Source organism: Polynucleobacter paneuropaeus (assembly GCF_003261235.1).
GTDB classification, from domain to species: Bacteria; Pseudomonadota; Gammaproteobacteria; order Burkholderiales; family Burkholderiaceae; genus Polynucleobacter; species Polynucleobacter paneuropaeus.
The window spans coordinates 741,057-782,928 of the sequence record NZ_CP030085.1 but is presented as its reverse complement, the minus strand read 5'-3'; the positions used below and the strand labels follow the sequence as shown (position 1 = coordinate 782,928).

Annotated in this window: 42 protein-coding genes and 2 tRNA genes (1 of these 44 running past the window's edge); 13 read left to right on the top strand and 31 right to left on the bottom strand. The window is 46.6% G+C overall.

Annotated features, from left to right (window positions below):
- The 3 genes from Pas1_RS09755 to Pas1_RS04185 all read right to left on the bottom strand — a co-directional run.
- A partial coding sequence (locus tag Pas1_RS09755) for a two-partner secretion domain-containing protein (RefSeq protein ID WP_225971649.1) occupies positions 1-1,945 on the bottom strand: 1,945 nt, incomplete at its 3' end.
- Between the two features lie 24 nt (positions 1,946-1,969).
- Complete coding sequence (locus Pas1_RS04190; RefSeq protein WP_112294582.1) at positions 1,970-3,574, bottom strand: ShlB/FhaC/HecB family hemolysin secretion/activation protein; 1,605 nt, start codon at positions 3,572-3,574, stop codon at positions 1,970-1,972.
- On the bottom strand, positions 3,575-3,745 hold the full coding sequence (locus Pas1_RS04185) for an HU family DNA-binding protein (RefSeq protein ID WP_112294581.1): 171 nt from the start codon (positions 3,743-3,745) through the stop codon (positions 3,575-3,577).
- 668 nt (positions 3,746-4,413) lie between these two features.
- On the opposite strand from Pas1_RS04185, the gene Pas1_RS04180 reads away from it, so the two are divergent.
- Entirely contained in the window at positions 4,414-4,761 is a 348-nt protein-coding gene (locus Pas1_RS04180) for a helix-turn-helix domain-containing protein (RefSeq protein ID WP_112294580.1), read from the top strand.
- Positions 4,762-4,873: 112 nt separating this feature from the next.
- Positions 4,874-5,266, top strand: coding sequence for a hypothetical protein (locus tag Pas1_RS04175; protein ID WP_112294579.1), 393 nt, complete (start codon positions 4,874-4,876; stop codon positions 5,264-5,266).
- A 264-nt stretch (positions 5,267-5,530) separates the two neighbouring features.
- Here the strand turns inward: Pas1_RS04175 and Pas1_RS04170 are convergent.
- The 4 genes from Pas1_RS04170 to Pas1_RS04155 all read right to left on the bottom strand — a co-directional run bounded on the left by Pas1_RS04170 (position 5,531) and on the right by Pas1_RS04155 (position 7,508).
- Positions 5,531-5,607 (bottom strand) — tRNA-Arg (locus Pas1_RS04170).
- 35 nt (positions 5,608-5,642) lie between these two features.
- Positions 5,643-5,719: transfer RNA gene (locus Pas1_RS04165), tRNA-Pro, on the bottom strand.
- Positions 5,720-5,771: 52 nt separating this feature from the next.
- Positions 5,772-6,677, bottom strand: coding sequence for a polyphosphate kinase 2 (ppk2, locus tag Pas1_RS04160; protein ID WP_112294578.1), 906 nt, complete (start codon positions 6,675-6,677; stop codon positions 5,772-5,774).
- Between the two features lie 72 nt (positions 6,678-6,749).
- Positions 6,750-7,508, bottom strand: a complete 759-nt coding sequence (locus Pas1_RS04155) for a lysophospholipid acyltransferase family protein (RefSeq protein WP_225971648.1) — start codon at positions 7,506-7,508, stop codon at positions 6,750-6,752.
- An 84-nt stretch (positions 7,509-7,592) separates the two neighbouring features.
- Between Pas1_RS04155 and Pas1_RS04150 the strand changes: the two genes are divergently transcribed.
- The 4 genes from Pas1_RS04150 to Pas1_RS04135 are packed head-to-tail and all read left to right on the top strand — an operon-like array spanning position 7,593 to position 10,867.
- Positions 7,593-8,417: a UDP-2,3-diacylglucosamine diphosphatase gene (locus Pas1_RS04150; RefSeq protein ID WP_404824785.1), complete on the top strand. Its 825-nt coding sequence runs from the start codon at positions 7,593-7,595 to the stop codon at positions 8,415-8,417.
- Entirely contained in the window at positions 8,414-9,442 is a 1,029-nt protein-coding gene (locus Pas1_RS04145) for a glycosyltransferase family 4 protein (protein WP_112204260.1), read from the top strand. Before Pas1_RS04150 ends, Pas1_RS04145 begins: the two co-directional genes overlap by 4 nt.
- A 43-nt stretch (positions 9,443-9,485) precedes the next feature.
- Positions 9,486-9,887: a diacylglycerol kinase gene (locus tag Pas1_RS04140; RefSeq protein ID WP_112294576.1), complete on the top strand. Its 402-nt coding sequence runs from the start codon at positions 9,486-9,488 to the stop codon at positions 9,885-9,887.
- Positions 9,888-9,934: 47 nt separating this feature from the next.
- Positions 9,935-10,867: a GNAT family N-acetyltransferase gene (locus Pas1_RS04135; RefSeq protein ID WP_318784737.1), complete on the top strand. Its 933-nt coding sequence runs from the start codon at positions 9,935-9,937 to the stop codon at positions 10,865-10,867.
- A 29-nt stretch (positions 10,868-10,896) separates the two neighbouring features.
- Here the strand turns inward: Pas1_RS04135 and Pas1_RS04130 are convergent, their stop codons facing one another.
- The 6 genes from Pas1_RS04130 to Pas1_RS04105 form a co-directional block, all read right to left on the bottom strand.
- Positions 10,897-12,378 (bottom strand): Ppx/GppA phosphatase family protein, encoded by a 1,482-nt coding sequence (locus Pas1_RS04130; protein WP_112205837.1) that lies wholly within the window; start codon positions 12,376-12,378, stop codon positions 10,897-10,899.
- Between the two features lie 178 nt (positions 12,379-12,556).
- Positions 12,557-12,766 carry a GDCCVxC domain-containing (seleno)protein gene (locus Pas1_RS04125; protein WP_225971647.1) on the bottom strand — a complete coding sequence of 70 codons (210 nt, stop codon included), beginning with the start codon at positions 12,764-12,766 and terminating at the stop codon, positions 12,557-12,559.
- 45 nt (positions 12,767-12,811) lie between these two features.
- Complete coding sequence (locus tag Pas1_RS04120) at positions 12,812-14,287, bottom strand: DUF2252 domain-containing protein (protein WP_112294574.1); 1,476 nt, start codon at positions 14,285-14,287, stop codon at positions 12,812-12,814.
- A gap of 60 nt (positions 14,288-14,347) precedes the next feature.
- Entirely contained in the window at positions 14,348-14,839 is a 492-nt protein-coding gene (locus Pas1_RS04115) for an arsenate reductase ArsC (RefSeq protein ID WP_112204266.1), read from the bottom strand.
- A 12-nt stretch (positions 14,840-14,851) separates the two neighbouring features.
- Positions 14,852-15,034: a hypothetical protein gene (locus tag Pas1_RS04110; protein WP_112204268.1), complete on the bottom strand. Its 183-nt coding sequence runs from the start codon at positions 15,032-15,034 to the stop codon at positions 14,852-14,854.
- 53 nt (positions 15,035-15,087) lie between these two features.
- On the bottom strand, positions 15,088-15,678 hold the full coding sequence (locus Pas1_RS04105; protein ID WP_112209306.1) for an SRPBCC family protein: 591 nt from the start codon (positions 15,676-15,678) through the stop codon (positions 15,088-15,090).
- 207 nt (positions 15,679-15,885) lie between these two features.
- Between Pas1_RS04105 and Pas1_RS04100 the strand changes: the two genes are divergently transcribed.
- From Pas1_RS04100 to Pas1_RS04090, 3 genes are all read left to right on the top strand, one after another.
- Complete coding sequence (locus tag Pas1_RS04100; protein ID WP_192874765.1) at positions 15,886-16,845, top strand: hypothetical protein; 960 nt, start codon at positions 15,886-15,888, stop codon at positions 16,843-16,845.
- Between the two features lie 264 nt (positions 16,846-17,109).
- The gene (locus Pas1_RS04095; protein WP_112204272.1) at positions 17,110-17,613 is read left to right on the top strand and encodes an MgtC/SapB family protein; all 504 of its coding nucleotides are present in this window, start codon (positions 17,110-17,112) and stop codon (positions 17,611-17,613) included.
- Between the two features lie 89 nt (positions 17,614-17,702).
- Positions 17,703-17,903 (top strand): hypothetical protein, encoded by a 201-nt coding sequence (locus tag Pas1_RS04090; RefSeq protein WP_112204274.1) that lies wholly within the window; start codon positions 17,703-17,705, stop codon positions 17,901-17,903.
- A gap of 8 nt (positions 17,904-17,911) precedes the next feature.
- On the opposite strand, the gene phoR is transcribed toward Pas1_RS04090, so the two are convergent.
- The 11 genes from phoR to Pas1_RS04035 all read right to left on the bottom strand — a co-directional run bounded on the left by phoR (position 17,912) and on the right by Pas1_RS04035 (position 29,638).
- Positions 17,912-19,243, bottom strand: coding sequence for a phosphate regulon sensor histidine kinase PhoR (gene phoR, locus Pas1_RS04085; protein WP_112294573.1), 1,332 nt, complete (start codon positions 19,241-19,243; stop codon positions 17,912-17,914).
- A 66-nt stretch (positions 19,244-19,309) separates the two neighbouring features.
- Positions 19,310-20,023 carry a phosphate regulon transcriptional regulator PhoB gene (gene phoB, locus Pas1_RS04080; RefSeq protein WP_112294572.1) on the bottom strand — a complete coding sequence of 238 codons (714 nt, stop codon included), beginning with the start codon at positions 20,021-20,023 and terminating at the stop codon, positions 19,310-19,312.
- 24 nt (positions 20,024-20,047) lie between these two features.
- Positions 20,048-20,755 carry a phosphate signaling complex protein PhoU gene (phoU, locus tag Pas1_RS04075; protein WP_112294571.1) on the bottom strand — a complete coding sequence of 236 codons (708 nt, stop codon included), beginning with the start codon at positions 20,753-20,755 and terminating at the stop codon, positions 20,048-20,050.
- 12 nt (positions 20,756-20,767) lie between these two features.
- Positions 20,768-21,556: a phosphate ABC transporter ATP-binding protein PstB gene (gene pstB / locus Pas1_RS04070; protein WP_112205839.1), complete on the bottom strand. Its 789-nt coding sequence runs from the start codon at positions 21,554-21,556 to the stop codon at positions 20,768-20,770.
- A gap of 65 nt (positions 21,557-21,621) precedes the next feature.
- Positions 21,622-22,488 carry a phosphate ABC transporter permease PstA gene (gene pstA / locus Pas1_RS04065; RefSeq protein ID WP_112204282.1) on the bottom strand — a complete coding sequence of 289 codons (867 nt, stop codon included), beginning with the start codon at positions 22,486-22,488 and terminating at the stop codon, positions 21,622-21,624.
- Entirely contained in the window at positions 22,485-23,474 is a 990-nt protein-coding gene (gene pstC / locus Pas1_RS04060; RefSeq protein ID WP_112204284.1) for a phosphate ABC transporter permease subunit PstC, read from the bottom strand. Before pstC ends, pstA begins: the two co-directional genes overlap by 4 nt.
- A gap of 74 nt (positions 23,475-23,548) precedes the next feature.
- On the bottom strand, positions 23,549-24,577 hold the full coding sequence (gene pstS / locus Pas1_RS04055) for a phosphate ABC transporter substrate-binding protein PstS (protein ID WP_112209313.1): 1,029 nt from the start codon (positions 24,575-24,577) through the stop codon (positions 23,549-23,551).
- Between the two features lie 129 nt (positions 24,578-24,706).
- A complete protein-coding gene (glmM, locus tag Pas1_RS04050; protein ID WP_112294570.1) occupies positions 24,707-26,050 on the bottom strand; it encodes a phosphoglucosamine mutase in 1,344 nt (447 codons plus the stop codon).
- Between the two features lie 8 nt (positions 26,051-26,058).
- Positions 26,059-26,943 (bottom strand): dihydropteroate synthase, encoded by an 885-nt coding sequence (folP, locus tag Pas1_RS04045; protein ID WP_112238334.1) that lies wholly within the window; start codon positions 26,941-26,943, stop codon positions 26,059-26,061.
- Positions 26,906-28,828, bottom strand: a complete 1,923-nt coding sequence (gene ftsH / locus Pas1_RS04040; protein ID WP_225971419.1) for an ATP-dependent zinc metalloprotease FtsH — start codon at positions 28,826-28,828, stop codon at positions 26,906-26,908. Before ftsH ends, folP begins: the two co-directional genes overlap by 38 nt.
- Positions 28,829-28,963: 135 nt before the next feature.
- Entirely contained in the window at positions 28,964-29,638 is a 675-nt protein-coding gene (locus tag Pas1_RS04035) for an RlmE family RNA methyltransferase (protein WP_112204292.1), read from the bottom strand.
- A 124-nt stretch (positions 29,639-29,762) separates the two neighbouring features.
- Here Pas1_RS04035 and Pas1_RS04030 point away from each other — a divergent pair, with 124 nt between their 5' ends.
- Positions 29,763-30,368: a YhbY family RNA-binding protein gene (locus Pas1_RS04030; protein ID WP_112295161.1), complete on the top strand. Its 606-nt coding sequence runs from the start codon at positions 29,763-29,765 to the stop codon at positions 30,366-30,368.
- Between the two features lie 17 nt (positions 30,369-30,385).
- Here Pas1_RS04030 and Pas1_RS04025 read toward each other — a convergent pair whose 3' ends face one another.
- The 7 genes from Pas1_RS04025 to gloB form a co-directional block, all read right to left on the bottom strand.
- Positions 30,386-30,859, bottom strand: a complete 474-nt coding sequence (locus Pas1_RS04025; RefSeq protein WP_225971646.1) for a DUF4149 domain-containing protein — start codon at positions 30,857-30,859, stop codon at positions 30,386-30,388.
- Between the two features lie 23 nt (positions 30,860-30,882).
- Positions 30,883-31,359, bottom strand: coding sequence for a transcription elongation factor GreA (gene greA, locus Pas1_RS04020; protein ID WP_112204294.1), 477 nt, complete (start codon positions 31,357-31,359; stop codon positions 30,883-30,885).
- 60 nt (positions 31,360-31,419) lie between these two features.
- Positions 31,420-34,683 (bottom strand): carbamoyl-phosphate synthase large subunit, encoded by a 3,264-nt coding sequence (gene carB / locus Pas1_RS04015; protein ID WP_112294569.1) that lies wholly within the window; start codon positions 34,681-34,683, stop codon positions 31,420-31,422.
- Entirely contained in the window at positions 34,683-35,867 is a 1,185-nt protein-coding gene (gene carA / locus Pas1_RS04010; protein WP_112205842.1) for a glutamine-hydrolyzing carbamoyl-phosphate synthase small subunit, read from the bottom strand. Before carA ends, carB begins: the two co-directional genes overlap by 1 nt.
- 205 nt (positions 35,868-36,072) lie before the next feature.
- On the bottom strand, positions 36,073-37,959 hold the full coding sequence (locus Pas1_RS04005) for a propionate--CoA ligase (protein WP_112204297.1): 1,887 nt from the start codon (positions 37,957-37,959) through the stop codon (positions 36,073-36,075).
- A gap of 64 nt (positions 37,960-38,023) precedes the next feature.
- Positions 38,024-39,400 (bottom strand): transglycosylase SLT domain-containing protein, encoded by a 1,377-nt coding sequence (locus tag Pas1_RS04000; protein ID WP_225971645.1) that lies wholly within the window; start codon positions 39,398-39,400, stop codon positions 38,024-38,026.
- Positions 39,397-40,209, bottom strand: a complete 813-nt coding sequence (gloB, locus tag Pas1_RS03995; protein ID WP_112204298.1) for a hydroxyacylglutathione hydrolase — start codon at positions 40,207-40,209, stop codon at positions 39,397-39,399. Before gloB ends, Pas1_RS04000 begins: the two co-directional genes overlap by 4 nt.
- A gap of 6 nt (positions 40,210-40,215) precedes the next feature.
- On the opposite strand from gloB, the gene Pas1_RS03990 reads away from it, so the two are divergent.
- The 3 genes from Pas1_RS03990 to Pas1_RS03980 all read left to right on the top strand — a co-directional run.
- Positions 40,216-41,013, top strand: coding sequence for a class I SAM-dependent methyltransferase (locus tag Pas1_RS03990; protein ID WP_112238340.1), 798 nt, complete (start codon positions 40,216-40,218; stop codon positions 41,011-41,013).
- Between the two features lie 17 nt (positions 41,014-41,030).
- On the top strand, positions 41,031-41,486 hold the full coding sequence (gene rnhA / locus Pas1_RS03985) for a ribonuclease HI (protein WP_112294568.1): 456 nt from the start codon (positions 41,031-41,033) through the stop codon (positions 41,484-41,486).
- An 86-nt stretch (positions 41,487-41,572) separates the two neighbouring features.
- Positions 41,573-41,872, top strand: the 5' portion of a protein-coding gene (locus Pas1_RS03980) for an efflux RND transporter periplasmic adaptor subunit (protein ID WP_225971644.1). It continues 1,005 nt past the right edge of the window; 300 of the gene's 1,305 nt are visible here — the first part of the coding sequence; it begins with the start codon at positions 41,573-41,575; its stop codon lies off the right edge, out of view.

The following is a 41,872-nucleotide window of genomic DNA, read 5'->3' as shown; positions in this document are numbered from 1 at the left end:
TTGGTTTAGCGCCGGCATTATCTAAATTAACATCTCCAGTGATCTGAACACCGACGCCACTTTGATTGTTACCTGAAATATTCGCAATACCACCGTTTAAGCTAATATTGACATGAGCCATAGAAAGCGTGCCATTAGAAGCGCTAGCACCCAACCCCAAGGCCCCTGAACTAGTGGCGCAAATATTCACATTGCTCATGACTAGGGAGCGATTAGCAAACAATGTCAATGTAGAATTGTTCGCCCCACTATTAATGATATCAGCGGCTAAAGTTAAGTTTCCACCTGCTGATCCGCTACTGACAGTAGTGACAGTAACATTTACACCACTTGTTAACGCATTTGATATCGACTGATTATTAACAACATCGGAGGTATTATTAAGACCCGCCCAAATGTTGCTAGTGTTTATCGCTGTGGAGCTTGAAGTATTAATTGTTATGTCTGTCGGATCAATTAACCACTGGCCATTTTTTCCGGCGCTTGTGCCAGTAACATTACCTAACATCGAAAGCTGTTGGCCAGAGGTTTCTACAAATCCTCCGTTACCTTGAGGGCTACTAATATTGATTACTACGCCGCCATCAATATAGGTCCGTTTTGCCGGTGGAACGACAATCAAATCACTGACTTTCCCCAATTTATCACCACCAATAATGACCTTTCCACCAGCAGCAAGGCCACTGGCATCAATGGAAGTATTACCAAATAAACCCACTTGATCGCCAGAAAGCACTACGGTGCCAGCTGCTGACCCGGGATTAGTTGCAGAAACATTGATTGCAGAATCGAATAGCGTTAGCTGACTACTAATGACTGAAGAATTTCCAGTCAAAATAACCGTTCCACCGCTGCCACCCCCGCTGGCCAATAGCGTGGCACCATAGGCGCTTATTTCCTGCCCAGAAAGGGTAATGTTTCCGCCAAACCCATCTTTTTTATTAGAGGCATCGATGGTTGCGTTCAATACGTTGACATGCCCTGCTGGGCCACCCTCAATATCAACAAATCCACCCTGCGCACTGACAACACCCGATAAATTGATGACGGAATTTAAAAGCGTATTCGTGGCATTAGTACTTAACAAAATCGTGCCATTATTCGCCTGAATAATTCCATCATTAGAAATCGATGCATTGTTAGCACTTGCCCCTAAGGTGAGCTGCACCAACTGACCATTACTCAGACTCAAGGTTGCTTGATCGCCTGCTGCCAACGCAATTTGCCCACCTGGCGCATTTAATGTTCCGCTATTGCGAATCTGATCGCCGGCCAAAACGATGTACCCAGAATTAGCCGTAATACAACCAGAGTTACTAATCAATCCAGAACCATTAGATCCGCCAGTAAGTGATAAGGGTCCGCCAGCCATAAATGCCGATGGCGATATATCTTTAGTCGAAGCCAGTAAAGCCCCCACATTGACCATCGCACCATTACCAAAGACAACTCCTTGAGGGTTGACGATAAAGACTTGACCGTTAGCAGTTAAGATACCTAGGATTTGGGTTGACCCGCTAAGACCAATGACTCTATTAAGAACTTGGGAGGTAGCAGAGGGTTGGGCAAACTGCACACTATTGCCAGCACCAACGTTAAAAGACTGCCAATTAATAACGGCTTTATCGGTACTCTGAGTCACGAGCATTTTACTGCTGCTTGGATTGGTAATGGCAGCTTGTCCATTGATTACATTACCACCAGTTGGCAGGCTTTGGGCCGTACCCACCTGATAAGCACCACCTAGAACTAATGCAGCTGAGAGTTTAAGAACATTGATTGCGAACATCGCAATACCGGTCTCTTGAGAAGGCGCTCCCGCTAATACGAGGGTGCGTTTACGCCTTGGAGTCGAGCCGGTATCGTGACCAGTCGCATATTCTGCGACGGCCACCAACATGGATCGGACTTTACTGAAGATGAGGCGGTAACGCTTACTGTTCATAAGATTGGTTGACTGAGCTAGTACTTAAAAGCGGGATTGCACTACAAACCAAAATTGGGAGTTGGCACTACCTGTGCCAGCTATTGCGGGGGGACTGCTACCAAAACGATTAGCCCACGATAGGCTGACAACAAAACCTTGCACATCACTCCAGTCAATACCAATGCCGTAGTCTGCTAAGACTTGGTGATTGGTATAGCCGGTATTATTATTCCAGCCAGAATAGGTGGCATGATTAATCCAACCATTGGCGTAATCGACAAAGATGCCCGGTGTTAATCTACCCCACTCGGTGTTAAAGGCTTGACGCAACTCTAAGGTAGCAATCGCGCCATTATTAAAAGAGCCCTCTTCGAGGCTATAGGCGCGCACTCCGGAGTAGCCCCCAACAAGAAGCTTCTCATACGGATCTAAGTTCGTATTGGCTACTTGCCCACGCACATTCAGGATGCTGTAGATATTACGCTCATCATTAAGAACAGTTTTAGCAATGCCCGAGAGAGCCAGTTTGGTATAAGGCCCCAGCGGCTCATTGGTCTGAGCAACATGATCACTGACAGAGCCAGACGATAAGGCGCTGTGCATATACCAGGCGTTTTGCCCTAAGTTAATGGAGCGATCACCCGAGTTACCGTCAAGCACCGCTTGGACTGACTTGAGGGTTTTATCGGTAGTCGTGATACCAATAACTTGGGAGTTAGTCACTACCCCCACGGCATTTAAAGCGGCAATCCAGTTCACATCTAAGGAGCGCACGAGAGGATAAGCAAGACCCGCACTCAGTGAGTTACCAAAACCAGTAGAGCTCACACCCGGAACATAGTACTGTGAGCGCGAAACCGAGGATTGCCAGCGCAATCCATTGCTCGCCAAGGGTCCTGAGACATCCACACTACCAGAGACCGAGCCTTTGTTAGTATCAAATAGGTTAATAGCAACCGAGTCCCCTACCCCAAACAAGTTATTGGCTATTCCGGTCACGCCAAGCCGGTATTTACCACTCGAATTAAAGCCTTGGTTATCCACCCCAATTGAACCTTTAAATTGCGAGTCTTTTGGCAGGGCAAGTATTGTAATGTTCGTTTGACCTAGAGGCGCACCATCAGGATTGAAATCAACCGTCCCCAGTTGTAGCCCGGCAGTATCACCAAGCAACTGGGTCATACGCTCAAAATTTTCCTTGGTAAGGACACAGTTATTCCCGAAACCCTGAGGACATAATGTGTCTTTTGCGACTTCATAGACCCATTCAGAGTTAACGTTAGATGTATTTTGAATTTCAATGGCGCTGACTCTGCCAGGAAAAATAGTTAACTGCAACTCTCCAGATTTGATGAGCTTACTGCGATCATCAGGAGTTAAAACCGCCTGACCAATTAAATAGCCTTGTGAGCGTAGTTTTGAAGTTACTTCGCGTTCAATATTAACCAAGTCGCTTTTAGTTAAGGTTCGTCCAGCTAAGCTTGATTGGAATGCGGACTCGATGGGCTCAATTTGGGGTGAATTAAACCCTGTCAATCTAAATGATCTGACTTTAAAGGCTTGATTTCCATCAACACCTTGTTGAGCTTGGGCAGAAGCAATACAAAATATTACCCAAACTATAATGGGGAAATATTTACCCAGCATTCACGTGGGCTTACCAGATTTGAAGGTACCAAAACCAACTAATTGCACATTATCCCCTTTGGAAACCGTTTTGATGACTGTCTCCATGACGACTTTTAGTACTCGCTCTGCAGATGCTTTTGAAATATCAGCATTTGTTGCAATTTTTTCTAATAATTCTGGTTTATTCATTTCCTATCCTATCGTTTTAAGAAAATCCAAAGTAAGTAAGTAATACAATTACTCTGCATTCAAATCTAGGGCGGTAGGTTTGGCAGAAAGCCAAATCAGCTCGAAGGTCTGTTCTATCTAGTCTAGTTATTTTTAACTACTAGATATGTACGGTAACAATCATAAGAAATTATTTTTATTACTAAATAGTAAGAGTAGCAATTCTTAAAAAAATAGCCCACAAGTGGACTATTGAGATTCTTGGTGGCTCAGAGCGGAATCGACCAGGGCTAAGCAATGTCGTATCCACCTCTGTACAAGCCTGCGCTAGGGCTTTGCCATTGGTGGTTAAACATCGATTTGACGCAATAAGGTAAGGGTTTACTCGGGTTTAAGGCGCTCGCTTTTTATCACCCTTTTGCACACCTTTCAGGTGAAGATTATTAAAAATCCTCTTTTAGTGTGGTACTCGAAATAAGGTCAGTTCAACTCTTTATCATGTTTGACGCCTATGTATCAAGCTCAAATATGACAATTTCATATCTTGAAATTTATCCGTAAATATTTTTTCTTAAAAGCTAAAGTTTTACTTTAGATAGCCGTAAAAATTCTTATAAGCCTGAACTTAACTTAAAAAATACATTACACGTACATGCATATTTGGTGTTTCGCATTTTAGATTGATTAATATGACAGCCACCAAAGCCTTTTCAACAGCTAAAACAGTTGGTAAATTCTTGCAAAAGGCTAGGGAGGCAAAGCACGCCAATATTTATACGATCTCGGGCTTGTGCGGCCTGAATGTTGATACTATTGTTCGACTTGAAGTCGGTGATTTATCTAAATTTCATCAAAATCCCGATGAAGAATTTCAAAATCTGACAAGATATGCCCAGGTCTTAGGGGTTGATCTACCCTTAAATGATAAATTCATTATCGATACTCCTCATCTTAAAATATCACCAAAGAAAACTCTGACTCAGTGCCAAGATGATGCCCAAGTGTTCATACCAGTATTCTTAAGAAAGCGAAATTAATCGCGCAGTTAAGCTAATTGAAACATTTAGCTTCAAGCCAACATCATAGTTATAGCGGTAAGTTATTTAAATCTTAATCGTGTTTTGTTGTTTTATTGATAAAAGGATCAATATGACTTTCAAGATAACGCCCAAGAGTGAATTCCACGTTACGGAGCGTATGACCTATCGCAAAGCAGACAAAGAAATCAATTGTGGATTTCTTTGGAAATCAGGCTCATTCATAATTGAAAAGGAGCCGAATTTTCTGGATGACTATGACCCCAACATCGGAATTAGCTTAGATGCACAAGACTATTCTGAAGTCAGATTATCGGATGACGGTCAAAAACTGATCTACTTCTCAGGGACTACTCCAGATGACGAAAAGGAAGTTTTAACCACCATCTTTAATAACAGCAAAACTACCGACGATTTTGATATAGGCTTTCAACATAAAGGTTGGCAACTAGTTGATATGGATATTGTAATGTGGGGGGAGCTTGAAACTACTAGTAATGGCTAGCTGTTTTTTTATTGGCTAATCATACAAAGTATCTATGTCAAAGTTGGGTTAAATCGACACCCGATTGCTACTGTTAAAATTTATCTAGATTGCCCAATTTTGTCGGTTTACCCGACAAATTTACTGATGCCCAAGTTGCTGATAGTCACAAAGGATCCCCGCACGCTGGCTCAAGGCCCCTATTACGCTATACAAGCTTATCCATGATTGGGACAATCGAGCTAATCTACCAACCTAGGCTTATATGAAGTAGTATTAAATTAGTGGCCTGCCCAGCACGATTCGAACGTGCGACCTACGCCTTAGAAGGGCGTTGCTCTATCCAGCTGAGCTATGGGCAGATTGCTGGTGTAGTTTATGGCTAAATAGAGAAAAGTGGTCGGAGTACAAGGATTCGAACCTTGGACCCCCTGCTCCCAAAGCAGGTGCGCTACCAGGCTGCGCTACACTCCGACGGAACCGCTATTTTACACGGATATCGATAATGCAGGCAATTTCCTGGGATTTAGTAAACCTCAGGGACGTACATCTCAGGAGGTACTGGGCCGCGCAGGTAATCTGGGTTGTGAACCCGCTCAGGCAAATGAATCTCTGGATGCGGAATTTCTTCATAAGGAATCTGCGACAACAAGTGGCTAATGCAATTGAGTCGGGCCTTTTTCTTATCATTCGCAGCAACAACCCACCATGGTGCTTCAGGAATATGGGTTCTCTCCAACATGGTTTCCTTAGCCTTGGTATAAGCTTCCCATAAACGACGTGACTCTAAGTCCATTGGGCTGAGTTTCCACTGCTTCAGCGGATCATGAATGCGCATCATGAAGCGGTTGTATTGCTCTTCATCCGAAATCGAGAACCAGTACTTAATCAAAATGGTTCCAGAGTTGATGATCATGCGCTCAAGATCCGGAACAGTTCTTAGGAAATCTTCATACTCAGCATCGGTACAAAATCCCATGACATGTTCAACACCAGCGCGGTTATACCAACTGCGATCGAAGAGCACGATTTCTCCACCGGCTGGAAGTTGCGAGATGTAGCGTTGAAAATACCATTGGGTTTTCTCGCGCTCATTAGGTGCAGGCAATGCAACAACACGGCACACGCGTGGATTGAGTCGTTGGGTAATACGCTTAATTGCTCCACCCTTACCTGCTGAATCACGACCTTCAAATAAGATGGCAACTTTGAGTTTATTGGCTACAACAAAGTCTTGTAACTTGACTAGCTCGCCCTGTAGAAGAAACAGTTCTTTAAAATAGGTTTGTCTTGAAACCGAGGAAGTGGTTCCAGAATCGACGGACAGACGATCATCGTCCAACTCCATCTCGAGTTCTTCGTCCATGCTGTCGAGAATCTCTTCTTGAGCACGCTGATACCACTCCGCCATTTCTTGATGTTTTGCACTCATGTTTGCCCTTTATCCTCCGTGTTTTTTATCTGAGGAACGTGTCAATATTGTTACATACCGCATTTGTATTGTTTATATAGCGGCAGAGATGACCTGGTAGCTATGCTGACAGAGCAGCTTGCGGTCTAAGTCTTGTCCTGGTTCAGGCCTTAAGGGTGGCAAGAAGTGGAGTTTCACGCCCAGATCGGGGCTTTTCAGAATCATGGCCATGGATTGCACTAAACCCATATCTCCAATAAAGGCAGTGGCCAGACTGCGTTCACCGGTCTTTCGAGAGTGATAAGAAATCGCCAGGGACCACACTGGAGTGTGAGAGATGGCAGCAGGCTCAAACAGATTTGGTTTGAAGGGCAAAACTGTCTCGCCGGAGGATGAGGTTCCTTCTGGGAAGATGCAGACCGATTCAGTTTTTAGAACCTCAGCCATTTGGTCTACCACTTGACGGGCATGTCTTGCACTATCGCGTCTGATGAAGACTGTGCCCAGTTGCTTGGCCATCCAACCAAAGATCGGCCAAGAGGCTACCTCAGACTTGGCGACAAAGCGAACTGGCTTAAAAGAATTGATCACATGAATATCAATCCAGGAGATGTGATTGGACACCAATAAATACGGTGCGCTTGGGAGGAGCTCCGCGCCCTGCACCGTCAAATGCAAACCAAAGATCTTTAGGAGTCTTTTGCACCAGCGCTGAATGTGGTGATCTCTTTGCTGCCGATCGAGCAATGGGAATAAGACCGAAAGGGTGAGCACCCCCCGAATCGTATGAAGAATGATGAGGAGCCATAATCCAAAGCGGATCAAGTACGGGGTTTGCACTGTGTTTTGCATTAGAAACATCAATATAAAGCAAGTCACAAAAGTGACATCAAACTGTCACGATCCTTACATCAAGGACGGGCTTAATACAACCTCATGATGCATTACCGCGCTATCTGGATTTCAGACGTGCACCTCGGAACATCAGGGTGTCAAGCTAACTACCTCCTCGATTTCTTAAAACACAACGAAGCAGACCAGTTTTACCTCGTTGGCGACATTATCGACGGCTGGCGCCTCAAAAAATCATTCTACTGGCCTCAAGCCCACAACGACGTGGTTCAGAAGCTATTGCGTAAAGCCCGTAAAGGTACTGAAGTGATTTACGTACCCGGCAATCATGACGAAAGCGCACGTCAGTTCTTCGGTTTGTCCTTTGGCGATGTCAAGGTTGTTGAAGAGGTCATCCACACTACCCTCGATGGTAGAAAGCTTTGGGTAACCCATGGTGACTTATTTGATGGCGTGATGCAATACGCTAAATGGCTGGCTTATGTTGGCGATACCCTTTACTCCTTCATTCTGTATGTGAATCGCTATTTCAATATGATTCGGGTCAAGATGGGTCTGCAGTACTGGTCTCTCTCCCAATACTTAAAGCACCAAGTTAAGAATGCTGTCAGCTACATTGCCGACTTTGAACACATCATGGCACGTGAAGCTCGTTTACGCGGTTGCGATGGCGTGGTGTGTGGCCATATTCATAAAGCAGAGATACGGGAAATCGACGGGCTGCTCTATTGCAACGATGGTGATTGGGTCGAAAGTCTGACCGCCCTCGTTGAGACACACGAAGGCGAACTCAAGATTGTGCACTGGCCGTTTATTAAAGGTGAGCCTTTAGAAAGTGCTGCTGAAACTGCTAATGAACCCGCTTTGGGGCAACTGATTCCTAACTTTGCAAAAGAGGCAACACTATGAAAATCATGATCATCACCGATGCATGGGATCCGCAGGTTAATGGCGTTGTTAGAACCCTTAAACAAACTCGCGCTGAGCTGATTGGCATGGGTCATGAAGTCGAAATGATCACCCCCAATGATTTCAAGACTATTCCTTGCCCCACTTACCCAGATATCTCTTTGTCTTTGTTTCCAGGCAAGACTGTTGCTAGAAAGATTAAAGAATTCGCTCCCGATGCGATGCATATCGCCACTGAAGGGCCTTTAGGTTTATCGGCTCGCGCTTACGCAGTTAAAAACAAGTTACCCCTCTCTACCGCGTATCACACCCGTTTTCCAGAATATGTAAAAGCCCGCACTGGCATTCCCCTTGCCCTGACCTATGCATTCTTGCGCTGGTTCCACAAGCCTTCTATGGCTGTGATGGCGCCAACGGTTGTGGTCAAGCAAGATCTAGAGAAGTATGGCTTTACCAATGTAGTGCTCTGGTCTAGAGGTGTTGATCTCGACATCTTCAAGATGCAAGACTCCAAAAAACTCAATAGCGCCCATCCTATCTTTTTATATGTTGGTCGCGTTGCTGTTGAAAAAAATATCAATGCCTTCTTAGAAATCGATCTACCCGGTTCTAAATGGGTTGTAGGTGATGGCCCCGCCATGGAAGGTATCAAGCAAAAGTATCCTGAAGTGAACTACCTCGGCGTTCTCAATCAATACGAGTTGGCTGAAGTCTATGCAGCTGCTGATGTGTTTGTTTTCCCAAGCAAGACCGATACCTTTGGCTTAGTCTTGCTTGAAGCTATGGCTTGCGGTACTCCAGTTGCAGCCTATCCTGTCACTGGGCCCATTGATGTCTTGGGCGACTCTCCTGCTGGTGCGATGAACGAAGACTTACGTGAGGCTTGCATGCAAGCTTTAACCATTCCCCGTGAAGTAGCGCGTGCCCATGCTGAGAAATTCTCCTGGCGAGCTGCTTCTGAGCAATTCGCACGCCACCTCAAACCCGTGCCCTCAACTGAAGTGCATGTGACTGCGCTTGCTTAAGCTCTGTTATCACCAGCGCTTTCACACTTTTTAAGGGTTTGCTTTGAGTAACTATCACATCGATCAAAACCCCCACAAGGGCAATAAAGGCCTGACTCGGGCTTGGCATGCAGCCAAGAATTCTTGGTGCGGAGTGGTGTATGCCTTTAAAGAAGAAAGTGCCTTTAGACAAGAGTTAACGCTGTTGATTATTTGCACTCCAATCGCCCTGTTTCTGAATATCAGCGTTCTCGAAAAAGTAGCCTTGATCTGCTCCATCATTATGGTCTTGGTCGTCGAATTGCTCAATTCCAGTGTAGAAGCGGCGATTGATCGGATTTCCTTTGAACACCACGACTTATCCAAAAGAGCGAAGGATTTTGGGTCTGCAGCAGTCATGCTAGCCCTTTTAGTCGCTGTTTTGATCTGGATAGCGGTTTGTGGTCCTCTTGTAGCAAAACTGTAATAAAACCGTAATACGATTTCATCTACCAATCGATCAAGGTCTACCTCATGTCCGACATTCCAAACCCACTTGCGGCCTTTGACATCTTCAACTCCCGATTTGAAGATATGCCTAAGAAACTCAGTAAGTTACGTCCTTTAAAGAAACTATTTTCTAAGAAGATTGCCAAGAAACTCTTTGGTAAGAAATTTGCGCTCAAGCCCCGCGCCTTGACCCCGGTGACTCAAGATCACGTTGTTGCTAAGCCTGCTAGCAAGCCTAAGCGCCCTGCTTTCCAGATCACTTGGGCAAGTACCCCAAATGAGATCAAAGAAGCCCAAAGATTGCGATACAAGGTATTTGCTGAAGAAATGGGTGCAAACCTAGCCCAAAATCATGAGGGCCTTGATGTCGATGAATTCGATGCCTATTGCGACCATTTATTGATCCGCGATCAAGAGACCCTAAAAGTTGTTGGTACCTATCGTGTTTTACCTCCCCACAAAGCCCAAGAAATTGGTCGTCTTTATTCCGATTCTGAGTTTGATCTGACCCGCTTGAACCACTTGCGTCCAAAGATGGTCGAATTAGGTCGCTCTTGCGTTCACGCCGACTATCGCTCTGGTGCTGTCATCATGGCGCTCTGGAGTGGTCTGGCCCAGTACATGCAAAAGCATCGCTATGAAATCATGCTCGGTTGCGCCAGCATCCCGATGGCTGATGGTGGTCACTTTGCAGCAAGCTTGTACAACTCGCTCTCAGAAGAGCAAATGGCTCCAACCGAGAACCATGCTTTCCCTCGCCTGCCTTTGCCATTAGACAAACTCAATGGCGGGCTAGATGTTGAGCCTCCTCCACTGATCAAAGGCTATTTGAAGTTGGGTGCGAAGATTTGCAGTGCCCCTGCCTGGGATCCAGATTTCAATACCGCCGACCTCTTAACGATGTTGCGTCTGTCTGAAATCAATCCACGTTACGCGAAGCACTTCCTCAACGTTTAGCGTTTAGTTGTTTTGGTGCTAAGTAGGTCTTACTTCAGACCTACTTGATAAGTGCGGCCGATACGTTCCCATTCGGCCGCTTCTTTTTGTAAGCTAAATTCAGTCAAAGGGTGTGCATCTGCCCACTCCCTAGACAAGCTCACCAAATAAGAGCCGTCATCTTCAGAGACTTTGACCTTAGGAAGATTTGCATCACTTCTACCCCGGCAAAGCACCTGAGCTAGGCGCAAACAAAACAGCATGCGCCAATCATGAAAACCTGCATTGGTAGCCAGCTTGCCTAACTTACCAGCATGACCGATAAGTAAAGCAGCTAAGCGCGCCTGATCATTCTTGGAAAAGCCGGGCATATCAGCATTACCTGCAATATAGGCTGAATGTTTGTGATAACCGTTATGTGAGATCGACAAACCAATCTCATGTAAATTGGCGGCCCATTGTAAGAGCGCAATATTTTCTGCACGACTCTCTGAATCGGGTTTAGGCAGCTGGTCTAAAAATTCTGCGGCCAAATTACCGACCCGAGTTGCCTGATCTCGATCGACTGTATAGCGTTGCATAAACTGCTCTACCGTGACATAGCGCATATCGTGGTGTTGAGAGCGGCCCAATAAGTCGTAGAGAACGCCCACCCTGAGAGCAGCATCGGTTACTTCCATCGACTCAATACCCAACTCATCAAAGACGGCCAACATAATAGCTAGGCCACCGGGCCATACTCCACGGCGCTCATCTTTGAGACCACCCAGCTGAATATCATTCACATGCTCGTATTTGAGCAAATGTTTTTTCATAGCGCGCAAACCTTCACGCGTAATTAAGCCGCTGCCAGTATTAACACGGCCCATGGTCAGACCATCACCCTGTCCATTGAAATTATTCTCGGCAATGATGTCGGCCAAAGCACGGGCAGTGCCTGATGATCCAATCACTTGCTTCCAGCCACTCTTGAGATAGTTTCCGGCAATGACTTGGATTTCACGGCGGGCTGCAAGCTCGGCTTCTTTAAAAGCGTGCGCGTCAATATTGCCTCTAGGGAAGAAGCGCATGCTATGCGATACGCAGCCAATGTATAAACTTTCCATCAGCTTAGGTTCATATCCTTTGCCAATGATGAGCTCGGTTGAGCCACCACCAATATCAACGACCAAACGGTTACCCTGCACTGCAGAGACCTCATGTGCTGCGCCGATATAAATTAGACGCGCTTCTTCGACACCGGCAATAACCTCAATTGGAAATCCCAAGGCATCTTGCGCATCATTGACAAAGTTTTGGGCGTTTTTAGCTACGCGCAAAGTGTTCGTGGCGACAGCTCTTACCTTGCTGGGATCAAAACCTCGAATACGTTCCCCAAAGCGACGTATTGCAGAAAGGCCGCGTTGATAGGCATCGTTACCTAATAATTTATTGTCAGTAAGACCCGCTGCCAAGCGCACAGTCTCACGCAGAGTATCGATGGGTCTGAGTTGGGTACCGGAGGGGGTGTTTACAACCTGAGCTACCAGCATCCGAAAGCTATTCGAACCTAAGTCAACCGCCGCAACCAGATCGTTTGCGCCGGGGGTTAACTCGACTGGGTTAGCTGCCAAAGGTGTTCCTTATAGAAATAACCTAACTGAATATGTCTATTTTATGTAAAAACAATGACATATTCATGAAATTACCGCAAAGTCTACTGCATCAGGACTAGGCGGCGAGGTTTTTCTCGGAACTACTGCAGTCGGTGTTGCCAAAGCTACAGAAGATGCAGCAATCCCCTGATTTGGGCTTGAGGATGGTGCTGCAGGCTTTGCAGCGATAAAGATGCATGGAACCCTCAGGGATCTCTAAAGCCTCTTGGGCTAAACAGCTAGGGCAAGTAATGACAGAAACAGTGGGGGCAATTAAGGTATTCACGCTGCAATTCTGACGAGCAAATATTGCAGGAATAAGACAGCTACTTTATTTGGATTTACCGGCCTTAGCTTCTGGTTTAGCCGCCTCTAAACGCCCTGATTTAACCGCCTTACAAAATAGCTCATAGTCTGCTTGGTTCTGTTTTGCATAAGCTTTAGCAAAACGGTACAAAGCTTCATCCAGCTTCTTGGATTGTCCACAGTAGCCAGAGATCACTGCTGAATCACCAGAGCGTGCATGCCCCAATGCCAAAGCCCAGCCAAAGAGGCGAGCATAGTCTGGAAAGTTTTGCAATGACACGCCATCTGGGCCAAATACAATACCGCCCTTCATATCTCGCAACTGTCGTAAATAGAAACCTTGTCTACTGCCAATTTCATATTCAAGGTCGCCGTAGTTCAAAAAGATATCTGGCGCACCTTGCAATAGTCGCTGGCCTGATACGACCCGTCGACCCATATTTTTATAGGTCGATTGACCAAGGTAAGGTGTAAGCACTGAATGCTGCGCCTCTTTGTATTGCAAAAATAAAGGGTCGTTTGGTCCATCCCCTTCGAAATAAATCACCATGCAATTGGTGCCGACACTACCGACCCCTACCACCTTGCGTGCAAAGTCTTTTAATGAATAACGCTCAAATAAGACTTTTTTATCGGCTAATAAGGTACTGGAATAGTTCATTAAGGCGTTATTCACTAAATCAATAACTGGGCGGCCTTTAAAGAGAGGAGAAAAGTGCTGAATCAAGGGTGGCTGATTAATGATCTTACGATCCTTGCCAACCAAAGTGGTTAACTTTTGTAGCACTTCAATTTTGGTTTGCCCTTTGACTTGTTTTAAAAAGGCATCCAACATTTTTTGATGCGATTTACTGAAATGCTTACGAATATCTTTCTCGCCGATAAATTGCTGGGCAATTTGGATATAAGGCATTTGGGCATATTCAGCCATCCGTTTTTGATACTCAGAAGTAATTCTTTGCACGAGTAGCTTGCTGGTTTTTTCATCACCACCCAGAGTTTCACAAGCGATTACCGCGCTAGCCACGAGACGCTTGATGTCATACTCCCAGCTTCCAGGAAGCGTTTCGTCAAAATCATTGATGCCAAACACGAGTCGGTGCTCGGTAGTTGCAAACAAACCGAAGTTGGAGACATGCATATCGCCACAGAGTTGCACGATCACATCCGTTGTGGGTTGGTTTGCTAAATCCTGTGCCATGATGGCTGCACAGCCACGATAAAACGCGAATGGTGACTGCAGCATGCGCTCATACCGAATCGGAATCAATTCTTTAATACGGCTTTCTGCTTGTCGCTCAAGAATGATGATGGGATCGAGTCGATGCTGTGGTGGGGTGTAAATCCCCTGCTGTTCAAAGCTCACTTTTTTTCGTAAAGCTTTGCCATCAGAAATGCGTTTTTTAATCGATGGCCGCGGATTTTTGAACGACTCAATCGAATTGAGAATAGCTATCTTGGTTTGGGGGACTTGCTCACTAGCCTTTTTCACCACTGACATGCGGACTCCGGTAGATGGGTTTTTCCCATCATACCGCTTATTGACAGCCCTGGAATGGTCTTATTGAAACTGCTGATGAATACGATGCAGGTGATCTTTGATCTCGAGATGATCAAGCTTGTCGACCGGCAAATTAATTAAATGCTCGATTCGGTTACGCAGACCCATTTCCACCTTTCTAAAGGCTTGCAGCTGGGCTTCATGACCCGCAACTTTTGAGGGGTCAGGAAAACCCCAATGCGCCGTGGAAGGATGACCGGGCCAATATGGGCATTCTTCTCCAGCAGCTTCATCACACACCGTGATGATGAAATCCATATGGGGGGCACCTTCTCTGCCGTACTCATCCCAGCTTTTGCTACGTAATAGATTGAGGGGATAACCCATCTCTTTGACTAGCAGAAGCGCAATTGGATTAACGGTTCCCATGGGTTTTGAACCCGCGGAGTACCCAATAAACTGACCGTGACTAAGTGTAGTAGTAAGGGCCTCACCCAAAATAGAACGGGATGAGTTGCCAGTACATAAAAACAGGACGTTATAGTTTTTCATAGACTGTGATGATTAAATGATTTCGTCAAGCTTCAAAGCATAACGACTATCTACCAAAAAAGAAACGAGCTTCTCTTTAAGGGATTGGGATCGAGCCTGCAGCATTTGTTCTTTGACGTCCAGACCAGCAACACCCAATAGAGCATCATGTTTTTCTAGCTCCTGATTGAGGATTGACTCACCTGACTGATCCATGACGCCCCCTTTTTTAATTGATTCATCGGATCGTACAAAGAGCATATTTCAGATTAATTACAGGCTAGCTGCCCGAGCGTTTCTTTCTTGCGGGAAAAGTTAGTCGCCATGGCTTCAAAGCGACTGCGGATATTGTTTTTAATAAAATATTGCGCTACGAAGGATGGAATCAAGGTATCAATCGCGAACTCGCTTTGGTACTGCAATCTTGCACTGCCCTCTTCAGGTTGGATCTTCCAAGTGCCTCGGTAGTACTCTACATCTCCTGAAATTTGGTGAAAGGTCAGCAAATTCGTGGGGGTCTCTTCGTACTCCACAATCGAATGCAGATTAATTGGGAAAAACAGGATTCGCTCTTTCACATCCCGTTCGACCCGCACTTTATTGGCCTCTCGGCTAATCACAACCGACTTTTTGATGCCAGGAATCTTGGCTGCGCTTTCGTAATCTGTCAGCATTGTGTAGGTTTGGCATTCGGTTGCGGGTATCAGAAAGCTTGCGTTGACTTGAAAGGCATCGCCCGCCTTTTGTACTGACACCTTCAAATCAAAATCGGGAGGAGTAGTTTGTGCTGTAGCAAATTGAGACCACCCGAAGGTAATCAGAGTCGCTGCAATAAACAATCCAGACGGCAAAGGTTTCATTCGGCCACTTTACGATTCAACAGATTAAAAAAATGCCCAGATCTCTCTGGGCAAAATTGCATAGGAACAAGCATGTGCCGAGCAGCCGACTGCCCGACTGATTCAATGTAAATGGCTAGCGTGACAGTTGCATGACAAGCAAGACAATTACTGCAAAAGCCCTGAGATTGCATTATGGTAACGCTATATCTTCAATAGGATTTCCGTATGCGCACTAGCCACTCCAAAATCATCCTTCTATCCCTGCTTGTTTTGGCTTTTGGAGCCCATGCAGAATCCACTCGCTTTATTGCCCTGGGTGATATGCCCTATTCCCTCCCCAAGGACTTGGTTCGCTATGAGCGACTAATCAAGGCTATTAATGCAGATAAACCTGCATTCAGTATTTTTGTGGGCGATACCAAGTCGGGTGACACACCGTGTAGCGATGAGTATATGGAAAAAACCACGCGCTATTTCAACTCCTTTGATGCGCCGCTGATTTACAGCATCGGCGATAACGAGTGGACCGATTGCCATCGTACCTTAGCAGGTGGCTATGACCCCATCGAGCGACTCGAACGGATTCGTAAAACACAGTTTGTCGATCAAAATAGTTTTGGTAAACGTCGTATCAGCCTGACCCGCCAAGCCGATGTCATGCCCCAGTTCGCTAAGTTTGTAGAGAACTCACTTTGGTTGAAGGGAAAATTTGTATTCGTGAGCCTTCATATTCCTGGCTCTAACAATAATTATGAAAGAACTCCCGCATCGACCCAAGAGTATCTTGAACGTAACGCTGCTAATTTAGCCTGGATTGAATATGCTTTTCAGTTAGCGCAAAAGAAAAATTCTGCTGGCATTGTGTTTGCATTCCAGGCGGACATGTTTTACTCCCCACCTGGCGAAGTCAACAGCATGAACAGTGGCTTTGTGGATACGCTCAATCAGTTCCGATCTTATGCAGAAAAAACTACCCTGCCCATTTTGTTGATTCATGGAGATAGCCATCGCCTTAAAATTGATCAACCGCTTCTTGATAGCAAGAGACGAGTACTAGAAAATGTGTATCGCCTCGAAGTCATGGGGGCAGACGAAGTGCAGGCTGTAGAAGTTACAGTCGACGACAGCAAGTCAAGCCCCTTTAGCTTCAGACCCCTTTTGGTTCAAGAAAACTTGAACCCTTAATTTGAAGCTTAACTACCTAAGCGATGATGCAAAAAACGGTTAGCGTAATTGACGCGGGCCTCATACCAAGCTTGCCAGTACTTCAAGATCATTTTTTTCATCACAATCTCCTGCTGGGTTTAACTGGTATTAAGTCTGATCACTTACCATGACATGAGCATGGCACTTTGATGACTCGACTGTCTTAATCGGTAAAGTTAGCAATTAACTTAAGCTAAACTCAATTTGACCGATATTCAATCGACACTTTAGACGGGGAAGAAAATGGCACATTGGGATTTTTCTTGGGACTATGTTCTTCGCTTAGGCTTAGCCTTAATCGTAGGGAGCGTGCTAGGGCTCAATCGCTGGATGCATCATAAATCCGCCGGCATGCGCACGCACGCCCTGGTTTCTATTGGTGCTGCAACTGCCATCATTCTGATAACAGCACTCCCCAATTTTGATAGCCAAGGCGTTAGTCGCGTTCTACAGGGCTTAATTACCGGCCTAGGGTTTTTGGGAGCCGGGGTCATCATCCAAGGCGGTAGCTCTGGCAAGATTCATGGTCTCACCACCGCAGCCAGCATTTGGTCTTGCGCATTGATTGGCGCCACCTTTGGGGCGGGCCAATTTGCCATAGGCTTGTTAGCCCTTGGTGCAATTTTGATCGCCCTCCTCTTAGGAGGCCCTTTCGAACGCTTAACCAGTCGTTTAACGGGCATCAAACGAAGCTCCGAAATTACGGTAGATAAAGACGATGATTTACCTAAAAACCCCGATTTTTAGGCTTTCTAGGTCAAAAATTGGGTTTTTGTCATATTAGTTTGATAGGATCTGCACATCCTTAATCAAGACAGCTTTTGCTTATCCAATTTATGAGCCAATATAAGTACGAAGACGCAGTCAGACAGCTGCAAGAATCTGGGGCTATCAGCCTGGTAGATTTCAAGCAACTCTCCTATGAGGATTTGGTTGAATTGCTCGAAGAAATCAAAGTCTGGTGTCTTTACGCCAATGGCAAGCCTGAGAAGCTTGCAAAAGAATCCAAGAAAAAGAAAAAGAAAAAGAAGGACTAAGTCTGAGATTAGGCTTCAATTGCTGAGAATAAATCTGTCTCAGTATTAGCAACCCGGTCCTTAGGGAAGCGTAAAGTAAACGTACTGCCCTTGCCTGGTGTACTTTCAATTAAAAGCTGTGCTTGATGTCGATTAGCAATGTGCTTGACAATCGCTAAGCCCAATCCCGTACCGCCAGTATCACGTGAACGACTACGATCGACTCGATAGAAACGCTCAGTTAATCGTGGTAAATGTTCTGAAGCTATTCCGGGGCCTGTGTCGGTTACCGAAAACTCACCTTGTCCCTGTTCATTTAATCCCCAACATGCAGTAATTGAGCCGCCATTCGGTGTGTAGCGAATAGCATTGGATACCAGATTACTAAATGCAGAAAGTAATTCGCGCTCATCACCAAAGAGATTTTGAGTCGTCTTTTGCTCAAAGCTAAAGCCATGACTACCCTGCGAGAGTGCTTCAGCATCATTCTTAATCAATGCCATCAAGGTATTGAGTTGCACTACTTGAGTCGAAGCTGGAATCGCATTGGCTTCGAGATTAGCTAGAGTTAAGAGGTCCTCAACTAAGCTCTTCATGCGCTGTGCTTGCAGCATCATCAAGTCAAAGTAGTGATCTTGTTGCGGCTTATCAAGTTCAATCGATTGGACCGTTTCTAGAAAGCCCATCAATACGGTAATCGGTGTTCTCATCTCATGCGATACGTTGGCTACGAAATCACGCCGCATGGCATCTGCTTTTTGTAAATCAGTTACATCTTGTATCAGCAGTAGATGCCGCTTCTCTCCATAAGGGAAAGCCTGGATCAATAAACTTAAATTACTATCGGGGCCCATTCTTTCAATAATGATGGACTCCTCAAACTGTCGCTTACCCAGATACTGAATAAACTCAGGCCTTCTCAACAGAAAGTTAATGCGCTGACGAGCATCGCGGCGAAAATTCAGACCGAAGAATGACTCTGCTAAAGAATTACACCATTCGATTTGATCTTCATCATCGAGCATCACGATGCCGTTAGGGGATGCCTGAAAAGCCTCAATAAATCGGTTGTGTTGCTGATCAATTGCTTGGGCTCGAGACTTCAGATTTTGCACAAGCCGTTGCAGCCTAAAGAAGACCTCCTCCCAAAATCCACTAGGAAGCGGCATATTTTCCAGGTTATCGGCAGCAAGGTATTTACCTAAGCGACTCAGATTGATATAGGAGTAGATCAGCGGAATCGAGAGGACAACTATTGCTGCAGCGATACCGAAATAAGGCCCCCAATGAATTAAGGCCACATAGGCGGCTATGACGGCTAGGGCCAGTAAGAGGCTAAATCGAGAGAAAGCAGAGAACATGCTGCAATCTTATTGCATCCCACAAAAAAGCCCTAAAAAGGGCTAAATTGGGCTCACAAATGGAATTTAGGTTTCAGTTGGGGTCTTGGTTATGCGGTAGCCACTGCCCCGCACCGTTTCAATGAAGCGGTCACAGTCCAGGGGGGCCAAAGCAGCCCTTAGACGCTTGATATGAACGTCTACAGTTCGTTCCTCGATATACACCTCACTACCCCAAACTTTATCCAAGAGATTCGCACGAGAATGCACGCGCTCTGGATTAGCCATGAAGAACTGTAGTAATCGGTATTCAGTTGGGCCAAGGGGAATAGGCTTAGATTCGGCATTGGGTCTGACTGCTAAAACCCGATGGGAAATCGGATTCAGCTTTAAGGGGCCCACACTCAATGGTCCAGTATCTTGAACGGGAGACTGACGACGCAATAAAGCCTTTACGCGAGCAACTAACTCCTTAGGAGAAAAAGGCTTAGTCACATAGTCATCAGCGCCTGCATCTAGGCCCATCACCTTATCAGCCTCTTCGCTCTTGGCGGTGAGCATCAAAATCGGTAGTGAGCGAGTCCGCTCATTGGCGCGCAACTCTTTTGCAAACTGCACACCCGATTTGCCAGGCAACATCCAATCCAAAACAATCAGGCTAGGCAGACTCTCGCGCATCGCATTCATGGCAAGATCCGTTTGCATCGCTTTTTCTACTTCATAACCAGCATGGGACAAATTCACCGCAATCAACTCTGCGATAGAAGGCTCATCCTCAACAATCAGTATGCGGTGAGTCATCAAAGGCTCCGTATTGAAGTTTACTTACTCTTTAGTAGCCGCTCTTACCAAATCCGCATGCGGGATATGGCGCACGTCATCACCCTTGACGATATAAATCACAAACTCGGCAATGTTCTTAGCATGATCGCCAATGCGCTCAATCGCCTTAGCAATCGTTAGCATATCCAGCCCAGTTGTAATCGTATGGGGATCTTCCATCATGTAGGTAATCAGTTTGCGTACAAAGCCTCTGAACTCTTCATCAATGAGGCGGTCTTCATCAACAACCTCAGCAGCAGCAATCGTATCGAGGCGAGCAAAGGCATCCAGGCTACGGCGCAATAGTGAGATCGCCATCTGACCAGATAAACGAATTTCTGAAACATTGATGTTATGGGCTGCACCAGCCTCAATTAAGCGCTTAGTGCGCTTAGCAACACGCTCAGCTTCATCACCGGCACGCTCGAGATTGGTGATGGCTTTGGATACTGCCATAACCAAACGTAAGTCACGGGCAATCGGCTGGCGACGGGCAATCAATTCAGTACAAGCAGAATCAATCTGGATCTCTAAATCATTGACGAGCTTTTCATTCTCGATTACGACATTACAAGTCTCGATATCCATTTGGGTAAAAGCGCGCATTGCAGTAGCAATTTGAGACTCTACTAAGCCACCCATCTCAAGGAGGCGACTGGACAAGGAATTTAAATCGGCGTCAAACTGTGACGAAAGGTGTTTATCTGGCATGCTCATCTCCAATTAACCAAAGCGACCGGTAATATAGTCTTCTGTTTCTTTGCGCTTAGGCTTGATAAACAACTCATCTGTCTTACCAAACTCAATTAAGCTGCCAAGGTACATATAGGCAGTGTAATCGGATACACGGGCCGCCTGTTGCATATTGTGGGTCACAATCGCAATGGTGTACTCGTTTTTCAACTCAGAAATCAACTCTTCGATTTTGCCGGTAGAAATCGGATCCAAAGCAGAAGTAGGTTCATCGAGCAAAATGACGGAAGGCTTCACGGCCACGCCGCGGGCGATACAGAGACGCTGTTGCTGACCACCAGATAGGGATAAGCCGCTTTGATTAAGCTTATCTTTCGCTTCGGTCCACAAAGCCGCTTTGTTCAAAGCCCACTCTACCCGCTCGTCCATCTCAGAGCGGTTGAGGTTTTCATATAAACGCACACCAAAGGCAATATTCTCGTAAATGGACATTGGGAATGGGGTTGGTTTTTGGAAAACCATGCCAATGCGGGAGCGCAACAAGTTCAGATCTTGACCTGGAGTCAGAATATTGTTGCCGTAGAAATTGATCTCACCTTCAGCGCGTTGACCTGGATAGAGGTCATACATGCGGTTCATAGTGCGGAGCAAAGTGGATTTGCCGCAGCCAGAAGGTCCGATGAAGGCGGTCACTTTGCCCTCTTCGATATTCATATTGATATCTTTTAGGCCTTTAAAAGAACCATAGTAAAAGTTGAGATTCCGGATTTCTAGCGCATTGACTGCATCACTAGATTGCGAATTATTTTCTGTATTCATATTCGATTTACTCCCCAAGCCTTCACTATCAATCTTATTTAAGTTGAACATTGTTTTCATATCACTCATCCTTGTGCTTTCTCACGGAATACCACACGGGCAAGGATGTTCAAGCCCAACACTGCAAACGTAATGAGTAAAGAGCCTCCCCAGGCGAGGTCAACCCAGTTGTCATAAGGACTCATTGCAAATTGGAAAATCACCACTGGCAAGTTCGCCATCGGCGCATTCATATTGGTAGAGAAGAACTGATTATTCAATGCAGTAAACAACAATGGCGCTGTCTCACCGCTCACGCGGGCAAGAGCCAACAAGATACCGGTCATGATGCCGCTTTTGGCCGCTCTTAGGGTGACATAAAAAGCGACTTTCCACTTTGGCGTTCCCAGAGCATAAGCAGCTTCACGCAGACTACCAGGGACCAAACGCAACATATTCTCGGTAGTGCGAACCACCACTGGAACAGCGATCAAGGCCAGAGCAATCGTGCCAGCCCAACCTGAGAAGTGCTTTACTTGGGCCACAAATAATGCGTATACAAACAAGCCAATCACAATCGAAGGTGCCGACAACATAATATCGGTCACAAAGCGGGTAACCGCTGCAATCTTACTGCGGTCGCCATACTCAGAAAGATAGAGACCTGCAAGCACGCCGACTGGAGTACTAATTAAAGTACAAGACGCAATCAACATCAAGCTACCAACGATGGCATTTGCCAAGCCACCGTTGTCAGAGCCTGGCGCTGGTGTACTCATTGTGAACATATTCAGATTCACTGCAGCAAAACCTTTAATAAATAGCGTTGCCAAAATCCAAATCAAGAAAACCATACCCAAAGTCATGGCGAGCATAGACAAGGCAAGACCAATTTTATTAGCCCGCTGACGACGAGCAAAAACGGCTTGATTAATGTTTGCGATTTGACTCATGATTTCACTCCTTTGGCTTTTTCCATCCGAAGCAACATCCATTTAGCCAAAGCTAAAACCACAAAAGTAATAAAAAAGAGCGCCAAACCTAAGGCGAACAATGATGAGAAATGCAATCCCGCGTCTGCCTCACCGAATTGATTAGCCAAGGTCGAAGCAATTGAGCTACCGGGAGCAAATAAAGATGGAGAGATACGACTCGCATTACCAATCACGAAAGTAACCGCCATGGTCTCACCAAGCGCTCTACCGAGACCGAGCATGACGCCACCCACTACGCCCGCTTGGGTATAAGGTAAAACAATTCGAGTCACCACTTCCCAGCGAGTGCAGCCAATGCCATAGGCCGACTCTTTCAACACTGGGGGAACGATCTCAAATACGTCACGCATCACAGAAGCAATGAAGGGCAAAATCATCATGGCTAAAATCAAGCCAGCGCACAACATACCAATGCCGTTGGTTGGGCCTGAGAAAAGAATGCCGATCAGGGGAATCTTGCCGATAGTGGCTTGAAGAGCAGGTTCAATATAGTCACCAAAAATCGGGGCGAACACGAACAAACCAAACATACCGTAAATAATGGATGGCACTGCAGCCAAAAGCTCAACCGCTGTTCCTAAAGGACGCTTTAGAAAGTCTGGACACATCTCCGTCAAAAAGACGGCGATACCAAAACTCAGGGGTACAGCAATTGCCAAAGCAATGATCGATGAAACCAAGGTTCCATAAATCGAAATTAAACCGCCAAACTGGTCATTAACAATATCCCACTCGTCATCCAAGAAAAATCCTGGGCCGAAGGTCTTCAAGGCTGGCCATGCATTAATCAATAGAGATCCGATAATTCCGGCCAAAACAAATAACACCAACATCGAGAAGAATTGGGTGATGGCGTGGAAAAGAAAATCTTGGATACGCTGTCTACGGGCAACTTGAACCGCCTTAGCGCTCGGTAGACCTAATGTGGAGGATGTCGATTGCATATTGAATTTATAAGTACTGCGTGAAGAAAAAATGGCCCCAAATTACTTTGGGGCCGAATTTATTCTATTAAGAATTACTTAACATCAACCTGTGACCAAACACTCTTGCGAATGAAGTTGGTTGTTGCTTCAGGCATTGGAACGTAATCGAGTTCAGAAGCCATTTTGCCGCCATCTTTGAAACCGAAATCAAAGAACTTGATCACTTCAGCAGCGTTTGCTTTGTTATCAGGCTTTTTGTAGATGACGATGAAAGTTGCACCAGTAATTGGCCATGAAGCAGCACCAGGAGCGTTAGTAATAAATGTTTCCATTCCTGGGAACTTAGACCAATCAGTACCAGCAGAAGCAGAAGCGAATGAAGCAGCGGTAGGCATAACAAACTTGTCTTCCGCATTCTTCATCTGGGTATAGCTCATGTTGTTTTTCTTAGCGTAAGCAAACTCAACATAACCGATCGAATTCTTGATACGGCTTACGTTAGCCGCAACACCTTCGTTACCCTTACCGCTTACAGTAGAAGCAGCTGGCCATTTAACAGCAGAACCAAAACCTACGTTATCTTTCCAGCTCTTATTTACTTTAGAGAGGTAGTTAGTAAAGATTGCAGTTGTACCTGAACCATCAGCACGGGTTACAACAGTGATATCACCAGCCGGAATCTGAACACCTGGGTTCAACAAAGCGATACGCTTGTCATTCCAGTTGGTCAATGTACCTTGGAAAATATCAGAGAGAACGTCGCTGGACAATTTCAATTGACCTGGCTTGATACCATCGATATTCACCACAGGTACTACACCACCAATGATGGCTGGGAACTGAACCATGCCAGCAGACTGTAATTCGTCAAAGCTCATTGGAGCGTCAGTTGCACCAAAGTCGACTGTCTTCGCTTTAATTTGTTTGATACCACCGCCAGAACCAATGGATTGATAGTTCAAGCTATTACCAGTTTTGGCTTTGTAAGCCTCAGCCCATTTAGAGAGCACTGGATAAATAAAAGAAGAACCAGCGCCGGTCATTTCTACAGCCATTGCACCAGTTGACACGGATAGTGCTACAGCTCCAGCAACTAAAGCCTGCTTAAAAGAGAGTTTCATTTGAGGATGTCCTTGTATAGAAATCGAGAGATAACAACACATGGACTCTACGATTTGCGTATGACTCTTTTATGACATTGCGTCATAAACAAGGCTTAAATCTTGTTTTTAGGGCCTCAAAATGGGGTTTTAGGCAATTGGGACTAAATCAGCGATACTTTTAGCGCTCTTGAGTGCGATGGCCTCATCCTGAGCTTCGACCATAACCCTTAATAAGGGCTCGGTACCGGATGGGCGAATGAGGACCCTCCCCGTATTCTGAAGATCAGCTTCAACTTTCGAAATTTGGGCTTTGAGCTTCTCATCAGCTTTCCAGTCATAAGTAGATTGGATTTTGATATTGAGCAGGACCTGGGGATAAATCTTCACGGAATCTAGAAGTTGGGCCAGGCTCTTCTTTTGTTGGCTCATCGCTGCGAGTACTTGCAGCGCTGCAATCGTGCCATCCCCTGTGGTGTGCTGATCTAGGCACAATAAATGGCCCGAGCCTTCACCGCCCAAAATCCATGATTTTTTCTTAAGCAATTCCAGCACATAGCGATCGCCCACCGCGGCTCGCTCAAACTGCACACCCAATTCTTTGATGGCTTTTTCCACAGCCAGGTTGGTCATTAGGGTGCCCACCACACCCCCAAGGGGAATGCCGCGCTGCAAGCGGTCATTTGCCAATACGTAGAGCAATTCATCACCATTAAATAGGCGACCGGTTTTATCCACCATTTGCAAGCGATCCGCATCGCCATCTAAGGCGATACCGATATCGGCACCCACATCTTTGACTTTAGCAATTAAAGCTGCAGGCGCAGTTGCGCCGCAATGGTCATTAATATTGCGGCCATTGGGTTCAACACCAATCGCAATAACCTCTGCCCCAAGTTCCCTAAACACATTAGGGGCAATCTGATAAGCCGCACCATTGGCGCAATCGACCACCACCTTCATACCTCGTAAATTGAGATTGCCAGGGAAAGTCGATTTACAAAATTCAATATAGCGTCCAGTTGCAGCATCTAAACGCGATACCTTGCCTAAATGCTCTGAGTGAACGCAACCAAGGGGCTTATTAAGCTCAGCCTCAATCGCAAATTCAAAATCATCAGATAACTTGTCACCCTGCGCAGAGAAAAACTTCACGCCATTATCTTGATACAAATTATGTGATGCGGAGATCACTACTCCTGCAGATAGGCGTAACGCTTTGGTGAGATAAGCAACGCCGGGGGTTGGCATCGGACCACACAAGATCACATCAACACCAGCAGCCACAAAACCCGCTTCTAGCGCAGACTCTAATAAGTAACCTGAGACACGGGTATCTTTACCAATCAGAACTTTGCAACGTTCGCCCACTTTGGCTTGACTCGTTAAAACAATACCGGCGGCATAACCAAGGCGGGTCATAAAATCCGGAAGAATCGGAAACTGACCTACTTCCCCGCGAATACCATCCGTACCAAAGTATTGTTTTTTCATAAGGGGAATTATAAGACTGCTTCCCAGATCTTTAGAGCATCGATTGTGTCTGCTACATCGTGCACTCTAACGATACGAGCGCCACGATCTGCTGCCATGATCACTGCTGCAATACTGGCCGCTAAGCGACCATCCGACTCTCGTCCAGTGAGTTTGCCCAGCATCGATTTACGAGATATGCCCGCTAAGACTGGAAAGCCCAATTGTGTAAAGCGCTCAAATTGGGAGAGCATTGTGAGGTTGTGTTCCAGGCTTTTACCGAAGCCGAAACCAGGATCAAGTGCGATTCGATCTGCTGATACGCCTTGGTGAATTAAAACATTTGCCCTCTCCATTAAGAAGGTGCTCACTTGCGCAATGACATCCTCATAGTGGGGATCAAATTGCATCGTTTGTGGATCTCGTTGCATATGCATTAAAACCAGCCCACACTCTGGATGATTACTGACGACTTGAGCAGCGCCTGCTTGGCGCAGGCCCCAAATATCATTGACGCAATCTACGCCAGCAGCTAGTGCGGCTTTCATGGTTTCAGCTTTATAAGTATCTATAGACAGCGCCACACCACAATTGACTAGGGACTCAATCACCGGCATAACACGATCAAGCTCTTCTTGTAATGAGATAGGTTCGGCGCCAGGCCTGGTAGATTCACCACCAATGTCGATGATGTCAACACCACTCTCGATCATCTGCTCTGCATGAGCTAATGCAGCCTTGGCTGATTGGAACAGACCGCCATCCGAAAAAGAATCCGGTGTCGTGTTCAGAATACCCATCACCAATGGGCGTTTGCGAGGCTCAAAAAGAAAACGCCCGCAACGCCAAGTTGCGGGCTGAACTACTTGCTCTGAATTAAGCGGTTGCTGGCGCACTTCCCGATGCTGGGCCATTACCAAATGCTGTGGAAGGTGAACTCTCCACTACTGGGGTAGTTGTTCCAGCTGAATTGCCAAAGACAGTTGTTACAGGAGGCGGCTTAGGCGTGCGTGGTGGACGACCTTCCATGATGTCGGTAATCTGATCAGCGTCTAAGGTTTCCCATTCAAGCAAAGCAGCGACCATTGCTTCAACCTTGTCGCGATTCTGTTCAAGAATAGAACGTGCCAAAGCATATTGACTATCGATCAAGGCCCTAATTTCTGCATCCACTTTTTGCTGAGTGAGTTCAGAAACTGTTTTAGAACTGGTACGACCAAAAATACTCTCAGACTCAGTGTCGACATAGACCATCGTACCCAAGCTATCACTCATACCAAAACGGGTCACCATGTCGCGGGCCATTTTAGTAGCACGCTCAAAGTCGTTTGATGCACCAGTACTCATCGAGTGCAAGAAGATTTCTTCTGCAGCACGGCCACCAAACAAAATGGCCAACTCTTCCAACATGCGATCTTTATACAGATTGACGCGATCAAACTCTGGCAACTGCCAAGTCACGCCCAATGCCATTCCGCGCGGCATGATGGTGACCTTGTGCACTGGATCTGCTTTAGGCAATACCTTAGCGACAACAGCATGACCAGACTCGTGATACGCGGTGTTACGACGCTCTTCCTCACGCATCACTGCAGACTTACGCTCAGGACCCATATAGATCTTATCCTTAGCGTCTTCAAAGTCTTTCATATCGACTGCACGCTTATTACGACGCGCAGCAAATAAAGCGGCTTCGTTAACTAAGTTTGCTAAATCGGCACCGGAGAACCCAGGTGTACCACGCGCTAAGACGGCAGCATTGACATCTGGATCAATCGGCACTTTGCGCATATGCACTTGCAGAATTTGTTCGCGACCCCGAATGTCAGGCAAGCCAACATGGACTTGACGGTCAAAGCGACCTGGACGCAGTAAAGCGCGATCCAGCACATCAGAACGGTTGGTAGCAGCAACGACGATCACGCCGCTATTACTTTCAAAACCGTCCATCTCCACCAGCATTTGATTCAGGGTTTGCTCACGCTCATCATTACCACCACCCATACCAGCGCCACGATGACGACCTACTGCATCGATCTCGTCAATAAAGATGATGCAAGGTGAATTTTTCTTGGCGTTCTCAAACATGTCGCGCACGCGTGATGCGCCAACCCCCACAAACATCTCAACAAAGTCAGAGCCTGAGATAGAGAAGAACGGTACCTTAGCTTCACCTGCAATAGCACGGGCTAACAGGGTCTTACCGGTTCCAGGAGGGCCTACTAGCAAGACACCATGGGGAATTCGGCCACCCAGTTTCTGAAATTTCTGCGGATCTTTTAAGAAGTCGACTAACTCAAACACTTCTTCTTTAGCCTCATCGCAACCCGCCACATCAGCAAAGGTGACGGTATTACTATTTTGATCAATCAGGCGCGCTTTGGATTTTCCAAATGAGAATGCCCCGCCCTTACCACCGCCTTGCATCTGACGCATCATGAAAAACCAGAAACCAATAATGAGTAGCGTAGGTCCAAGGTAGTACAAAGCAGAAACAAACATATTGGGTTCATCGTCGGCTTTACCGGTTACTTGAACACCGTATTTCATTAAGTCACCCACCATCCAAATATCGCCAGGAGAAATAATGGAGTACTTGGCACCATCATTTGGTGTCACTTGTAATGTGCGACCTTGTACATCGACACGCTTAATCTTGCCCGCTTTGGAATCTTCCATAAATTGCGAGTAAGTTACTTGCGGCTGATCTTTGGGCTTATCAAATTGCTTGAAGACCGTAAATAGGACGAGGCCCACAACGAGCCAGATACCCACTTTTTGGAACATATTGCTATTCAAAACGAGGCCTTTGCCGGATTAATCCGGGAGTAATTGCATTGCTGATACCTAAGTATTTGATTCTACTACTAGGCTTTTTCAAGGGCTCGGAGCAGATTTATTTAATAAACCCATGTAAATCGGGGGGTTATTACCCTATTTGGGAGCCTTCAGTGTCCGCCCCAACAGAAAGGTTTCAGAGGAACGATCCCGCGAAGCCTTGGGCTTGCGGGGGGATACGGTTTTGAAGACTTTTTTAAAGGTCTCCACAATCTGGCTATACCCGCTGCCATGAAAGCACTTAATTAATAAAGCCCCGTCAGGCTTAAGGTGATTGACGGCAAACTCAAGGGCAATTTCTGCCAAAAAAGCCATGCGGGCGGAGTCAGCAACACCAACCCCAGAAAGATTGGGTGCCATATCTGAAAGCACTAAATCAACCCTACCCTGATCCGAAGCGGGCAATAAAGCCTCTAAGGCCTTTAGACCCTCATCCTCCCGAAAGTCTCCCTGAATAAAGCTGACGTCAGCGATATCTTCCATCGGCAATAAGTCGATAGCGATGATCGTGCCGTCAGGCTTGCCAGATTCAATTGCGGGATTGCTCTTGCCTAATTCGGTCAAGCGATTGCGAGCGTACTGAGACCAACTGCCTGGTGCGCTACCAAGGTCAACAATAGTCATTCCTGCTTTGATTAGATGATCTTGTTCGTCAATCTCAGAGAGCTTGTAAACCGCACGAGCGCGATAACCCTCTTTTTGGGCCATCTTCACATACGGATCCGTTAAATGATCCTGCAACCAACTTTTATTAAATTTATTTTTTGCCACAACTTGTCCACTTTCAGGAGGTATTTTCCTTGTTTCTCGAGTACAAGGCAAAGAATCTCAGCAAAATGTTCTCAAATAGCCTCATCTAAGCTCAATTCGGAGCTGCATGCTCTATCATCGACACATGACCGCCCTTACCCTTACCCCCGCCCGACGTAAAGCCCTTAAGGCTCAAGCCCATAGTCTTAGCCCTGTTGTCATGATTGGCAACACTGGCTTAAGTCCTGCTGTCATTAAAGAAGCCAAATTGGCAATTGCTAGCCATGGCCTGATTAAAGTGCGTGTCTTGGGCGATGATCGTGAAGCACGAATCACCATGTATGAAACACTTTGCGATCAATTAGATGCCGCCCCAGTTCAACACATTGGCAAACTCTTCGTGCTCTGGAAACCGAAGCAAGAGATCGACGAACACCTCTTGCATCTAGGCCGCTCGAGCAAGCAAACCAAAAAGACTTTACAGGCGCCTCGTAAATCGACTGCGGGTAAACGCACAAGTACTTCGGAAAGATCAGACCGTCGCTCAAGCGCCAGCAAATCTCCCTTTACACGTGCAGCTGCCGTAAAGACAGCCAGCAAAACACCCAAGAAAAGGGTCTTACGCTCTGAAGCAGCGGAATCCAAAATTGGTTGGTCCTCACCGGGTTATCGTAAAGCTACTGCAGCACCTGCCCCAATCAAGAAACGCAAAGTCAGGATGAGTAGTACTAAGAAGAAGCTTTTGGGTTGAGTTCTGAGCTTAAGCTCTTAATGAGAACTTTTAGCTGATTCCCAAACGAGCTTGACGCCCAAGAGGCTTTGAATCAAATACACGATGCTAGAAACGCCATGAAGGCGGCCAAACAGCGTGGCTGAAGGCGACTGCATGACAGGCATTCCGTTTAATAGAGCCTGATCTCTCAAAGCACTCATCCAAGGCAACAAGACCACACTGCCAATCAGAGCACAAATTAACATCGCCAATAAAAGCCAGCGAATCAACTTGTATTGCAATTGCCCGTGATTGACAAAATGATTGGCCATCACCAAGAGCACTAAGCACACTACAAAGCTCAAGTAAGCTTCGATTCTGAAAATATCTCCAGCAATCATGCCTGCAACCTGACGGTCAGTGAGAATGGAGAACAATGCTGGCGCTACGAGATAGCCAGTAGCTAACATGCTACCGACCCAGAGGCCAGCGATAACAGTGAAGAAAGTAGGCGCTCTAGACTGCAACACTGAGTTCCTAGTCGACGATACGCTTAGATATAACGAACCGCTAAGATCTCCACTTCCCGATTACCACCAGGAGCTTGAACCTTAACAACATCGCCCTCTTCTTTACTAATCAGAGCACGCGCGATGGGAGAGCTAATCGAGATCAAGTTACTTGCGATATCAGCCTCATCATCGCCAACAATTTGATAAGTGAACTTGGTGCCATCTTCTAGATCTTCCAAATCGACTGTCGCACCAAATACCACTCGGCCAGTAATATCTAGAGAAGCAGGATCAATCACTTGTGCAGCGGATAACTTGCTCTCTAGCTCCTGAATGCGACCCTCAATGAAACCTTGTTTTTCTTTGGCAGCATCGTATTCAGCGTTTTCAGAGAGATCGCCCTGTGCACGTGCTTCAGAGATCGCATTGATTACTGAAGGACGTTCAACGTGTTTGAGGCGATGCAACTCTTCTTTGAGAAGTTCTGCACCGCGCTTAGTAATGGGAATTGTGCTCATACCGCTAACCTAAATAAGAATCGATTACCTTGCGCCAATCGCGCAAGGCCTGATTTTAGATTAATTCAGTACGAGATGTAAATTCTGTAAGGAATACACCTCAAGCGACTCATTTCCGCCATGTTGAGATGCTAGTAAACCATCCATCACCGCACGCGCTGCACTAATGGTGGTGTAGTAGGTGATCCCTTGCGCCTGAGCGCTAGTCCGAATCGAGCGAGAATCCGCAATTGCAGTCCGGGTTTCATCTACGGTGGTAAATACCAGAGAGATTTCTCCATTTTTAATCAAGTCAACGATATGAGGACGACCATCTTTGACTTTATTTACAACCCGCACAGGTAAACCAGCTGCCTCAATTGCTGCTGCAGTCCCTTTGGTGGCAACCATTGGGAAGCCCAGTTGATGTAATAGCTTCGCTACCTCTACTGCTTTTGCTTTATCACTATCTTTCACTGTCAAAGCAACCGTACCCGTCTTGGGCAATTTAGTGCCAGCACCTAATTGAGATTTGAAGAGTGCCTCGCCAAAGGTTTTACCAACGCCCATCACTTCGCCTGTAGAGCGCATCTCAGGTCCCAAGATTGGGTCAATGCCAGGGAATTTATTAAATGGGAAGACGGCTTCTTTAACTGAAAAATACGGTGGCTTAACCTCAGCCAAAATACCCTGCTGCTCTAAGCTTTGACCGACCATACAGCGTGCTGCAATCTTAGCTAACTGCAAACCAGTCGCTTTAGAAACAAAGGGCACAGTACGTGAAGCACGCGGATTGACCTCAAGTACATAAATTACATCCCGGCCATCCACGTTCTGAATCGCGAACTGAACGTTCATCAAACCGATAACATTCAAGCCCTTGGCCATCGCCGCAGTTTGACGCTTGATCTCCGCCACAGTCTCATCCGATAAAGAATATGGTGGCAAAGAGCATGCAGAGTCGCCTGAGTGAACACCAGCCTGCTCAATGTGCTCCATCACTCCACCAATAAATACCTGCTTACCATCGCTAATGCAATCTACATCACACTCAATCGCATCATTTAAGAAGCGATCCAACAGCACGGGAGAGTCATTCGATACTTTGACTGCCTCACGCATATAGCGCTCGAGGTCTCTTCCATCGTGAACGATTTCCATGGCGCGGCCACCCAAGACATAGGAAGGACGCACTACCAATGGGTAACCAATTTCTTCAGCGAGCTTGAGTGCCTCATCTTCAGCGCGTGCGGTGCGGTTAGGTGGTTGACGTAAGCCCAAATCTTGCAGAAGTTTCTGGAAACGCTCACGGTCTTCTGCAGCATCAATCATGTCTGGTGAGGTACCAATGATCGGTACACCGTTCTTCTCAAGATCTAATGCCAGCTTCAAGGGGGTTTGACCACCATACTGAACGATAACGCCCTTAGGCTTCTCTTTAGCGACAATCTCTAAAACATCCTCAAGCGTCAATGGCTCAAAGTAGAGACGATCAGAAGTGTCATAGTCAGTAGAAACAGTTTCTGGATTACAGTTCACCATGATGGTTTCATAGCCATCGTCACGCATTGCTAATGCAGCATGCACGCAGCAGTAATCAAACTCAATACCCTGACCGATGCGGTTGGGTCCACCACCGAGCACCATGATCTTGTCCCGATTAGTGGGATTTGACTCGCATTCACCATGCTCCGCTTCATAGGTGGAATACATATAGGCAGTATTAGTGGCGAATTCTGCCGCACAGGTATCCACCCGCTTGTAGACGGGAGTCACTTTGAGGCGATGGCGTGCAGAGCGAACAGATGATGCATCAACGCCGAGTAATTTAGCGAGTCTGCGATCCGAGAATCCCTTCTGCTTTACAAAACGCAGTTCAGCTGCGGACAGGCTATCGATCTTGCGTTGCTTTAGCTCAGACTCCGTCGTAATGAGCTCTTCAATTTGCTCTAAGAACCAAGGATCGACTTTAGTTTCAGCGTAGATCTCATCTAAACCCATTCCCATCCGGAAGGCATCAGCCAAATACCAAATACGATCAGGGCCAGGCTCACCAATTTCTTGAATGATATCGTCTAAATCGGTAGACACTTCATCTAAGCCGTCTACGCCAACCTCTAAACCGCGCAGGGCTTTTTGGAAAGACTCTTGGAAGGTACGGCCAATCGCCATCACTTCACCAACGGATTTCATCTGAGTAGTTAAACGTGAATCTGCTTGCGGGAACTTCTCAAAAGCAAAGCGAGGAATCTTGGTCACGACATAGTCGATTGACGGCTCGAAGGATGCAGGTGTTGCACCACCTGTGATGTCATTCTTGAGTTCATCTAAGGTGTATCCGACTGCCAACTTGGCAGCAATCTTCGCGATTGGGAAACCAGTCGCTTTAGAAGCCAATGCAGATGAGCGAGATACCCGTGGGTTCATCTCAATCACAATCATGCGCCCATCAGCTGGGTTAATCGAGAACTGCACGTTTGAACCGCCAGTATCTACGCCGATCTCGCGCAAGACCGCAATCGATGCATTACGCATGATTTGATATTCTTTATCGGTCAAGGTTTGAGCAGGTGCGACCGTAATCGAGTCACCGGTATGAACGCCCATCGGATCTAAGTTTTCAATCGAGCAAACAATGATGCAGTTATCAGCACGATCTCGCACCACTTCCATCTCAAATTCTTTCCAGCCCAAGAGCGACTCTTCAATTAAGAGCTCATGCGTTGGAGAAAGATCTAAACCGCGTTTGCAGATTTCTTCAAATTCTTCACGGTTGTATGCAATGCCTCCGCCCGATCCACCCATCGTGAATGAAGGACGGATCACCACTGGGAATCCAGAGTTGCCCGTTTCTTGCTGAATACGCTGCTGAACGGTATGCGCCTCATCTAAAGAATGGGCAATGCCAGACTTAGCAGAGCCCAGACCAATTTTGGTCATCGCTTCTTTGAACTTTTGACGATCTTCTGCCTTATCAATGGCCTCAGGTGAAGCGCCAATCAATTCACAGCCATACTTTTCTAGCACACCGTGGCGATGGAGATCTAGCGCACAGTTCAATGCCGTTTGACCACCCATCGTTGGAAGAATGGCATCCGGCTTTTCTGTGGCGATGATGCGCTCTACTACTTCCCAGGTAATCGGCTCGATGTAAGTTACATCAGCCATCTCAGGATCGGTCATGATGGTCGCAGGATTGCTGTTGACCAAGATCACTTTGTAGCCCTCATCACGCAATGCCTTACAAGCCTGCGCTCCGGAATAGTCAAACTCACAAGCTTGACCAATCACAATCGGGCCAGCACCAATAATCAGAATGCTCTTAATGTCGCTACGCTTAGGCATTATTTGCCTCCTTTGTTGCTGGCATTCATGAGCTCTACAAATCGATCAAACAAATACGCAATGTCATGTGGTCCAGGCGAGGCTTCTGGGTGGCCTTGGAAGCACAAAGCGGGTTTATCTTTCCAAGCCAGGCCCTGTAATGAACCATCAAATAATGAAATGTGTGTAACGCGCACGGTATCGGGCAAGGTATTGGGATCTACCGCAAAGCCATGATTCTGCGAAGTGATTGCAACGCGCCCACTATCTAAATCTTTAACGGGATGGTTAGCGCCATGGTGACCAAACTTCATCTTCAATGTCTTAGCGCCAGCGGCCAATCCCATAATTTGATGTCCTAAGCAAATACCAAAGGTTGGCACGCCCTTCTCAATGATTTCTTTAGCGGCAGCAATGGCATAGTCACATGGTCCGGGATCGCCAGGGCCATTAGAGAAGAACACGCCATCGGGATTCATTGCCAGTACTTCTGCAGCACTGGTTTGTGCAGGAACTACAGTGAGGTCGCAACCACGTTCAGCTAGCATGCGCAAAATATTGAATTTCACACCAAAGTCATAGGCCACTACTTTTTTGAGAGGCTTACTTTGCTCTAAGCTGCGATAGGCTGGCTTGCCATCAGGGCCATGCAATTCCCACTCGGCTTCACGCCATGGGTAGGATTTTTTAGTTGTAACTACCTTTGCTAAATCTAAACCAGACATCCCTGGGAAGGATTGCGCCAATTGCAAGGCCTTTTTTCCCAAGACTTGAATGTCATCGCCTAACTTACCTGCGACGATCGCACCCGATTGAGCGCCTTTGTCGCGCAAGATGCGGGTTAGCTTACGGGTATCAATGCCCGAGATGCCTTGGACTTTAGATTTGATGAGGTAGTCCTCAAGACTGCCTTCGGAACGAAAATTCGAGACCCGCTTAGATAAATCTTTAATGACCAAACCAGCTGCATGAATTTGGGTTGACTCTGCGTCTTGAGCATTCACGCCGACATTGCCAATATGGGGGTAAGTCAGCGTGACAATTTGACGTGAATAACTTGGGTCGGTGATGATTTCTTGATAGCCAGTGAGTGCGGTATTGAAAACCACTTCTCCGACAGTTTCGCCGGGAGCGCCAATGCTATAACCTGGAAATAAGGTGCCGTCGGCTAGAGCCAACACGGCGGGAGGAAAAGAAGGAAGCAAGGGTGACAAACCATCTCCAGTCCCTGCTCCATCCGACGCTCAACACCTCGAAAAGACTATCCCAAGGCTGTTTTTGCGGGAGGTGAGTGTCTTTAAGCGCTAGGGTAATTATTGAGTTTCGAACCTTGCAATGATACCAGTTCAGCCATCCCAAAGCAGAACTGCACCCCCGCTCCCCTAGCCATGAGGCTAGCGGGCGATTTGCTCAAGACTTATTGGGGTTTTGCTCAATAATTTGCTTGATTTGCGCCAAGACCGTTTGGTCCTCCATGGTGCTGATATCTCCAGGATCCCGACCTTCAGCAACCGCTTGTAGTGCGCGACGGACTATCTTGCCTGAACGGGTTTTAGGTAAAGCCGTCACGATATAGACTCGCGCTGGACGGGCAATCGCACCTAACTGCTGATCTACTGTCTTCATGAGTTCCGCTTCTAAGCTTGCAACATTAGAGGCATCTTTTGGAATAGCAAAACCAATTGCAACCTGGCCTTTGAGTTTGTCCTCAATGCCAACCACAGCCACTTCAGAAATATTCGAATGGCTCGAAAGCGATTCTTCAATCTCACGAGTACCCAAACGATGTCCAGCCACATTGATCACGTCATCGGTGCGGCCTAGAATAAAGAAGTAACCATCTTTATCTTTGATGCCCCAGTCAAAGGTGGAGTAAATCGTTTTGCCTGGAATCGTTTCCCAATAGGTACTCACAAAGCGTTTGTCATCACCCCAAACCGTTTGCATGCAGCCCGGGGGCAATGGCCCCTCAATTGCAATCACCCCTTTTTGGTCTGGTCCCAACTCTGCAGTTGTCGCATCATCAAGCAGCTTGAGGTTGTAGCCAAAGGAAGGGACGCCTGGTGAGCCAAATTTATGTGGCATCACTTCAACGCCACGCTGTATAGCTAGCATCGGCCAACCCGTTTCGGTTTGCCAGTAGTTATCTACGATCGGTTTCTGAATCGCATCATGAATCCAACTTGCGGTGGGCTCATCGAGTGGCTCGCCTGCCAAGAACAGTGCACGCAAACTCGAGAGATCATATTTACTTAAGAATGCAGGATCTTGTTTCTTAAGTACGCGAACTGCTGTCGGTGCAGAAAACATGACCGAGACTTTGTATTTCTCAACCAACTGCCACCAGATGCCTGCATCAGGGCGCAATGGTGTGCCCTCATACAAGATCGTTGCCATCCCATGAATCAGTGGCGCATAAATAATGTAGCTATGCCCTACTACCCAACCAATGTCTGATGTACAGAACATGGTCTCACCAGGTTTGCCACAAAAGATGTGGTTCATGGTCGAGGCTAAAGCGACGGTGTAACCACCAGTGTCGCGCTGCACGCCTTTTGGTTTACCAGTAGTGCCCGAGGTATACAAAATGTATGAAGGATGAGTAGAGTCAACCCATTCGATTGGCACGATATCGTTCAAATGTTTTTGACGCTCTGTGGCGTAATCTAAGTCGCGCCCAGCTATTGGGGTGTAATCCACTAAACCGCGATTAACGACCAAGACCTTCTCGGGCTTTGATGTTGCCAAGGTGATGGCTTCATCTAATAACGGTTTATAGGGTACTGCCTTACCGCCGCGCATCCCTGCTTCTGCCGTAATAATCATTTTGGGCTTAGCATCGTCAATCCGCGAAGCCAAACTGTGTGATGCAAAACCACCGAAGACGACTGAGTGAATCGCACCAATGCGCACACAAGCCAGCATTGCAAAGCAAGCTTCTGCAATCATCGGCATATAAATAAGAACGCGATCTCCCTTTTGTACACCATTGGCTTTCAGAATCGCGGCGATACGGTTGACCTCTTCATACAACTCTTGGTAGGTATGGGTTTTTTCAATATTGGTCTCGGTGGAGACCGCAACCAAAGCAGTTTGATTGGCTCGCTCTTTGAGATGACGATCGATTGCGTTGTAGCAAAGATTGGTTAAGCCGCCTTCAAACCATTTTGCAAATGGGGGGTTTGCATAATTGAGAACAGACTGGTATGGCTTTTCCCAATGGATCAACTGGGCTTGCTCTCCCCAGAAACCGTCTGGATCTTGAATCGAGCGTTCGTGATGCGCTTTGTAAGACATGTTTAACCTAACGATAGAAAAGAATTCCAGACACTCCAGCCAGCAGCTCAATTGCTATAAGTTGCTATTGCTTGCCAGAGGTCTTAATAGGATCTTTTTTCGCAGATTTTGCAAGCCCTGTCGATGCGGATTTATGCTGAGATGCAGCATTATTGGAGGAGGAATTACCCTTAGAGGCAGTTTTACCCTCTGGAGGATTCTTGCCAGAGCCTCTGCCACCCTTCTTTTTGCTCTTTTTGGGCGGTGGTGGTGGCTTTTCTAGACTTAAGCTGGCTGTCTCGGCAAGAGCTACAGAGATGTCTCCTGGGCGACGGTTCGTCTTCGGAATGATCACCGTTGACCCCGCCTTAATTCGCATGCCCTTGGGTATGCCATTGATCTCTCTTAGGGTTGCCAAGTCCACTCCTAAACTTTGCGCAGTCGCTTCTGCACTTTGTGTTTGTGCAACCTTGACTGCTGTCCAAGTTGACAGTGGCTTGTTATATTTTTTGAGATTCTCTTGATATACCTCGGCATGGCCGAACGGTAACAAGATTTGCTGATTGGCTGCACTTAAGATAACCGGCTTATTAAAAGAAGGATTCAGAGTCTTAAATTCATCGAGAGACATTTCTGCAAGCTTAGCGGCCAAGGTCACATCAATATCGTTGTTCACATCTACTGCTACAAAGTATGGATGGTTCTCCAATTCGGGCAAAGTCACTCCAAATGCGTCTGGATCTAAAACGAGTGCACGATAAGCCATCAACTTCGGCACATACGCTCGCGTCTCTAGAGGCATGGCTAGACTCCAGTAATCAGTTGGTAACCCTGCGGCCAGATTTTTCTTCTGCGCTCGCAGCACATTTCCTGAGCCCCAGTTATAAGCTGCCAATGCCAACTCCCAACTGCCAAATTGGGTATGTAGGCGATTTAAGTAATCGAGTGCTGCATCGGTTGATTGCAAAACATCACGACGCTCATCGCGAAAGACATTTTGCGTCAGCTGAAAGTCTTTTCCAGTCTTGGGCATAAATTGCCAAATGCCCATGGCTTTTGCACCTGACTTGGCTTGTGGATTAAAAGCACTCTCTACAAATGGCAGTAAGGCCAACTCCGTCGGCATATTGCGGGCATTGACTTCCTGAACGATATAAAACAAATAAGGCGAAGATCGCTTCATTGAGCGCTGAACATAATCTGGTCGCGCACTTAACCAAACAGTTTGATTGACGATGAGCGGTGAATCTACTGGCTCCATTTGGAAGCCATCCCGAATGCGAAGCCAAAGATTGTCTGAAGGTGCGCCTAGGCTACTTACATTTTGCTTATTTAAATTGACGCGCGTTGCCTTGGACAGCTTGGTATTGCCTTTGGTGGGAGTATCAGAAGACCAATCCCCGGTGGCGCAACCTGTTAGTACAGCAACCATCAAGATTGCTGCATAAGGCCAACGGATCAAAACCGATCCTTCCAAGCTCGTATCACCGCTAATACATGAGCGGGACTTGGCAAGTTTGTCTCACCAGAAATCGCCATCGCTGAAGCGACAACTTCTGCCTGGTTGCAGCGCATAAAGGGATTCACTTGTAATTCATGACCAATGGTCGTGGGTAAGGTAGGTAAGCCTTTATCTCGCAAGGCTTTAGCTCTATCAGCCCAATCAATGAGGTTGGTATTGTTAGGCTCTACTGCCAAAGCAAAACGGATATTCGATAAGGTGTACTCATGGGTACAAAAGACCAATGTATTTTTTGGCAGAGCTGCAAATTTAGCGAGTGACTCACTCATTTGCGTAGGCGTACCCTCAAATAATCTGCCGCAGCCCGATGCAAATAGCGTATCGCCACAAAATAGCATGGGCTCAAGCACATTAGCCTGCATGTTCGCAAAGTAAGCAATGTGACTCAAGGTATGCCCTGGCACTTCCATGACCTTAAGACTTAAACGTGGATGGTCAATCTCTAGCTTATCTCCCTCCAATAGTCCTTCAGTTCTGCCAGAGATATCAATACTCGCAGGACCATAGACTGGAATTTGGCGTGGTTTCATAGCGTCAATTAAATGCAATACACCGCCAGTATGATCAGCATGGTGATGTGTAATCAAAATGCCCGTTAAGTGCAATTGCTTTTCTGCCAAGTACTTTAAGACGGGCGCAGCATCACCTGGATCAACCACCAATGCTGAGTGACCATCATGGATACACCAAATATAGTTATCCTCGAAAGCGGGGATGGGCCAAACCTGTAATAAAGTATTCTTATCCATAGACTCATGATACCAACCCCGATCCCCCCTTCCCAAGCCCCCGCACCACCATGGAGTTCATGGGAAAAATGGCTGGAATCGCCCCCTGGAAAGTATGTCCTGCAGTGGGAGCAGCACTGCTTTGATCAAATCGTTGCAGATGTCTTTGGTTTTCATGCTGTGCAAATTGGTTTACCTCAGATCAATACCCTGGCAGAAAATCGCATGCCCTTGCATGCTTTACTCATTGGTCGTCATGACACTCAAGCAAACTTTTCTTCCGCTCAATGGCACATCATTGAGGGAGAAAACCACGAACTCCCTTTTGCAAGCGAGAGTATTGATTTATTAATTCTTCCGCATGTGCTCGAATTCGCTGCAGATCCTCATCAGGTACTCCGTGAAGTAGAACGCGTGCTGCGCCCTGAGGGTCGACTGATTATTTCTGGATTCAATCCGGCCAGTATTTGGGGAATCAGACAGTACCTCAGCCGTTTAATTGGCAACCCCTACCTGCCACGCGATGGACAGTTCATTAGTCTGCTACGGATTAAAGACTGGTTGCAATTACTCAATTTCTCTCTAGACCGTGGTCATTTCGGTTGCTATAAGTGGCCCCTACAAAGTAAATCTGGCATGGCCCGCATGGACTTTTTGGAACTCATGGGTAATCGCTGGTGGCCTATTTTTGGCGCCGTATTTCTGATCTCAGCGATTAAAAGGCAGGCAGGAATGCGCTTGGTTGGCAGAATTCAAAGCAAAATGATTCCAGCGATACAGCAATTGAGTCCAGCGGCTGAACGAAATCAGCTAAAGTCCAAATAGATCCTTACTAATTGACTATGTCTGATACCCAACACGCTCACCACATTGTTATTTATACCGATGGCGCTTGTAAAGGCAATCCTGGGCCCGGTGGCTGGGGGGCGGTATTGCGCTCGGGCGGTCATGAGAAACACCTTCATGGTGGTGCAAAACTCACTACCAATAACCGAATGGAAATTAGCGCAGTCATTCATGCCCTCAGAGCCCTCAAGCAAGCGAGTTCCGTTGAACTTTGGACGGACTCTCAGTATGTCCAAAAAGGAGTAACCGAATGGTTAGAGGGTTGGAAAAAACGAGGCTGGAAAACCGCCAGCAAAGATCCTGTTAAAAATGCCGACCTTTGGCAAGAATTGGATGAATTACTCCCCAAGCACAAAATCTCCTGGCATTGGGTCCGCGGCCATACTGGTGACCCAGGGAACGAACTGGCCGACCAGCTCGCTAATCGCGGGGTCGAAGAGTATCTCCCCTAGCTATCCCAATGGCGCAAAAGCGATTTTTAGGGGGTTTATGAGAGAATGGGCAAATTCTGAGAACTACTAAAACTGCCTTCGAGACCGTGTCCAAAATTCATCTAATCCTTAGCAAACTCCCGCCAAAGATTCAGCCAATTGCCCAGAAGCTTCTTGAGCAATTGCTAAGACTTCAGTCCAAGGTCGAGGAAAAACTGCGCCCCTACTGGGAAAAGTATTCCCCCCAAATCCAGCAGCTTAATTACGATCAAATCAAGGCGTTTGTTCTCAAGTACAAATGGCGCATCGTCGGTGTTTTGTTTGTGCTTTACGCCGGCTCTAAGATTATTAATTACTTCTTCCCTGGCGCCGATAAGGTCGGCGGTCCTGTCACGGTTACTACGGTA

Bases quoted from the DNA above. Each gene is read 5' to 3' on its own strand.
- Pas1_RS04190 (WP_112294582.1), bottom strand. From the start codon at position 3,574: ATGCTGGGTAAATATTTCCCCATTATAGTTTGGGTAATATTTTGTATT.
- Pas1_RS04185 (WP_112294581.1), bottom strand. From the start codon at position 3,745: ATGAATAAACCAGAATTATTAGAAAAAATTGCAACAAATGCTGATATT.
- Pas1_RS04180 (WP_112294580.1), top strand. From the start codon at position 4,414: ATGACAGCCACCAAAGCCTTTTCAACAGCTAAAACAGTTGGTAAATTC.
- Pas1_RS04175 (WP_112294579.1), top strand. From the start codon at position 4,874: ATGACTTTCAAGATAACGCCCAAGAGTGAATTCCACGTTACGGAGCGT.
- ppk2 (WP_112294578.1), bottom strand. From the start codon at position 6,677: ATGAGTGCAAAACATCAAGAAATGGCGGAGTGGTATCAGCGTGCTCAA.
- Pas1_RS04155 (WP_225971648.1), bottom strand. From the start codon at position 7,508: ATGCAAAACACAGTGCAAACCCCGTACTTGATCCGCTTTGGATTATGG.
- Pas1_RS04150 (WP_404824785.1), top strand. From the start codon at position 7,593: ATGATGCATTACCGCGCTATCTGGATTTCAGACGTGCACCTCGGAACA.
- Pas1_RS04145 (WP_112204260.1), top strand. From the start codon at position 8,414: ATGAAAATCATGATCATCACCGATGCATGGGATCCGCAGGTTAATGGC.
- Pas1_RS04135 (WP_318784737.1), top strand. From the start codon at position 9,935: ATGTCCGACATTCCAAACCCACTTGCGGCCTTTGACATCTTCAACTCC.
- Pas1_RS04130 (WP_112205837.1), bottom strand. From the start codon at position 12,378: ATGCTGGTAGCTCAGGTTGTAAACACCCCCTCCGGTACCCAACTCAGA.
- Pas1_RS04120 (WP_112294574.1), bottom strand. From the start codon at position 14,287: ATGTCAGTGGTGAAAAAGGCTAGTGAGCAAGTCCCCCAAACCAAGATA.
- Pas1_RS04115 (WP_112204266.1), bottom strand. From the start codon at position 14,839: ATGAAAAACTATAACGTCCTGTTTTTATGTACTGGCAACTCATCCCGT.
- Pas1_RS04110 (WP_112204268.1), bottom strand. From the start codon at position 15,034: ATGGATCAGTCAGGTGAGTCAATCCTCAATCAGGAGCTAGAAAAACAT.
- Pas1_RS04105 (WP_112209306.1), bottom strand. From the start codon at position 15,678: ATGAAACCTTTGCCGTCTGGATTGTTTATTGCAGCGACTCTGATTACC.
- Pas1_RS04100 (WP_192874765.1), top strand. From the start codon at position 15,886: ATGCGCACTAGCCACTCCAAAATCATCCTTCTATCCCTGCTTGTTTTG.
- Pas1_RS04095 (WP_112204272.1), top strand. From the start codon at position 17,110: ATGGCACATTGGGATTTTTCTTGGGACTATGTTCTTCGCTTAGGCTTA.
- Pas1_RS04090 (WP_112204274.1), top strand. From the start codon at position 17,703: ATGAGCCAATATAAGTACGAAGACGCAGTCAGACAGCTGCAAGAATCT.
- phoR (WP_112294573.1), bottom strand. From the start codon at position 19,243: ATGTTCTCTGCTTTCTCTCGATTTAGCCTCTTACTGGCCCTAGCCGTC.
- phoB (WP_112294572.1), bottom strand. From the start codon at position 20,023: ATGACTCACCGCATACTGATTGTTGAGGATGAGCCTTCTATCGCAGAG.
- phoU (WP_112294571.1), bottom strand. From the start codon at position 20,755: ATGCCAGATAAACACCTTTCGTCACAGTTTGACGCCGATTTAAATTCC.
- pstB (WP_112205839.1), bottom strand. From the start codon at position 21,556: ATGAATACAGAAAATAATTCGCAATCTAGTGATGCAGTCAATGCGCTA.
- pstA (WP_112204282.1), bottom strand. From the start codon at position 22,488: ATGAGTCAAATCGCAAACATTAATCAAGCCGTTTTTGCTCGTCGTCAG.
- pstC (WP_112204284.1), bottom strand. From the start codon at position 23,474: ATGCAATCGACATCCTCCACATTAGGTCTACCGAGCGCTAAGGCGGTT.
- pstS (WP_112209313.1), bottom strand. From the start codon at position 24,577: ATGAAACTCTCTTTTAAGCAGGCTTTAGTTGCTGGAGCTGTAGCACTA.
- glmM (WP_112294570.1), bottom strand. From the start codon at position 26,050: ATGAAAAAACAATACTTTGGTACGGATGGTATTCGCGGGGAAGTAGGT.
- folP (WP_112238334.1), bottom strand. From the start codon at position 26,943: ATGGCCCAGCATCGGGAAGTGCGCCAGCAACCGCTTAATTCAGAGCAA.
- Pas1_RS04030 (WP_112295161.1), top strand. From the start codon at position 29,763: ATGACCGCCCTTACCCTTACCCCCGCCCGACGTAAAGCCCTTAAGGCT.
- greA (WP_112204294.1), bottom strand. From the start codon at position 31,359: ATGAGCACAATTCCCATTACTAAGCGCGGTGCAGAACTTCTCAAAGAA.
- carB (WP_112294569.1), bottom strand. From the start codon at position 34,683: ATGCCTAAGCGTAGCGACATTAAGAGCATTCTGATTATTGGTGCTGGC.
- Pas1_RS04005 (WP_112204297.1), bottom strand. From the start codon at position 37,959: ATGTCTTACAAAGCGCATCACGAACGCTCGATTCAAGATCCAGACGGT.
- gloB (WP_112204298.1), bottom strand. From the start codon at position 40,209: ATGGATAAGAATACTTTATTACAGGTTTGGCCCATCCCCGCTTTCGAG.
- Pas1_RS03990 (WP_112238340.1), top strand. From the start codon at position 40,216: ATGATACCAACCCCGATCCCCCCTTCCCAAGCCCCCGCACCACCATGG.
- rnhA (WP_112294568.1), top strand. From the start codon at position 41,031: ATGTCTGATACCCAACACGCTCACCACATTGTTATTTATACCGATGGC.